This window comes from Chitinophaga sp. GbtcB8 (assembly GCF_019091455.1).
In the GTDB taxonomy this organism is placed as follows: domain Bacteria; phylum Bacteroidota; class Bacteroidia; order Chitinophagales; family Chitinophagaceae; genus Chitinophaga.
Genome location: NZ_JAGXJN010000017.1, coordinates 1 through 57,671, shown reverse-complemented (window position 1 = coordinate 57,671; position 57,671 = coordinate 1). Strand labels below are relative to the sequence as shown.

Sequence of the window (57,671 nt, the reverse complement as noted above, 5' to 3'; positions counted from 1 at the left end):
CATTTCTTCGCGCACACCGCTGCAGGATCTGTATGGGATCATTACACCATCAGACCGGCATTATGAGCGCCATCATGCCGGTGTACCGGCCATTGATCCGCATAAATATGAGCTGCTGATCCATGGCATGGTGAATAAGCCCATGGTGTTCACCCTGGCGGATCTGAAGCGTTTCCCCTCTGTATCCCGCATTTGTTTTTTAGAATGCTCCGGTAACTTCCGCAATAGTAAGGAAACGCTTACCCCGCAAGAAATCTGCGGCCTTACCAGCCAAAGTGAATGGACGGGTGTAATGCTCTCCACCCTGTTCCGTGAAACAGGCGTGCAGCCCAAAGCCAGCTGGTTCCTGGCAGAAGGTGGTGATGCCGCCATTATGACCCGCAGCATTCCTGTTAAAAAAGCCTGGGATGATGCCATGATCGTATACGCGCAGAACGGGGAAGCCATCCGCCCGGAGCAGGGTTATCCCGCACGTTTATTGCTGCCGGGCTGGGAAGGCAATACCAGTGTAAAATGGCTGCGCCGCCTGGAGCTTTCTGACCAGCCTTACATGACACGGGAAGAAACTTCTAAATACACTTATGCCGTAAAAGACCGCATCCGCCAGTTCAGCTTTGAGATGGATGCCCGCTCCATCATTACCTTCCCTGCTTTTCCGCAGCAGGTAGCCAAAGGCTGGATAGAGATCCGCGGTATTGCGTGGAGCGGATGGGGTAAAATTGTAAAAGTAGAGGTGAGCACAGATGCCGGTAAAACCTGGCAGGCAGCCCGTTTGCAGGAGCCTGTGCTGGACAAGGCGCATACCGGTTTCCGCTATTTATGGCAGTGGAATGGCGATACTACAGAGATCATGAGCCGCGCCATTGATGAAACAGGATATACACAGCCCAGCTTACAACAATTAGTGAATGCACGCGGCACAGATATGGGAGGGTACCATATGAATCCCATTACCGCCTGGGTAATACAGCGGGATGGTAAGGTGCTGTTCAAACCTGAAAAATGGAAATGAGCACACCACATTGTCAATAAAAAACACTTATTTTGATAACATGCAGCAACCCGAATATGATGCAGTGGTAGTAGGTTCCGGCCCCAATGGACTGGCAGCCGCCATTGCTATGCAGCAGGCAGGCTTATCCGTTTTACTGGTAGAGGGGAAGGAAACTATTGGCGGCGGCTTACGCTCTGCGGAGCTTACGCTGCCAGGATTTGTGCACGATATCTGTTCTGCTATTCACCCCACAGCTGTTATCTCACCTTTTTTTTCTTCTTTGCCTTTAGCGCAGCATGGCCTGCAATTCATATACCCGGAAGTAGCCGCAGCGCATCCTTTTGATGATGGCAGCGCCGCAGTGTTAAAAAAATCCATTCAGGAAACTGCACAGCTGTTAGGAAGCGATGAGCAAACCTACCTGCAGCTGTTACAGCCACTGGTAAAGGATCTGCCACAGCTGGCGCCTGATATACTGGGGCCTTTGCGTTTTCCCAAACACCCCTTAGTGATGGCCCGTTTTGGGCTGAATGCATTAACATCTGCAACGTACCTGGCTAAACGATTTCATACACAAAAAGCAAGAGGTTTATGGGCGGGCATGGCCGCGCATGCCATACAACCGCTTAGCAACCTCACCACATCCGCCATTGGGCTGGTATTGCTGGCAGCAGGGCATGCACAGGGCTGGCCCGTTCCGGTTGGTGGCTCCATAGCTATTGCCAAAGCGCTGGCCGCTTATTTTGTGTCTCTTGGTGGAAAAATTGAAACCAACTTTTATGTGCAGAAGCTGAACCAGCTGCCCCCCTCCCGCGCCGTGCTGCTGGATGTAACACCCAAACAGCTGCTGGACATAGCCGGCGACCAGTTCTCTGCTTTATACAAATGGCAGCTGCAGCACTACCAGTATGGTATGGGTGTTTTTAAAACAGACTGGGCGCTGGATGGGCCCATTCCCTTTACTGCAGCGGAATGCCGGCAGGCGGGCACCGTGCATTTAGGCGGTACATTTGAACAGATTGCTGCTGGTGAAAAAGCTACTGCCGCCGGGCAGCATGTACAGCAACCTTATGTATTATTAGCGCAGCAAAGTTTGTTTGATACCTCCCGTGCACCGCATGGCAAGCAGGTGGCCTGGGCGTATTGCCATGTACCCAATGGCTCACAGCAGGATATGACGGAGATTATAGAGAACCAGATAGAGCGTTATGCACCAGGTTTTAAAAAGCTGATCATAGGCCGGCATACCATGCATACCGCGCAAATGCAGGTTTATAATCCCAACTATATTGGTGGGGATATTAATGGCGGCATACAAAACATCCAGCAATTATATACCCGCCCGGCATTGCGCTGGTCGCCGTATAGAACATCTGCTAAGGGTGTTTATATCTGTTCTTCTTCCACACCGCCCGGTGGCGGCGTACATGGTATGTGCGGGTTTCATGCGGCTAAAAGGGCGTTGAGGGATGTGTTTGATATAAAGTTATAACCCATACTTCACCTCATAAGCCTTTCCTTTCTCTATTGTTATCTCATACACACCATTTCCCTTTGCACTAATCTCCGCTCCCGCACAAGTGGGCTTGCTTCTGCTTTTAAAACGCAGTGTACCCGTTCCCGTACCTGATTGCACTTTGATCTGTTTAGTGTTGCAATACACTTTAATATCTCCATCCGGTGTAGGCACCGTACCCTCCATCCATTGCAGGCCGCCTAAGGCAGGCTCCATTATCCAGCTTTTATAAGCCGGCGCCGTAGGCCGCACACCTAAATAATATTTGCCCAGCAAATAAATAGGGCTGGCGCCCCAGGCATGGCATAAGCTGCGCCCAAAGGGCCGGCCATACATGGCATAATGTTCCGCACCCTTTTCTTTGGGATCATACTTTTCCCAGAAAGAGGTAGCGCCCAGCTTAAGCATACCACCCCAGTAATCCTTCATTTCCTTCAGCACATAATTTTGCTCACCCATGGCGCATAAGGCTTCCAGCTCATAAAAACGCATATAAGGCGTGGTGATCTGCTGCACACTATCATTCAGCAGCACATGCTGTTTTACACCCTGTTTCTGTGCCTCATTGAGGTAATCAAAAAATATGGAGAACATATTGCTGTAACGTGTTACATAATTGGTAGGGGTACCATTTATGCGGCTATGCACCAGCGCCTGTTTGCCCGCATCCCAGTAGTAGGCAAACAGTTTGGTGTGCAGGTCAGCAGCCAGCTGTTTGTACTGCGTAGCGCCGGTTTTATCCTTTACAAGGTCTGCACACAGGGCCATGGTTTCCAGGCTGCGGCAAAATAACAGCTGCTCAAAGCTTACTTCTCCCTGTTTGCTTAACCCATCTGCCCAGTCAATAAATACCCAGTCGCCGGGCAGGCCTTCCAGCATACCATCCTTATTACGGCGTTGCAGGCAAAACTCAATGAGGCTTTGCATGCGCGGGTAAAACTGTTGTATAAAAGTTTCATCACCTGTGTACAGGTAATAATCATAAATACCCAGGAACCAGTAAAAGGTATAATCCATGATGGTATTTATATGGCTGCTCACCGGGTCTTTACCACGCAGGGCCAGCAGGGTGCGGGATACCGTAGGCGCATCAAAGAACAGGTAATAGTTCATCAGAAAGCTCTGGTATGCATCGCCAGACCATATCCAGCGGTCGCGCTTAATGCCGTCAATAAAAAACTCACGGGTATTTAAGTGCAGCGTGTAGGCGGCCACGTTCCAGATCTGGTTCACCTGCTCATCGGAACAATGGAAGCTGCCACGGTTAGCTACGGGTAAAAACTCGTACAACATGGATACGGAATCTATCTTCACATCGCCTTCATACTGTATATTCACAAAACGGAACGCTTTGGAAAGCGGCATGGTGGAATCTTTAGCGGCAGCCTGCTGCACATCCAGCTGGTCCAGCGTTTCACAGGTAGTGGTGGCCAGGGCTTCTTCCTGCGACTCCCCGTAATAAATGGCTACTTTACCATTCCCCTTTAAGCCATGCAGCTGTATAAATCCAAATGTTTCCTTACCAAAATCCACCAGCATAGATTGCCCGCTGCGTGTGGTTTTTACAGGCGATTGCGGCTGCACATTCAACTTGAACTGGGAAGGCGGCATTAATGGGTCATGAAAGTTCCAGGAGCCGGCCTGCAGCCATTTGGTGCCTGACTGGGAGGATACCATGCCCGTGGCATCAATCCATTCCTTATCCTCGTAGGTCACCTTCCAGGTAGAATCAGAAACCACTGTTTTGCCCTGCACAAAAATGGCAGGTACCTGGGTTTGGTTATATACTTTTATATTCAGCCGGTGTTTCCCGGCCGGTATGGTTACTTTTTGCGGGCGGCCCGGCAGCATTTTGCTATCCAGCTTTACGTTATAAGATCCTTCTGCATACAATGTTACCTCTTCCGGCGCAGCAAGATTAAATACTTTGTGAAAATCCATCAGCACATAATGACTGTCCATGCGCCAGAAAGGGGGAAGGAAAGCGCCACGCTCCGTACGCCGGTTCTGCATTTTATTGCCCAGCCATATTTCAAAATCGCCGGGGTACCAGATCCAGGTAGCCTTAGACTGCGCATGCAGAATATCTGTCCCAAAGACACTTATTAATAAAAGAACAGCAATAGAGAACTTCTTCATAACAGGAATTATCAATACCACAATATACAAACAAATAGGTAGTACACTATAGTATAGTTTATTTTGCCTGCGTATGCCGGTAAATAAGGGCAGAAACGTTGGCCATGGCCTGTACGCCGGCCTTAATATCAGGTAATTGTTTGGAGAGCAGCACCAGTACATACTTGCGGCCATCGGGCAAAAATACAATACCTGCATCATGCCGTACACCGCTGATCTCGCCGGTTTTATGGGCCACTTTTACATCCGGCGGCAGCTGAGCGGGGATCACATCATTAAAATGCTGATCCAGTAATATTTTGACCATAGCCTGGGAAGCTGGGGCATTTACCGCCTTACCTTCTGCTATTTTTTCAAATAACAGCATCAGGTCATAAGCCGTGGTAGTATTATTCAATCCCTTTCCAAAGGCCTTATCATCTTCCACACCCCGCAACACCTGTATATGTGCAGCGCCCAGATCGCGCATGGTTCGGGTTACATTTTTAGCATCCACCATTTCAATGATAAGATTGGTAGCCAGGTTGCTGCTCATGATGATCATCTCATACATTAATGCAGATAAGGTTTTGCGTGTGCCCACCTGCTGGTACAGCTCCTCCTGGCTGTCATCCTCCGGGTTTAAATGATAAACGCTGCTATCTACAATACTTTTAAATTCATTCTTCACCATTACGGAATCCGACAATGCAAAGCGCCCGGCAGCCGCCTGTTTAAATACTTCTATCATGACCGGCACTTTCATGGTGCTGGCCGCATGAAAAGTTTCCTGTGCATTGATCAGCAGCTCAGTGCCGGTTTGCAGGTCTTTAAAAGCCACGGCAAACACACCAGGATATTTAGCCAGCGTATCCTTTACGGATTGCTCCAGCTGTGCAGATGCGGAAAAATAAGCCATCATTAAAAATGTAAATAATCCCAAACGGCAGATCATATCATCAAAATACGGCAAAGCTGCCATATTTAGGCAGCCATATTTAGGCACATGCTTTGAGGCTACCCTTAAAAAGAGCAGTATGTAGCCACCGCCCGCTACTGATGAGCTGTAACGCAATACAGCATTATGGCTTATGTAAGCATCTGCTCATTAAAAATATTTTTATGGCCACTGCATCCAAAACCAGGGTAAGCCCTGCCAAACGTAAACCGGTTAAACGCAAAACCACCCAAAAAACAACTGCCACGGAAAAGGTGCCTGCTACCCGCAAGAAAAAGGAAGCGCTCAAAGACCTTTCCGTTACTTACGACCAGTTCAAGGAATTTGAAGGGCAGCGGTATACCGGTATGAAGGTGGGTAAAAGCCACAAATGGTATTATGATAAAGGGGAATGGCATGAAACCAAGATCACGCCGGACCTGTGGGAAATATCCTACGCCGTAACCAAACGCCGCGCAGGCAAAGCGCCGGAAGGCAGCGGGGTGCCGGTGGGCACAGCTTACCACTGGTATATATTTGCGCACCAGAATGTACGTAAGCTGAATGCAGACGACTATACCACGTCCATGAGCGGGCTTAAGCTAAAACTGGCGCATAAACGTTTCGACAGTGAAAAGTGGAGCGTAAGCGCCAAAACCCAACGCAAACATTTAGTGGAATTTTTACAGGAGCTGATCGCGCAGCTGGAGCAAGAGCCCATACCTGTAGCCTTTAACTACAATGGAAAAGATTATAAAGGAGAAGCTATTCCCATTACGCAAACCTGTTTGAATGGGGTATGCACCAAGCTGGATGTAACCCTGAACGATGAGCAGATAGGCATTGTACGCTACCTGAAAAGCGGCTGGAAAACAGACAGCAATACTGATAAGAAATTTATAAAAGCCATTGGGAATGAAATCTTAAATTGGTACAACAAAAAATAAACCGACATGCCTGAATTACCAGACCTGCAGGTATTTAGCCGTAACCTGGAAAAAAAGCTGGCAGGAAAAACGTTGCAGAAAGTTACGGTTCACAACACAAAAAAGCTGAACGTACCTGCCGCAGCCCTGCAAAAAACCTTGAAGGATCAAAAGCTTAAAAAAGTGCACCGCGTAGGTAAAGAGCTGCATTTTGATTTTAATAGCGGTGATGTGCTGGCATTACATTTAATGCTCCGCGGACAGCTGCATTTATTTGAAAAAAAGAACACTAATAAACATACCATCATTGAGTTGTTGTTTGATGATGACACCGGGCTGGCCATGACAGACGGTTTTGGACAAGCCACCCCTACACTGAACCCCGAAGAGCGGGAGGCCATTGATGCGCTTTCCCCTAAAATGACAGCTGCCTTTTTGGAAGAACAGCTTTCCAAAACAAAAGGTAATATCAAAAACCTGCTGCTGGACCAGCATATTATTCGTGGTATTGGTAATGCTTATGCCGATGAAATTTTGTGGGATGCCGGCATCTCACCCTTTTCCAGCAGCCAGAAAATTCCGGAGACTAAAATAAAAGCGCTGGCCAAATCCATTAAAGATGTGCTGCACAAAGCAGAAAAAGAGATCCTGAAAACACACCCGGATATTATCAGCGGAGAAGTACGTGATTTCATGAATATTCATAATCCTAAAAAAACGCATAGCCCTTCCGGTGCTACCATTCAGCACAAAGCAGTGGGTGGCCGCAAAACTTACTACACAGAAGAGCAGGAATTATTTGATTAACATTAACGGACAGGCCTTGTCCGTTTTTGGACACAATACCCGGCAGACACATCGCTTATTCATTGAAAATGAGCAGGATGCGTATTTGGCATAAAGACTGTGCCTTGTACGCAACTCATTCTACCCGACATGCAAAACCACTCGCTTAAAATTGCCTGGCGTAATCTCTGGAAAGACCGTTTTTATTCCATCATCAATATTACCGGGCTGGCCGTAGCTATGGCCGCTTTCCTGCTTATTATAAATTATGTGCGCTTTGAAAATAGCTACGAGAATTTTTATACCAAAGCAGATAATATTTACCGCGTAACGCTGGACCTGTATAAAGACGGCGCCTACGTGGTAACGGATTGCGAAACACATCCGCCCATGGCCCCGGCAGTAAAAAAACAGCTGCCCGAAGTAAAGGATTTTGTGCGGGTACAGCGGCTGGGACAAAATGAAATAACCAACGCCCGGCATCAGGCTTTTCTGGTAGATCATGTATATGCAGCAGATGCCTCTTTCTTTTCCATTTTCAATTGCAGCTTTATACAGGGCGATCCTTCCACGGCACTGAAAGGCGCCATGGACGCAGTGATCACGCAAAGTACCGCAGCCAGGATCTTTGGGAACCAAAATCCCATTGGACAAACTTTAAACTTCAGATCGCAGATAGTGACCGTAACAGGGGTAATAAAAGATGTGCCGGAGAACACCCACCTGAAATATAACATCCTGCTGTCCCTCAATTTTGTGGCAAAGCAGGGTTTTGATCTGGACAGCTGGCAAGCCAATAATAATTTCACTTACCTGGAAATGGCCCCGCATACCAGCCTGACGGCCTTTAATGCCAAGCTGAAAGCCTTCACCAAAGAACGTTTTAAGGATAAGATCTATAAAGCAGAACTGATCAAAGACATACACCTGCATTCCAGGAAAACCTATGAGCCGGAAGTGAACGGTGATGCCAAAACTGTACAGTTCCTGCTGGTGGTGGCTTTCCTGATATTGCTGATAGGCACTATCAACTACGTGAACCTTACTACCGCCCGTGCTGCAGAACGCCTCAAAGAAGCCAGCATAAAAAAAATACTGGGCGCCAACCGGTGGACGCTGGTGAAACAGTTCTTTACAGAATCTCTGCTCATTAACATCATGGCATTCGGGCTGGCGCTGGTGCTTATGCAACTATGCCTGCCCATGTATGCCAATATTGTTGGTAAAGCGGCTACAGTGGGCATTTTTACAACCAGCTATTTTTGGATGATCTGCGCAGCGCTGTTCCTGCTGAACGGGCTGTTATCCGGTTTATATCCATCCATAGCCTTATCATCCGTAAAAGCCGTAAGTGCGCTGAACCGCAGCTTTACCAATGCGCTGGAAGGCGGCGCTTTAAGAAAAACGCTGGTGGTAGGGCAGTTCACCATTGCCTCTGTGGTATTGGTGGCCTCTATTATTGTATACAAGCAATTATATTTTATGCGTAGCCAGGACCTGGGTGTAAACCTGGACCAGCTTATGGTTATAAAAGCGCCTGCGCTGATAAATGACAGCACCAGCAACCTTGCATTTAAAGATGAGCTGCAGCAGCTGGCCGGTGTAAGCAGGGTGGCCCTGGGCGGCGCTATGCCTGGTATGGACACCAGGGATATTTCCTCTACCAGCGGCGTAACGCGGGTAGGCGCAGAACAAAAGTCCAGCTATAATTATTACCTCTATGGTATAGATGCTGATTTTGTACCGGCCATGGATATTAAAATGGCTGCCGGCCGCAATTTTATAGCCGGCGCCCCCAATAAGAACGAGGTGCTGGTGAACGAAGAAACTGTGCGCCTGCTGGGCTTTACATCGCCGGAAGCAGCAGTTGGCAGTAAAATAAACTCCTGGGGCGGGCAGTCGGTAATTGCAGGCGTAATGAAGAACTATCACCAGCGTTCATTAAAAGAGGCCCTGCTGCCCATGGTGCATGTGTATGAGCCACGGTACGCCAATTATTTTGCAGTGAAAATGAATGCCCGCGATATACGTAATACGGTGAGTGCTGTAGAAAAGAAATGGCAGGCTTATTTTAAAGATCACCCATTCAACTATTTTTTCCTGGACGACATGTTTAACCAGCAATACCAGGCCGACACCCGTTTAGGCCAGATCGTTACCATTTTTTCTTTCTTCACCATTTTTATTACCTGCCTGGGTTTGCTGGGATTGACTGCTTACAGTGTAAGCCGCCGTACCCGGGAAATAGGCATCCGCAAAGTACTGGGCGCCAGCGTTACCGGCATTATACATTTGCTGACGCGGGATTTTATTCGCCTGGTAATAATAGCCGTGATAATAGCTACACCCATTGCCTGGTGGACGATGAACAAATGGCTGGATGATTTTGCCTACCGCATAACCGTACCCTGGTGGGCCTTTGCCATAGCCGGTTTGCTAATGATGGTGGTAGCCGTGTTCACCATCAGCTTCCAGTCTATGAAAGCAGCCCTGATGAATCCAATAAAGAGTTTAAGAAGCGAATAACGAATTACGCTTAACGCAGAATGCTTAACGCTAATTGTGTCTTGCGTTAAGCATTCTGCGTTATGATCTATGCATTAAGCGTTTAGCGTTATGCGTTCAGCATTCCGCATTCCGCATTCCGCATTACTGCTGATCCCACCACACACGGTCCGTCAACTTGGCGCTCTGCTGCGGTTGCGGGTTAGAGATCACCTCTACCTGCGGGTATAACAGGCGGCGCGGCACGTCTGAAGAACCATTCAGCACTTTCTTTATTACCGGGAACCCGGTCCTTCTCCAATCCGTAAAATTCTCTACAGATAAAAAGTTAGCGGTGCTTTTTTCTTCCATAATACGTTGCAGGGCATTGGCAGCAGTTAGCGTACCACGTGCGGTCATATAGGTGCTTACAGCGCCGCTGGTTACACCCAGCTTTGTCATGTGCGACAGTATGGCCTGCTGGTAAACAGGCTGCGCTGCCGCAAAGCCGGATTTAATGAGGGTGGCTTCCGCTTTCAGAAACAGGGCCTCAGAATAGTTCACTACATAATTGTAGGCGTTAGCACCCTGGTAAAAATTGCTGGGACGGGAGTAGGCTTCCAGGCTTCCTAATGCCGATCCTATCTGCCGGCCGGTATATAAACCTGTTTCCGTTGCAGGTTTTACCATATAGGTCAAACGGGGATCGTTACGCTTTTTCAATGTATCTATAAACCCGGATGCCAGTATAAAGGTTGATCCCGGTAAAAAGGTCTGGAACCAGATGTTTTCCTGCCCTTCAATGCCCTGGTAAGGGAATTTCAGGTCATCGTCATTAGCGGTCATACCCTTGTCCAGCGCCTGTAATGCAAGATCGGCCTGGGTAGCGGCATTATAACCCGGCGCTTTGGTAAGGTGCATGTAAAAGCGCGCTTTTAACGTATAGGCCAGCCGTTGCCATTTATCCATATCTCCTTTATACAAATAATCATCATCTCCCGGTACTATAACGCCTTGTTTGGCAATGTCCGCAATGGCATCATCCAGCAGCTGCTGAATACCTTTATAAATATCTTCCTGTTTGTCATACACTGGTGTATAGTTACCGGCGCCGGCTAATGCCTGCGTATAAGGAATATCCCCCCACAGGTCAGTACCCTGTCCCCAGCAGAATGCTTCCAGTATTTTAGCAATGGCTGCATAATTCGTATTGCCGTTTAAGGTAGCCACAGAATCCAGCCGCGCCAGGTTATTCAGGCAGGTAGCATATAGAACGGTCCAGTCGCCGTTCATATCCGATTGCACCATGAAATAAGTGCCGGAATTAGGTACGGGCTGGTTCAGCGCCATAGTTTGCACGTATTCCTGTATAATGGTAGATACATTGCCGGCATATAATGACTGCGTAACCACCAGCTCTGCAGGCGCCAGTATCAGCGGCTCCTGTACAGAGGATGGGCGGTTAGGATCTTTATTCACATCAATGAATTTCTTACAGCCACCCGCCAAAAGGCAACCCGCTATTGCAATGATATATATTACTTTGTTCATGACAGTTCAATTAAGTTTTTAGAAACTTACTTTCAAGGTAAAGTTCACAGAACGTGAGGTGGGCGTAGAGAATGAGTAGATCCCCTGTGATCCGCTGGAAGAGCCAAAGGAGCTTACTTCCGGATCGCCGCCGGTAAAGTGCGGACTATAGATCCACAGGTTACGCCCGGTTACAATGAACGAAGCTGATCTTACAAAGCTGTTCGGGAAAAGTGATCTTCCAAAATCGTAGCTCAGGCTAATAGTACGCAGTTTCACATAAGTACCATCCTGTATCACAGATTCTGTCACCGCGCTTAAACGGCGCCAGTAATCCTGCCCGGTTACCACGGTGGTATTGGCCTTGTTATCTGATGCATTGATACCTTCCACTACCCGGTCCGCACGGTCTTCCGTTGCTTTGGGCGTGCCGTAAAAATACCCATAGCCGTCTACGTTATTCTGTATATCGCCGCCCTTTTTCATGTCAAACAAAAAGCTCAGGCTAAACTGTTTGTACCGGAAGGTGTTGGAGATCCCTCCCATCCAGTCAGGGTTAATATCCCCTATTACACCGGTGGAATCAGAGAAGGGCAAACCGGCATCATCTATCAGCAGCTGCCCGCTGGCAGTTCTTTTAAATAAGGTACCTACAATTGCACCGTAAGGCTGGCCTACAATAATGCTGGTAAAACCATTCCCTATCTGTGACTGGCCGTTGTAGATGGCTAATACTTTATTACGGATGCGGGTGAAATTGATCGTCATATCCCAGCTGAAATCCTTGCTTTGTACCGGTTTGGCATTCAGCAATATTTCAAGCCCTTTATTCTGCATTTGTGCAGAGTTTACCGTAGTACCGGCATAACCGGTAGAGGGTGCAATGGGCACACCGGGAATAATACCGTCTTTTGTTTTACGTACAAAGTAAGAGGCTTCCAGCCCTAAGCGGTTGCGGAAAAAGTTAGTTTCCAAGCCTACTTCAAACTCATTCAGGCGTTCATTTTTCAGGTTGGGGTTACCCAGCGTTTGGCTCAGCAAATACCCCGTCTGTCCCTGGAAGGGGAAAGCATAGTTGGTAAAAATAATACCGGCTACCCCGGAAGCATCACCACTACCCTGTGGCAGCTGATAAGGCGTATTTAGCTGGTACGGACGTACGTTATCATTACCCACCGTTGCATAAGACAAACGGATCTTACCAAAATTCATTACATCGGTTACCGCTGGTGATAATAGTTCTGAGAACACAAAGCTGCCGGCTACAGAACCGTAAGGGTAAAAGCTCTTATCCTGCGACAGTACGGAGCTACCGTCGTAACGGCCGGTAAGGGACAGGATGAACATCCGCTTCCAGTCTATATTAGCCTGTGCGTAAAAACCTACTTTGCGGCTCTGGTAATGTGTTTCATTATAGGCGATGGCAGATGCCTGGCCAATGTTATCAAAATCATCAATATTCAAACCCGTACCCTTTGCATACTCTGTTTGGTTATAAGCAGAGTATACGTTATTACCCAGCAGCAGGTTCAGGTTAAAGTCGCCCACATCTTTAGTGGCGTTTACAATAAAGTCGTGGTTAAACTGTCGGTAGTTTAAATTCTGCTCAATAATACGGCCCGCGGGGTTTGCAGAGGATCCCCTGGATTCACGATACTTATCCTGCTCGGAATAGATATCCGCACCCATTCTTTCTGTGATGGTTAACCAGTTGGTAGGCGTATAGTGCAGCGTTACAACCGGTATAAAACGGTTCACTGTTGCTTTGTTATAAATATTATCCAGCACCCAGTAAGGATTGTTCCTTGAATAACGGAACACACGCTGGGTACCATCTGCATTCTCATAGGGCAGCGGGTTCCAGGAAATAGGCGCGGTAAGCACCGTCCAGATGGGCGCTTCCAGGATATAACCTTCCGGTAAACGATCGTTCTGCGAGCTGGAATAGTTTAGCTGGAAAGTGCTGGTCAGGTTGTTTAATATTTTGGTGTTGTATTTTGCAAACAGCGCATGCCGGTCATAATCCGTTTTAGGAGTAGTACCGGTCTGCTTCAGGTATGAGTAGGACATGAAGTAGTCTGACAGGCCGTTGCCGCCATTCACACTCACGGTGCTATTGCTGGTAATGCCTGTTTTAAAAAAGTCTTTAGACTGGTTATACTTCTTTAGCTTTTGCCCGTTCACCGTTAAAGTATCCATTAACGGGCCCCAGGAGCTGCTGGTCTTTTTATCCTCACCATTAAAATATTCATATTGTTTGGTGTCGGTATTGTATTCACCCTGGGCATATTTATCCTGCACTTCCGGCAGCCAGGGTGTTTCAAAAGAAACATCCTGTGAAAATGTTACCGAAGGTTTTTTAGTGACCGCGCTTCCGCTTTTGGTAGTGATCATAATCACGCCCCTTGCACCGGCAGAACCGTACAACGCAGTAGCAGCAGCACCTTTCAGCACGCTGATGTTTTCAATAATAGCCGGGTCAATATCCGCTAAGCGGTTGGTACCCGGGCCGGAATTGAGGTTGCCTGTTTCATCATTATTCACTGGCACCCCGTCTACAATGATCAGTGCCTGGTTCTCCCCGTAAAAGGAGGTAGCGCCGCGTATTACAATACGGGATGAGCTGCCCGGTGTACCGGAAGAGCTGGTGATCTGCACGCCGGCTACCTTGCCGGATAATGCATTTACAATGTTGGGCTCCTTGGCTTCTACCAGCGTAGCCCCTTTTACTTCCTGCGTGCTGTAAGTGAGCGCACGTTTTTCGCGCTTAACGCCCAAAGCAGTTACTACTACTTCATTCAGCTCTTTTTTGTTTTCAGTAAGCGTAATGGTAACAGTGGTTTGATTGGCTACATTCACCCGGGCCGGATCAAAGCCAATGGCGGTTACTTCCAGTACAGCGTTAGCTTCCACGCTGATCTCAAAAGTGCCATCGGCGCCTACAGTGGTGCCTTTACTGCTGTGTTGGATCTTAATGGTAGCGCCAATTACAGGGTTCCCGGCTTGATCGGTTACTTTACCTTTAAGCGGAACAGATTGTGCATAGACGCGCATTCCCACACAGCACACGATTGCTATTATGAATAGCAGATACGGCTTAGGATTCATGACGACTTAGATTTTAGTTTTGGTTCACAGTTGTTTCATTGTTCTTCATTGTTCGGGGAAACCAGCTTTTGCTGCTTGTTGGCAGGCAGCAACGTACTATCATCATCCAATGGATAAAGCACTCAACATGTATACGATATTAATATAACAAGAATTACAGATAATTTCCCCCTTCTTACTGTAGTGCCATAAAATTATCTATTGCCCCAACAAATGCCTTTATTGATCTTTACCTAAGATGCCCATATCTTAACCAGTTTTTAACCGATGCGTTAAAATCAGGTAAAATTCCGGTTAATATGTGTTCATTACGCAATGCTAAGCACAGATAGCTGCAGCCAGTAACGCATCATATCCAATTGGGTGGTGGTGACTTTTGTTTTGTCGTAAGCGAGGTACAGCGTGTTCCCGGTAGTGGCAATGCCCGGCCATAGTTCTTTCAGCGGCCCCTGTGCCAGCAGGTCCTTTACCAGGTAATCGGCAACAATGGAAACGCCCTCCCCATGCACCAGGGAGCTGATAATGGCATCAAAGTCGGGAATGATAAATTGTGGTTTTACGGAAGGCCTTTTGCGGAAGTTCTCTAACCAGAAGCGGCGGATGATCATCAGGTCACTGCTGTAGGCAAACCAGTTTTGCATGAGCAGCCATTCTTCTGCCTTATCCAGCTCACCGTTATCAAGATGCTGCTCAAACTCCATGGCATTTAACCCTGCATTAGCTACCAGCAAAAATTTTTCATGCATGGCCGGTTCATATATAATATTGGGCAGATCCAGCTGTTTGGTGGAAATTAAAAAATGCAGCTCCCCTTTGGTAAGGCGGGGCACCAGGTCTTTGGTAACGCCAAATTCCGCTACAATAGGCGCCGGCAGCTGGCTGACATGGGGAGCCAGCATGGCGGTAAAAAATTCTTTGGGCGCACCAATGCTGGTTAACGGCAGCCGCTTGCCTAAACAATCATGTCGGAAATGCGTTTCTACATTCTCCAGCTTTTCCACCGCTTCAATGATCTGCGTGTAGAACAGCTTGCCGTAATCAGTTGGCACCATTTTACGGGGCTTACGTTCAAACAGCTGCTGGCCTATGTAACTTTCCAGGGAGGAAAGGTGCTGGCTTACATTAGGCTGGGAGATCAGCAGCTCCTGCGCAGCGCCGGTTAAGGTACCGCTTTGATAAATGGCTTTAAAGGTGCGGTACCACTCAAAGTTGATCATGAGGCAAATCTATAAATAAATTTATACCAACCCATAAATCAAACTATTTTATTTATAGGAAATTCATGCGGACCTTTACACCCGAAATTGATAACAAACTTTATAAACTACTAATAAAATGGACTTACAGTTAAAAGGCAAAACAGCCTTCGTGAGCGGCTCCACACAGGGCATTGGTTTTGCCATTGCCAGACAGCTGCTGCAGGAAGGCGCCACCGTTACTATTAACGGCAGATCACAACAGAAAATAGATAAGGCAGTAGCAAAACTGAACCAGCAGGTGCCCGGGGCCAAAGCTGCCGGTATAACAGCTGATTTTTCCAAAGCGGCAGAAGTAGATCAGCTGATCGCCAAGCTGGGCGCGGTAGACATCCTTGTTAACAACGCCGGCATTTTTGAGCCCAAACCCTTCACAGAAATTACCGATGCAGAATGGCTGCGTTTCTTTGAGGTGAATGTATTAAGCGGTGTACGCCTGTCCCGCGCACTGTTCCCGAAAATGCTGGAAAAGAACTGGGGCCGCATCATTTTTATTTCCAGTGAATCATCCATTTACATCCCCGAAGAAATGATCCATTACGGCACTACCAAAACCGCGCAGCTGGCCATTAGCCGCGGCCTGGCAGAGCTGACCAAAGGTACCGGTGTAACGGTGAACAGTGTGCTGCCCGGCCCTACCCGATCAGAAGGAGTGGACGATTTCATAAAACAAATAGGCGCTTCCAAAAATATAACAGAGCAGGAAGTGGAAGCAGATTTCTTTAAAAGCATGCGCCCTTCTTCCCTCATACAACGTTTTGCCGGTGTGGATGAAATAGCCAACCTGGTCACCTATGTAGCCAGCCCGCTTTCTGCCGCTACCAACGGCGCCGCCCTGCGTGCAGACGGTGGTATTGTAAGATCAATTGTATAAGGACTAAATAAGAGAATGTAAAATGTAAAATGTAAAATGCTAAATATAAAAATGGGATGCTGCGTAGATCGCCTAATCCCAGGCATAGCAGCATTTAACTTTTACATTTTACATTCATGATTTATGATTTTACATTCTTTTAGTCCCGTCTCCTTCTTCCTATAACATTCCATCATAACTTTTTTATCATGAAATATTTGCAAAAGCAGGTGTTGCTTTTGTCAGGGATCCTTTTTGCTGTACCCCTGGCAAACGCACAGCAGGGCATTGATCCTGCACGCCTGGCCCGTATTGACAGCTTAATTACCCGCCACATTATCGCGCAGCATATACCCGGCGCCACTGCGCTGATCATCCGTAATGGGCAGATCGTATACAACAAAGCATTTGGCTATGCAGATGCTGCAGCTAAAAAGCCCATGCAAACCAACAGCATTTTCCGTACAGCCTCCCAGTCCAAAGCCATTACCAGCCTGGCGGTAATGATGCTGTGGGAGGAAGGGAAGTTCCTGCTGGACGACCCGGTATCCGATTACATTCCTGCATTTAAAAACCCACGGGTGCTCGTGCATTTTAATGCAGCAGACAGCAGCTACACTACCCGCCCGGCCAGCAGGGAAATAACCATCCGCGACCTGCTGCGTCAAACTTCCGGCATTGCATACCCGGCCATTTTCAGCGATCCAACCATGTGGGCTATTTATACTAAAGCCGGTATTCCCAGCGGTATTGGTACTACGCGGTCCACCCTTAAAGAAAAGATGGCCTTACTGGCGCAAATGCCTTTGCAGCATGATCCCGGCGCAGCTTTTACCTACGGCATTAATACCGATCTGTTAGGCTATCTGGTAGAGATCTGGAGCGGGCAGCCGTTTGATGTTTTCCTGCGCAAACGGGTATTTGAGCCGCTGGAAATGACGGATACCTGGTTTCATTTACCTGCCGGCCTGCAAAACCGTCTGGTAACCTTATATGAAAGTAAGGGCGAAGCGCTGCTGCCGGTAACCCATCCTATTTATGAAGGGGTAGATCCCCTGTTCCCTAACCTGGGCGGCACCTATTTATCCGGCGGGGCAGGCTTAAGCTCCACGGTAGCGGATTATGCAAAGTTCCTGTCGCTTTACCTAAATAAAGGCATATATAAGAATAAAAGATTGCTGGGCCGCAAAACAGTGGAGCTGATGCTTACCAACCAGCTTACAGATAGTATGCGCATTTCACCACTGCCGCCGCAACCGGAAAACTTTCAATTCAGCCTGGCTGGTTTTGCGCTGGAAACAGCAAAGAACAATTACCTGCTGCCCTTTAGTACCGGCACTTTTGGCTGGGGCGGCGCTTTTAATACACATTACTGGGCCGACCCGCAGGAGCAGCTGGTAGGGCTGCTGTTCACGCAGGAATATCTTTCCCCGTATTGGCGTATTGGTGAGGAGTTTAAAGTAGCGGTGTACCAGGCCATTCAATAATGATATGCCGATGTGCAAATATGCAAATGTGCAGATGAAATGCCTCCCACATTTACACATTGCATATCTGCATATTTGCATACTAACCCGCTCCCCTAGCCGGTTTCCTTCCAATCCTTAACCGGCGATTAACTACTCATGGACCAGGAAAGGGCTAATATTGTACATCATCAAGCGATTTACAACACCTGTAAGGTGTTTGTTTTTGGGTTTTCATAACGTGAATATTAGTGTAACCGCCTCTTTAGGCGGTTTTCTATTTTGGATGAACCCTATGCGTAAATGTTTGTTAATAGGTAATTATAGCATTCTAAGCTGTTTTTAAGGTACCTCTTAAAATACCCTTAAAATCAGCACTGTACAACAAGGCGAGCATGAACTTTGTTGAACTTTATCCCGGTAATCTAAAAATGTGGTAAACTATTAGCATGAACCCAAAGCTTGTTATTGCTGTGGCTACCTTCCTGCTTGCAGGCGCCGGAGATGCTGTTGCCCAAACAGTATTTACCCTGTCCTCCGCCATAGACACGGCACGGCAAAGCAGCCCGGTATTGAAGGCACAGTACCTGAATATTGGCGCTGCCCAGGCAGATGTGATCACTGCCAAATTACGGCCTAACCCTAATCTCAACAATCAAACCCTGCAGCTGGCTGATGCAGGGCATTTCCCGGCAGGCACCAAATGGTCTGATAACAGCAACCGGCAGGTATGGTGGCAGCTGACCAAACCAATACAATGGCCGGGCCAGCGTAAGTATAAAATTGAATCCGCTAACCAGACTATTGCAGTTGCCAATAATACCTACCAGGAAAATGTACGTAACCTTTCCTGGAACGTAGGCAGCAGCTGGGTTAACACCTGGGTGCTGAGAAAGAAGCTTACCCTGCTGCAGGAAAGCCGCGCCAACCTGGATAGCCTGGTAAAGATCAATGAGCTGCGTTACAAAAACCAGGTGATCACACAAACAGACCTTACCCGTACACAGGTGCTGCTGCAACAATATAACCTGCAGTTAACCGTGTTCTTCCAGGATTATAACAATGAGCTGGCAACCCTGAAACTCTTAACCGGTGCGGCAGACAGCGTGCAGGTAGATACCAGCAGCGCCGTGGAAACATTAATACCCACTACCACGCTGGATAGTTTAATTAACCAGAGCCAGGAAAACCGTTCAGATGTAATGCTGGTAAAAAGCACCATTGCACAAACCACCAGCAGCATTCATTACCAGAGATCCCTTTCCTGGCCGCAGCCGGAGCTGGGCGTGATCTATAACCCGCAGAACTCCGTGCCATACGTTGGTTTCTTTGGCACCATTAGCCTGCCCATTTTTGACCGTAACCAGGGACAGATCAAAAAAGCAGAGATCCAGAAAGCGCAGGCAGAACAAAGCTTGCAGGCCACACAGCTGCAGGTGCAAACAGATGTGAGCACGGCCTACAAAACCTATGTGGTGCAAAAAAATAACATACAGCAATATAACGGGGTGTTACAACAATCGCAGCAGATCCTGGATAATGTGAAGTATGCATACCTGCGCGGCGGCACCACCATTATAGATTTTCTGGATGCCCAGCGTAACTGGTATGATACGCGCCTGCTGTATTATGATGCGCTGCAATCCTACTACCAAAGCTATCTGCAATTATTATTTGTAACCGGCCTTATTAATCAATTATAATGAACAGGACAACCACATATTTTTTAACGGCGTGCCTGCTTTTAACAGCATGTACCCATAAAAAAAAGGAAGCCACCGCAGAGGCAGACCCGGTGCCTAAAGTGGAGAATGATGGCAAGCGTATCACCTTTACAGATACAGCCATGGTATCTTTTTTCCAGACAGAGCCTGCCGGCGACTCTGCCCTTTCCGGTGAGCTGCATGCCCCTGCGCGTATAGCCGCTACCGTACTAACTTCACAGGAAGGCGCGCAGAACGTAGTGTTGTTTGATAACCCTGACCTGGAAAGCAGCTACACACAGCTGATGCAGCACATGATCAACATCCGGCATATACAGGATATCAATATCAAACAACGTAAAATAGAGCTGGACCGTGCGCAGGACCTGTTTAACCACGGAGCCGCCACCGGCAAGGACCTGCTGGATGCACAGGCAGCGCTGTCTATGGAACAAACCAACCTGGCTAATGAAAGAGCCGCTATTATTGAACATGAGGCCAGGTTAAAAGCAGGTGGTTTTGAACCGGTAGCCTTACGTACTGCCACACCCGGCACCGCCTATGTAATTTGCGATATACCGGAAACGCAGATCAGTAATGTAAAAGAAGGCAATGCCTGTTCCATGGTGCTGCCCTCTTTCCCGGAAATGCATATTAATGGCAAGATCGAAAATGTTGCCGATGTAATAGATAATACCACCCGTATGGTAAAGCTGCGCATCCGCATCAGCAACCCGGGCCAGCAGCTCAAGGCCGGTATGTTTGCCACGGTAACTTTCCCGGTAAAGCCGGACCCGGAGCGTAGCAGCAGCAACATGATCAGCATTAACAAATCTGCGCTCATTACTTCACAGGGCCGCAGCTACGTATTTATAAAAACAGCGCCCTCCACCTTTGAAAGAAAGGAAGTAAGCACCGGCCTGCAAATAGGCGACCGGGTGAATATTTACAAAGGCCTTGAAAGAAGCGAGCAGGTAGTGGTGAATGGCGTAATGCAGTTAAAGGGATTAAGTTTCGGATACTGAAAAACTTCAAAACATCGTTTCCTCATGCTTCAGGCACAGATCTATATTGACAAAGACGAAGTATACGGTGCACAGCCCTTATATGAGTTCATCATGCGGTTCCTGATCCGGCACAAAATAGCCGGCGCCACTGCATTCCGTGGGCAAATAGGTTTTGGAGTGCATCACCAGCTGAAACGGCCGGATAGCTGGTTCAGCTTTGATGAACCACCTATGCTGATCACTTTTATTGATGATGATGAAAAGGTAAGACACGCGCTGAAAGCCCTGCGCAAGGAAATAAGCAGCGGTTTTATTGTAGTGAACCCGGTGGAGAGGATTTGAGATTTACGATTTACAATCCGGTCTGCCATCCATTAAATCGTAATCTAAAATCTGAAATCTAAGATCAGATGATTCGTAACTTATTAATATTCTCGCTTAAGAACCGCTGGGCCGTTATACTCATGGGCGCTGCCCTGATGGGTATTGGCTACTGGTGCTTTACTATGCTGAAAATAGAGGCCTACCCGGATATTGCAGATACCAACGTGATCATAGTAGCGCAGTATCCCGGCCGGGCAGCAGAAGAAGTAGAGCAGCAGGTTACCATTCCTATTGAAAGGGCTTTGCAGAACACACCCAATGTGCTGGACCGCAGAAGCCGCACCATTTTTGGTTTAAGCGTAGTGCAGCTAACCTTTAAAGACGGCACCGACGATTATTTTGCACGGCAGCAGGTAAATGAGCGTATAGCCACCGCCGAATTGCCGGATGGTGTAAGTCCTGAGCTGGCGCCCCTGACCACTGCTGTAGGGGAAATATTACGGTACGTGGTAGAAGCCCCGCCCTCCTATACCCCCACTGATATACGCGACCTGCAGGACTGGGTTATTAAACCTTACCTGCTGCAGGTACCCGGCATTGCGGATATTACCACCTTTGGCGGACCGCTAAAGGAATACCACATTCTTACCTCGCCCGACAAGCTGCGGAAGTACGGCCTTTCCATGGAAGATGTAATAGACGCCGTGCAAAAGAACAACCGGAACACCGGCGGTAACATTATTGCCCGCGGCGAGCAGGGATTTGCCGTGCGCAGCCTGGGCGCCGTAAAAACAGAAGCAGATATTGAGAACATTGTACTCACGGAAAGCAATGGCATGGCGGTGTTCCTGCGCGATGTAGGTACCGTGGAAATTGCGCCGCCACCGCCCAGTGGCGTAATGGGGTATACTATTAAAAGCGCCGGCGTAAGCTCCAATAATGGCGTAGAAGGCATCATACTTCTGCGCCGCTACGAAAACCCCAGTGAAGTATTAAAAATATTAAAAGAACGCATTGCCGACCTGGAAACAGATGAGCTGCCCAAAGGCGTTAAGCTGCGCACCTTATATGATCGTAGCTTTCTGATCGATCACTCCCTGGAAACCGTAGGCCATACGCTGCTGGAAGGGGTATCCATCGTGATCATTATCCTGGTGTTTTTCCTGGGCAGCCTGCGCAGCGCACTGGTAGTAGCGCTTACCATCCCCTTCTCATTGCTGTTTGCGTTTATATTAATGCGCCTCACCGGCATACCGGCCAACCTGCTTTCCCTGGGCGCTATTGACTTTGGGATTATTGTAGATGGCGCCTGCGTAATGGCGGAGCACCTGATACGAACGTACCGCACGGCGCCCATGGAAGAAAAACGCAAAGGCATCATCGCCCTCACCTTACTCTCTGCACAGGAAGTCGGGCGGGAGATCTTCTTCTCTGTTACCATCATTATACTGGCTTACATGCCCATTTTGCTGATGACGCGTGTGGAAGGCAAGCTGTTCTCACCCATGGCCCTTACACTGGCTTTTGCAGTAATAGGCTCCATGCTGGCAGCGCTCACCTTGATACCGGTACTAATATCCTTTGCATATAAGAAAGCATTCAGCGGGCAGGGTAAACCGCTGAAAGAGCATAAAAATGTGGTGCTTACCTTCCTGGCAAATGGGTATGGTAAAGCATTACGCACAGTATTAAAACGCCCCAAAACATCCGTCATTGGCGGTTTTGCAATAGTAGTGATGCTGATACTGGCAGGCGGCAGCCTGGGTTCTGAGTTTCTGCCGGAGCTGGATGAAGGCTCCATTTTTTTACGCGGCAACTTCCCATCTGGTATCACCATCCAGGAAAATGCCCGGTACGCACCTAAGATCAGGGAGATCATTGCCAAATATCCGCAGATAGATTTTGTGATCACGCAAACCGGCCGAAATGATGATGGTACCGATCCCTTCCCGGCTAACCGTAATGAGATCCTGGTGGGCTTAAAGGAGTATAAATTGTGGAGCGATACCATTTCCAAAAAAACACTGGTAACCAGCATACGCCACGACCTGGAACGGGCCATGCCCGCAGTGCACTTCTCCTCCGGCCAGCCTATTATTGACCAGGTAATGGAAATTGTAACCGGCAGCGCCGCAGACCTGGCCATTTCCATTGTAGGCGACGACCTGACCATGATGCGCGGCAAAGCAGATACCATTGCCAATATTGTGCAGCACATGGCCGGCTCAGAATCCGTGAACATTGAGCAGGAAGGCCCGCAGGAGCAGATAGCTATTAACATTAACCGGGAAAATGCCGCGCGTTTTGGCATTAACGTGGCAGATATACAGAACATTATTGAAGCGGCTATTGGCGGCAAAGCCATCAGCACCCTGTATGATGGCACTAAACGTTACGATATTGTGATCCGCTATTTAGCAGAGAACCGCAACAACATTGAAGCCGTGAAAAACCTGCAGGTAACGGCTGCTACGGGCGCGCTGGTGCCCATGAACCAGCTGGCCAGCATAGACTACGTGCAGGGGCAAACGAACATTTACCGGTACAACAACAAACGTATGATCACTGTGCGCACCAACATACGCGGGCGCGACCAGGGCGGTTTTGTAAAGGAAGTGAGCAGCAAAATAAATGCGCAGCTGCACATACCAAAAGGTTATGCCATTATTTACGGCGGGCAGTATGAGAACCTGCAAAGAGCCAGCAAACAGCTCTCATTCACCATTCCGTTAACCATTGTAATGGTGTTCCTGGTGCTGTTTATGCTGTTCCGCAACATGCCGCATACAGCGGTTACCATCAGCTGCATTTTCTTTGCCATGGCCGGCGGTATTATGGCATTGTTCATACGCGGGTATCATTTTAATGTGTCGGCAGGCGTAGGTTTTGTAAGCATTTTTGGTATCTCGGTAATGGCAGGTGTGTTACTGGTATCAGCTATCACCCGCTTAAAGCTCACGGGCGATCATGAGCTGAAGGAAAGCGTGTACCTGGCCTCCAGGGAGCAGTTAAGCGCGCTCCTGTCCATCCTGGTAGTGGCTATTGCAGGTTTAATACCTGCCGCTACTTCTTCGGGTATTGGTTCGGATGTGCAGCGCCCCCTGGCCACTGTGATCATAGGTGGCTTAACCAGCACATTGCTGTTTGCACCATTAATTATACCGCCGTTATACTGGTGGGTGGAAAAAGGCCGCAGCGGGAAGAAAAAGCCGGCTGATACCACAGAAAATGATCCGGCGGCATAAAGTGTTATAACATCTTTTTTACTGGCTTGAAGGTTGCTGTTTTTAATGTTGCAACAATGTTCTTCGCGCCTTTTAGCCAGCCCTTTTTACATGGTAAAAAAATAATTATTTCTGAGGGAGTTCAAACCATGCCGGGTTTGATTATTTCTATCGCCAAAGATGATATCTTTGATGCTTCGTATAGGGTATATAGATACCCGTCAATTTAAATTCATCAATGAAAAAAATTGCCCTTACCCTACTCGTAACCGGCGCATTACTCGCACTCCTTACCTATGCCGCAAATGCAGCAGATCTTCTTAGTATTAAGGCATTCTTCAAAATTGGATTACTTGCATTAGGACTGATGATCATATCATCGGGTTATTTCCTGGTATCTTTTCTTCTTGAGTGGGCAAGGGAAACAGATTTCTTCAAACAAGTCTTATAAAGGCAGCTGCACGGTGTTAAACCAGTAAGCATGTAACATAGCTGCAAATTGCACCAGGTCGGAAAAATTAGCCGGCTTGATCATATAGCTGTTCACGCCCAGCTCATAACAATGTACAATGTCCTTGGCTGCTGTAGAAGTGGTGAGGATGACCATAGGCAGGGCTTTCAGCTGCTGATGACTTTTTATTTCACGAAGGGCCTCCCTGCCGTCTTTCTTAGGCATGTTCAGGTCCAGCAGTATCAGGCTGGGAAAGGGATAATTTCCCTCGTCTTTATACTTCCCCTGCCGATGCAGGTAGTGTACTAACTCTTCTCCATTCTCCACAAAATAGATGGCTGTATCTGCCTCATTCTCCTCAAAAGCTACTTTTATTAACTCCCTGTCATCGGCATCATCGTCCGCCACCAATATGCATTTCTTATTGGTATGGCCATTACCGTTAATGATCATTCAAATTGGGTTTAAAGCTAAATTTACAACAATTGTTGTTTGTTCAGTACGCTTTTACTGCTGTCTGTCAAAAAATCTGCTGAATCATGTTTTACCCTGGCGGGTTATTTCTTTTGCAGGTTAGCCAGCTGTGTGAACAGCTCCTTTTCCTGTTCGCTCAAATGCTGGGGAATGTGGATCATGGCCGTCAGGTACAAGTCTCCCGGCTGGGAGGCATTATTGAAGGATGGCATGCCCATGCCTTTCAGGCGAAAGATCCGCCCGCTGTCGGTGCCTGCCGGGATATTCATATTCAACGGTCCGCCAAGGCCCTGCACGGCAATTTTACCGCCCAGTACAGCTGTATAAAGGTCTACCGGTACATCAGCATACACATCCTGGCCTTTCAGCTCAAACTGCGGGTGCGGCGCTAAATGTATGGTAATGAGCAGGTCGCCGTTTTCTGCCCCGTTGCGGCCCGGTACTCCCTTGCCTTTCAGGCGTATCACCTGCCCTTCATACAGGCCGGGTTTGAGCTTTATATTTAACCGTGATCCGTTTACGTTCACCTGCTTAGGGCCACCTGCATAGGCATCCTCCAGGGATACTTCCATGTTAGCCGCAATATCCTGGCCCCGTGTGGCTCTTTGCTGGCGCTTGCTGCCGCCGCCAAAAGACCGGCCGAACAGCTGTTCAAAGAAGTCGGAAAAACCGCCTTCCCCGCCAAACATATCTTCCGCATTCCCCTGGTAGCTATAGGTTTGGCCGCCGCTGCCCCATTGGCCCCAGTCATAATCCTGGGCGCGGCCGCCGTGCTGCTCGTAATTTTTCCAGTTCTCACCCAGCCGGTCGTACTTTTTCCGTTTTTCAGGATCGCCCAGCACCTCGTATGCTTCGTTTATTTCCTTGAACTTTTCCTCTGCCGCTTTGTCACCAGGATTTTTATCCGGGTGATACTTGACAGCCAGCTTGCGGTAAGCCTTTTTCAGCTCCGCTTCTGTTGCCCCCTTCTCTACGCCCAGTATTTTATAATAATCCTTGAATTCCATAATGCACTAAAGATATCAATAAATATACCACCGCCCATACTGCTGTCACTTTTACCGGATAACCGGCAGGCATAAAAAAGGGGCCGGCTAACGCCAACCCCTGCCCTTGTGCTTTTCACACTTACTTTATCAATTTATACGCAATTTCAGGATATCCGCGCTGGCCGCCATCCTGCCCTATCCCGGCACTGATGAACTTCAGCTTATAGTAGTTGCCGCCGGCATCTTTTACCACGTAAAAGCGGTCTGTTTTTATGCCTACCGTTGCCCCGGAAGTTACCCGCCATTTACTGCCAATAGCATCGCGGGTAGCGCTGTATACCAGTTTGGTATTGGAAAGGTCCGCAGCTGCAAAGGTATCATAGCTAAACCCATCGGCCGTAGTGGCTTCTGCTGCCTGTACACCGGCAAGGTTGTTACTGTACACAAAATCAGAGAACAGGTAAGGTAAGAACACCCCGCCACCGCCGGTCAGGTACACACCGTATGACCATTGAATGTCCCATTCCGCTTTTTTAGGCTCCACCGTTACCACCTTATTGGTGGTGAAGGAATAGAAGGTAAAATTAAAGTTGCCGTCCTTGCTGATATCAGCAGTTTGAATGGCTGTTTCATCCAGCCTGGCGTATTGCAGCTTATAACCGCTACCATTACGGCTGATCTTTATTTTATACCAGGTTTTTGGATCTGCAGCATTGGCCGTTTCCGGTTTTACCAGGTATACCTTGTTTTCCGCGTCCGTAGCAGATACCGCTGCTATGGCTGTTTTGGACAGGTCGCCATATACATCGTCCACCATATCCAGGGTGCCGGCTCCCTGTCCCAGGGCCAGGCTAATACCAACGGTATCCGTCAGGCTAACCTGTGTAAGATCTGTTTTAGCCAGGGCTTTTACAGACAGGGAAGAGGTATAGTTCAGGATCACACGGTAATCTGCGCCGCTATAAAATCCAAGATCCCAGCTTATGCGGGCTACTGAAGTTTGTTTGGCTGCGCTCAGATCTACAAACACCGCATTGGGCGCGCCGGTGCCGCCACCGCCATCCAGCTTCATTTCGGAACCATCGGAAGGTGGTATAACCGGTATAGTATCATCATCATTGCTGCAGGCGCTGAGTGCTGCTATTAAGGTAAGGCATACAAAAATCTGCCGCATACGCTGCCCACCTGCCTGTAAATGTTTTGTTGTGTACATGTTCTATTTATTAATGCTTAATTATTAATGCTTAATTTTTTGCCCAGCGGAAATTCAGCCCCAGGAAGTAAGAGCGCCCATACCACATTAACACCGGGCCGCCTGTGCTATGCGCCTGCCCGATATCTGCAGAGGTGCTTTTAAGCCGGTCCACATTCAGCGCATTTTTCACCCCTGCATTCAGTGTCAGGTATTTGTTAATGCGTTTGGAAGCCGTAACATCCGCATAATGAAAAGCAGCTGTTTTTGCCAGGTGCACTACTTCCGCATTATTTACAGTCACCAGCTCATAGGTAGGCCGTACCCCGCTGAACTTGTAGAACACATTTACGGTAGCGCCTATACGCTTAATGTGATAGATGATATTTGCATTTACTTCCGGCGTCCACGTAAAGGTGGGCGGGCTGCCCGTTTTGGCATAAGCCGTATCATCTGCAAAACGGTTGTAGCGGCCTATGTACAGAAATCCTACCGTGGCCTGCAGGTTTTTCCATTGCAGGGTATGTTCCAGCATGCCCCCGGTAGTTTTAAACTTATTGATGTTGATGTAAGTGCTGATACTGGGGTCAGCCGCATCATACCCAATATCTATGAGGTTATTGAAATCATTATAAAAACCGCTCAAAGCAATGGTGTAATGCAGCGGATCTTTACTAAGGACCTGCCAGCTAAGTGAGCCGTTTGCGCTGTGCGAATATTCCGCCTTCAGGCTGGGATTTCCTTTAATGGAATGGCTGGCATCAAAGAAGTAAAAATATAATTCGCGTAATGCAGGCGCCCGGAAACCACGCGCGTAAGACAGGCGCAGGTCCAGGTCTTTTCTTAATGCAAATTTGGTATTAACGGAAGGGATCAGGGGCGGCGCATCATACACAGAATTTTTACTGAAACGCAGCCCTGGCCTGATGTTGAGCCAGGCCGCCGGTTTCACTTCTGCAGATGCGAAAAAGGCATAATCACTGATCACCGGCGAGCCTTCAATACGCTGGCCGCTGCTGGCATCTCTTTTATATTCCACACCCGGTTGCAATGATACCCCATCTGATATTTTATATTGTACGGTGCCCCTGAAAAAAATGGTACTGAACTTAGATACGTCCTGTGCACTGGCATCGCCCGACAGCGTAGCGATATTGGTACGAAAATCTTTAATGGTGGTTTCTGTTTTACGCTGATAGTCCTGGTAAGAGAGCGCTCCGTTCACACTCAGGCGCTCACCGGGTTTCCAGGCGGCCTGCGCCTGGTGGGTATAACGGTTGGTATAAAAAAACTGGTCAGTGGCTTTGTAGTTGCCGGTATTAATATCGCCCTGGTTTTTAATATTCTCATGCAGGTAATCCAGCCGGTACCATACTTCCCAGGTACGGTTGCCGTAACCTAACATCCCACTGGCAAAAGACTGGTCTTTCGGATGCCATTCTTTTTTACGGCCGGTATAATCGCCCTGCCAGCCGCCAAAATTATTACGGGTATAACCGCCATTGGCAAACCAGCCGCCATGGCCCCATTGCAGGCCTATGTTTTCGTTATGCAGCCCTTTGTTATTAAAGGGCTTGTACTCCGTACCCACGGTTTCTTCCTGCACGCGGGCTGTAACCGTCAGGTTATCCGTACGTTTTTTTGTGATGATGTTAATGACGCCGGCCAGCGCATCTGTACCATATACTACAGACATAGGTCCTTCTACAATTTCAATACGTTCAATGGAGTTAACATCTACCTGGCTTAAGCTTTGTTTGGTGCTGCCACGGTCTACCAGCGGTACGCCATCCAGCAATACCTTTACATTCTGGCCCGGCATGCCCATGAGCTCTACATCTGTTTCTCCCAGCGTAGCATCGTTAGACAAGCGGATACCCAGCTCATTGCTTATCACCCCCAATACATCCGTAGCGCCCCGTTGCTGAATACGTTCGCTGTTAATGGTGCGCACCCGGTACACGGATTGTTTAACAGACTGGGCCTGGTATTGCCCGGTTACTACCACATCCTTTAACTGAACAGTGGTATCCTGCGCAAAACTGTTTATGCGGCATAGGAGGCAGCAAAAGAATAGTGCCATCAATTGTTTCATCAGGTATTTGATTTATTGTTGGTATGCTTATATCAGCGCATACACCTGCTGCATCAGCAAAGCCTCTTCCACCGCTGCCCGCAGGGCTTCCCATTCCGCTTTGGTAAAGGTGAAGCTGATATCCTGGCAGGGCGTGTGAATGATCACCCTTTCCTCATCATCCGGAAAAGGCAGCGAGTGATCGCAAAATTCCCGGTGTTCCAGCGTTTTGCTGAACTGTACAAAGTCGTTCGGGGTAAAATGCAGCAGTACATTGCCATGCCACAGAAAAACGGTTTTACAATGCATACAATGTCCTATATGCATCTGGCCTTTCCGGGCCAGTATCCTGGTTTCGCACATACACTACTTGTTTAACAAACTGCTGTTATTGGCCTGTCATACCCGCCATACGCATGCAAGTACCTGGCCGGCATAGCGGGCAGACAGATGGGTTTCATAGATTCGTAAAAAACTATTATGCTGAAAAAAGATGTTGTTATATACGCCGGCGGAGAACGGCAATACAAAAATAAGCAGCAGTAAGTAGTAGTGATGATCGGATCAGGAAAAGTATTTACGCTAAAGGGAAAAGGAATGCACCAGCTCCCGCCACTGCGCCAGCTCCGGCTGGCCGGGCTTACGCTTGCCAAAGAATTGTACGATCATTTCATTATTTGCATCAAATACTTCTATAGAAGTAACCGTACCGTCTGCAGATGGTTTTTCTACTACCCAGCATTGGGCAATATCATCTGTTTTCAGGTGCAGGTTAAAGTCAGGGTCCATTACATTGATCCATCCTGGTATTTCCACGATCTTATGTACCGGCCCGGTGTGAATTTCAATGTTGCCATGGTTGCTCACAAATACCATAATTTCCAGGCCGCTGGCTGCAGCCTGTTCCAGCAGCAGTTTTACACAGGTAACAGCTACCTTGCGGGTAAAGCGGCCTTCTGCTATTTCCAGCGCATGCAGGCGGCCGGCTTTGTATTTATTGAGCAGCGGAAAAAAGTCGTGCGTATCCTGCAATGCTGCCCACTCATCCAAAAATGCTTTGGCATCTATCGTTTGCGAATAGGTGGGTGCGGCAGCGGCAGGCGTAATAGTAATATCAGCAGCTTGTTCCTCTGCGGTAAAGTCCTGCACCAGCTGCTCCCAGGTGGCCAGGTTAGTATCCGCCACCGTATATATTTTGATCACGGCATTACCCTGCCCGTCAAATACCTGTAAGGAGTTTTTGAAGCCCAGCGCTTCATCATCCTTTACGGCAAACCCATGTATCCATTTTGAAAAGAACATGCGCAGGTCTATATCTTTACCTACTACCACGCCTACATGGCGGCTTTCTGTGCGCACATCTTCAAACACACCTTTCCTTTCCATTACGCAGCTTTCATTGCGGGTAAGCACCATTACTTTTCCTATGCCCGGCATGCGTTGCAGCAAAGCGGGGTAATCATTCTGTAAATGCAGTACTGTGCTCCCGGTGCAGGCGGCTACCAGCTGGCCTTCGCTTACCTGCAGGGCGCGGGCGGCATCCCGGATCCTGGTTTTCGGATTTTGCTGGCGGTAAACCTGCCATTGAGCTTTCAGGTTATTGGTAATTGTATTGTTCATGGTTATTAATAAGCGTTTGTTGCCTGTAGGGCAGATGATGAAAATAAAGTGGCGGCTGTATTGGTAACCACCAGGGGATAAGCACACAATGAATGATGCAGCACCGATACATCCACTCCAAAACAATGCTTGATATGCAGGGGCGATAATACGGTATCTACCGGCCCCTGTGCATATACACGGCCGTTCTTCAGGAAAAAAATGCGCTGCGCATAAGCGGCTGCCAGCTGAAAATCGTGCAGTACGGCTATTACCAGCACACCTTGCCGGCTTAATTGTACGGCCAGCTGTAAAGCCAGCTGTTGATGGAGTATATCCATGCCCGTTACCGGCTCATCCAGCAGCAGCATTTTTTTACCGGTGTAGTCCATAGCATGCAGGTCCGGCGCTTCCAGCAGCTGCGCCAATACCCGCGCCATTTGTACGCGTTGCTGCTGCCCGCCGGAAAGCGTGGGATAACTACGTTCTTTCAGGTCGTATACCTGCAATAATTTTAAGGCATAGGTTATGATCTCTTTATCGTATAACCTTTCTGCTGCGCGGTAAGCATAACGGCCCATGGCCGCTACTTCTGCCACTGTAAAAGGCATTTGCAGGTTCAGCTGCTGGGAAAGCACCGCACGTTGCCGGGCCTGCGCATCTACCGGTATGTGATGCAGCTCCTGCCCGTTGAGCAGAATGCTGCCGTGGTAATGCTTATACTCCCCTGCAATGGTGCGCAGCAGGGTAGATTTGCCGGCACCGTTAGCGCCCATCAACACACACAGCTCGCCCGGCTGCGCCTGCAGCTGCATTTGCTCTAGCACCGGCACATTACCAAACGACAGTGAAACATCTTTTACAACCAGCATTATACAGCAATTAAACGTTTCTCTTTTAAGATCAGCCAAATAAAAACCGGTGCGCCGGTAATGGCTGTAATAATACCCACCGGCAATTCAGCCGGGGCAATAATAGTACGGCACAGCAGGTCTGCCACGGTAAGTAAAATAGCGCCGGCCAAAGCTGCGCTGGGTATAAGAATGCGGTGATCAGGCCCGGTGAACTGCCGGATGATATGCGGCACCACCAGCCCTATAAAACCAATAATACCCGCTACAGCTACCCCTGCCGCCACGGCCATGGTGGCGTAAATAATGAGCTGTGTTTTCAGCCTGTTCACCTGCACACCGCTATGCATAGCCTCTTGTTCACCCAATGCAAATACATTGAGCGCAGGCGCCATCCGTGGCAGCATCAATACTGGTATCAGCACAAAAGGCAGTACTGCCAGCACCGTTTGCCAGGTGGCGCCACCCAGGCTGCCCAACGTCCAGAAGGTAATATTGCGCAGCTGCTCATTATCCGCCACATAGGTCATTAACCCGGTAAAAGCGCTGCACAGGGCATTAATGGCAATACCGCTCAGCAGCATTACGGATACAATAGACCGGCTACCGTGTACGGACATACGAAATACGATCAGCACCGCAAGCATAGCGCCCAAAAGGGTAATAATGTTATGCGCATAGGTTTGAAAAATGCCGCCGCTTACCGTAAAGGGTAAATACACATGCAGCACTATCAGCATAGCCGCTGTTAACGAAGCGCCTGCGCTAATGCCTATCAGGCCCGGATCAGCCAGCGGATTACGGAATAATCCCTGCAGGGCTGCCCCTGAAATGCCTAAACCGGCGCCTATTATTACAGCCAGCACCACCCGCGGCAGGCGGATCATCCACAACACCGCAGGCATTTGCTCCGTATAGGTTACCGGCAGCTGTATGCCAATACCCTTTAGTAAAATACCTATTACCTGCAATGGCGACATATGCATAGCGCCGGTACCAATTGCAATGATCATCACTAATACCAAAGCGCCGCTTAGTATGGAAAGGCTGATACGTTTCATAATTTTTGGGAGCGGAAAGCTGAAAGCGCAAAGCAAAAAGCTATTGGCATTTATTAAGGGCTTTGTGCCTTCAGCTTTATGCTTTGCACTTTCTGCTTTACGCTTTTAGCTTTTCAGACAACACTTTAACCGCCTCCAACACACGCGGCCCAAAACCAGACAGGAACTGCCCGTCCATAGCAATGATCTTTTGCTGTTTGCCGGCGGTGGTTTGCGGAACACCCGGCACTTTCAATAAACCGGTTACCCCGCCTACACTTTCCAGGCCGCTATCAAATAATAAGATCACGTCCGGGTTGGCAGCTACCAGCGCTTCAGTAGTAAGCGGTTTAAAATCTTTAAAACCACTGGCGGCATTTTTTGCACCGGCCAGCGTAATAATTTTATCCAGCGGGGTTTCCTGGCCGGCTACCATCATAGTACCCGCGCCACGTGCATAAATGAATAACACCTTTTTGGATTGGGGGATCACCTTCAGCGCCTGTTGCTGCTGATCCAGCTGTTTGCAAAGGGCAGCGCCTTTTTCTGTGGCTTGCAGGGCAGCAGCTATTTCGCGGATCAGCTTTTTGGTTCCCTCCACAGAATATTCCTGCTGCAGCACTACGGTTTTTACACCGGTAGCATTGAACTGTTCAATCACCGAAGGCGCCAGGAAATTGGAAGTAGCCAGTATCAGATCCGGTTGCAGGGCCAGTACAGGTTCAGCAGAGATATTGCGGTTATGCCCTACTTTAGGCAGCTTTTGTACAGAGGCAGGGTAAGTGCTGGTTACATCCACCCCTACCAGTGATTTTTCAAAACCCAGGGCGCACACTACTTCCGTTACGGTGCCATTCAGGGATACAATGCGGCGCTGCGCCTGTGTGGCAGCAGCAAAAAAGAGGGAACCCAATAATAATATGAGCAGGGGCCGTAGCCGGATTAGTTGCATGATAAGTAGTTTGATCTATTAGCAGTATGTATTTAAAAAAAATAATGGTTGACCCTACCCGGGGTTCGGGCCAACCACCACCTACCTGGAACACTTTACTCCGCCATGTTCCGGCAAGTTTCTTTAGGGGCAAACTAATCCCTGTACCGTATAATGTGCAATACGGCGGGTACGTTTCTTAAACAGCAGATTCATGTGAATATCAGGGCCTGCCTGCGTGTAAGCGGAATTTACACGGGGAGCAGCAGACGGCTACATTCATGCGGCGGAGTAAAGGAGTAGGGCAAAGCTACGTCATGAAAATGTAAAACGTTAATCAAATCGGGAATTTAAACCCGGCTCATTTACGCAAAAAGAAAAACTGCCAGGCCCACTTTTGAACCAAACCGGCTGGAAATTGTTCTATTCTTTACGGCCCTGCGCTGATTACAATACATATCCATTAATTAAACCACACATCACTATTATGGACTGGGATGAAATTCTAAATCCGCTATCGCCTCTATACCAGGATGCCATGTATGAGCAGCAGCAGCTGGTAAGCATGCAGGATGGCCTGATAGAAGCCACCAAGAAAATGATTGAAACGGTGTATCCACAGTTATACCACCTGGAATCAGAGGGTTATAAGGAACTGGAATCTGTAATTATTACGGAATGCGTAAAATTTTCGTGTAAGATCAACGAGGTAATTAACCGGTATCATATTAATGATTGATCACTCCTTCACCTTACAGGTAATGCGTTTTGCATACATGCCAGCTACTATGCCATACCCATTTGCAACGTTGGAGTAAACTTTTACCGGCTGCGCCAGGAAGTTGCCTTCCTCCTGGTTATCCTGCTGATCATCCAAACTTTTAAGGTAACGGTATCCCGGCTCTGTTAAGCCAACCACTTCTGCTATCATATATTTATAGGTAACAGGCAGGGAAGTTTGCAGCACAAAAACAATGCTCTTGCCGGAGATCCGCTCATCCTTTACTACCAGGTCCTCGTAATAGGCATCGCTGATAATATCGGCAAAGTTATTATTAAAGGAAGGATCCAGGCGGTACTTAATGCGGCTCAGCGGGCGGATAGCTCCGTCTGTACTGTCTGCTGCATAAATATGAATGCGGTAATAATTGATAACATTTCCAGGGTCTTTCAGCGTGAAGGATATCTGGCTGGCTGTTTTCTGCGCAAAAAGACCGTTCACTTCCGGCTGGGCCGGAATACTGTCTGTAGCGGTTACAGCCGTTAAGCCCGTAACGGCCGCCGTAACCGTATATATTTTCCCCGGCCTGATCACACTATCGGATACAAAATACCCGCGCCCGTTTATCACCTGCCGGTGCACGGCAGAAAAGGGCAGGCCGTTTTCCAATATGGTTACCTGCGCATTGGTAAGCTCCGGAAATTCAGGATCATTGCTGGATACCACCGGCTCGCTTCTAGTTACGCGGATATAAGCCACACTATCAGCCAGCATAAAAGTGTTCAGCACAATTTTATCGCCTTCATAAGGCAGGTCCAGCCGGGCTTTTTTGTCGCAGGCGGTGAGCAGCATTACTAACCCTATAGCGTATACGATAATAAAACGCATAAACAATTTTTTAAAATTTAATTGAATAGGCAATACTGGGCAGTATGGGCAAAATGGTTTTTTGCGCCAGGTACCGTTCTTTTGCAACCGGGTCCGATTTCACGTAATAATAAAATGGGTTTTGCTGGTTATAGGCATTATACAGGCTCAGGTTCCAGCTCTTGGTCCACAACCTTTTCTTTTTAGTATAGGTAATGCTAAGATCCAGCCGGTGTATATTGCTGGTGCGGAACTGGTTGCGCGCGCCCAGCTCATCTGCCCTTGGCGGTAAAGGCTGCTGCGGATCGTAGGGCGAAGGTTCCTGTATACCCTCATAACTGGCAACCGGCAGCGTTAAAGGTTTGCCGGTTGAGAACTGCCAGCCGGCAGATATTTCCCAGTTCTTATTAAACTGGTGTATAACCGTTAGCTCCAGGTTATGCCGTGCATCATATTTATACGGGAATCGTTTACCGTTATTCACTTCTGCAAACTGCCGGTCAGACCAGGCCAGTGTATACCCCAGCCAGCCTTTGGTGCTGCCCTGCTTTTTTTCCAGCAGCACTTCCGTACCATAGCTGCGGCCTTTACCAATGATCACCTGGTCGTCCCACTTTTTACCGGCAGAGTTGAACATAGAAGCATCCTCCGTGTATTCGATCACGTTATCCATGGTTTTATAATACCCTTCCAGTGAAAATTCATACTGGTGATCTTCCGTGGTTTTAGCTACGCCTATAGTGATCTGCTTGGATAACATGGGTTTTACCTTAGGGGTAGATGGTACCCAGAGGTCTGTAGGCAGGTTGGTACCGTTATTGGTAAGCAGGTGAATGGGCTGGTACATATGGGTGTAAGCCGCCTTTAACGCCCAGCTTTTAGGCAACAGGTAGCGTAGGCCCAGCCTGGGTTGCACGGAACGGTAAAAACGTTTCTCCACTAAAAATCCGGCCGCATGCAGGCCCGCATTCAAATGCAGGTCAGGAGTTAGCTGCCAGTCATCTTCCCCGTACAATACCATATCAACCCCCACAGTGTTAAAGTTATTATAGGAGGTATCCGGCAGGGATGGCGTAGCAGAATCATCTTCAAAGAAAAAAGTACCTGGCTTAAAGATATGCGTGGTAGAGGCCACTCCAAACTTAATAGCATGGCCGGGCCGCGGGCGGTAGTCAAAATCTATTTTGCCTACAGCATTCTGGATACGGGAAGTATAACGGCCATACAGCTGCGAATGCTCATCAATCGTATAGGATTGAAAATTGTAATGATAATGCGTTAGGAAAAAGTATTGCGAGTAATTGAATGTTACGTTGGAAAACAAACGCTGGTTAAATACATGGTTCCAGCGCAGCGTGCCGGTAAGGTTACCCCAGCCCAGCTTAAAGGAGCTTTTCTCCTGGTAACGCCGCTGGTCCGGCGCATCGGTGGTTTCGTAGTCATGATCCTGGCTTATGATCAGTGCATCTTCACCGCCATAAGCGCTTAGGTAAAGACGGTCTTTGGGAGAAAAAATATGATTGATGCGCGCATTGGCATCATAAAAAAAAGCAAAGAAGTCGCCATTTTCACCCAGGTCCATTCCGCTTTTGATAGCGCCGTCCATTAACAGATCTATATAAGAACGGCGGGCAGATAGGATAAAAGAGGTTTTATTCTTCCACAACGGCCCTTCTACCATAAACTTGGCGGCAATGGTGCTGATAGAAACCTCGCCATGATAATTTTTCATATCCCCATCCTTCATGGAAATATCTATGATAGAGGATAACCGGCCACCGTAACGCGCCGGGAAAGCGCCTTTGTACAGGTCTGCATTTTTAATGATGTCCGGGTTAAACACGGAGAAGATGCCAAACACATGTTCCGAATTAAACACCGGCGTGCCATCCAGCAATATCAGGTTCTGATCCGGGCTGCCGCCCCGCACACTCATTCCGCCGCTACCATCTGCACCGGCAGTTACACCGGGCAGGCTTTGCAGGGTACGCATTACATCAGCCTCACCCAGCAGCCGGGGCACAGCCTCTATTTCAGTAACAGGAATATTTACCTTGCTCATCTGGGTTTGCTCCTGTAAATGCGCCTTCATATTTTCTGTAACCACTATTTCCTGTAGGCTGTTGGTGGGCTGCAGCGCCATGACAATTTGCCGGTTACCGGTAGCCGGCAGCTTATAACGTTGCGGGGTATAACCTATATAAGAGGTATAAAGGCTGCTGGTATCTTTTTTCAGGGTAATACTATAAAAGCCGTATTGGTTGGTAACCGTACCGGCCCGCTGCGCAGGACAGTAAACCGTGGCGCCGATCAGCTTTTCACCGTTGCGTGCATCCTCCACATACCCGCTAATAGTACGCAAGGGCTTGTTTTTCATAGTCAGCACCACCTGGTTGCCTATGCGGGAGCTGGAAATATCATAAGGCTCAAATAAGAGCTCCAGCACTTTTTTAAGCGGTTTGTTGCGCACTTCCAGCGTTATGCGGTGCGAAAGGTCTACTACATCACGGCTATACGAAAAATGGATACCATAATTTTTCTCCAGCAGCTGGCAGGCTACCAGCAGGGTTTGATCTTTCAGGCTAAGCGTTACTTTGGTATGCCAGTCCCAGGCCAGCACCTGCAGCGGAAAACAGCACAACAGCATTCCAAGCAGCAGCTTTGCGGTTAATGACATAGATACACTGATCGTTTGATGGTTAAACAGTTTATGTGACATACTACAGAATGGCACAGTACAGTGGGGTATAAAACCGGCCGGCCTTCTCTTTTATGAGACGTTCCGGTAAAGGCATTCCCCTATTCCGGGCTCAAAAATAGAATAATAATAGCGGAAGTGCAGGTATACAATAAGTTAAATCGGCACATAAGCAGTTTGTACCGCCGGTATCCTCCTGCCAGGCCCTCAAATTCACCTATTAGTTTTTATCTTTGCACCACACATGTATCAACTTATTAAGCAACTGCTGTTCAAATTTCCCCCGGAAAGCATTCACCATAGCGTAATGCGGGGCATTAAGCTGCTTCATGGCCTGCCGCTGGGCAAAACCATCCTGAATGCCAGCTTTAATACCAAAACCACCGGCCTGGAAAAAGAGCTGTGGGGACTTACCTTCCGCAACCCGGTAGGCCTGGCCGCCGGTTTTGATAAAGATGCCCGCTATACCGACGAACTGGCCAGTCTGGGATTTGGATTTGTGGAAATAGGTACGGTAACCCCCCTGCCCCAGCCGGGTAATGACCAGCCCCGTCTTTTTCGCCTGCCGGCAGATCAGGCGCTCATAAACCGGATGGGCTTTAATAATGAAGGCGCCGTTGCAGCGGCCAAGCGCCTGCTAAAACGCCGCTCCAATATTATTATAGGAGGGAATATTGGTAAGAATAAGGTAACCCCAAACGAGGAAGCAGTGAGCGATTATGAAAAATGCTTTCATGCCCTCTTTGATGTGGTGGATTATTTTGTGGTAAATGTAAGCTCGCCTAACACGCCCAACCTGCGCGCCCTGCAGGAAAAAGAGCCGCTGAAGCAGTTGCTGCACCACCTGCAGCTGCTGAACCAGCAAAAAAGCAAACCCAAACCCATTTTACTGAAAATAGCACCGGACCTGAGCACCGAACAGCTGGATGATATTATTGAAATTGTGCTGGAAACTAAGCTGGCCGGCATTGTAGCTACCAATACCACCATTAGCCGGGAAGGCCTGCAAACACCCGCCGCCGAAGTAGCAGCCATAGGAGCGGGCGGACTAAGCGGCCTGCCGGTAAAAGATAAGTCCACTGCGGTGATCCGCTATATTCATGAACGCGCAGGTGAGCAAATACCCATTATTGCAGCCGGCGGCATTTTTACGGCTGCCGATGCCAGAGAAAAGCTGGATGCCGGCGCTTCCCTGGTGCAGGTATATACCGGGTTCATTTACGAAGGCCCTGCCATTGTTAAAAATATTTGTAAAGGATTACTAAAAGGCTGATCCTCCATTCATCAACTTATACCATCATGGAACAATTGTTCACTACAGAATCCCTCATTAGCTTACTGACCCTGGTGCTGATGGAAGTTGTACTGGGTATAGACAATGTTATTTTCGTATCCATTGTTATGAACCGCCTGCCGGAGCAAAAACGCCTGCAGGCCCGCCGCATCTGGATGTTTACCGGTATAGGCGTACGCGTTATACTGCTGCTGTGTATCGGTTACATTGTACGTGCGGTGAACCCGCTGTTCCACATAGGCAGCCATGGGTTTAGCCTGCGCGATCTCATCATGCTGGGCGGTGGTTTATTCCTGCTGATTAAAACCACCCGCGAAATTCATCACAAGCTGGAAGGGGAAGAAGAAACGCTGAATATGAAAGGGGGCGGAAAACAGGTATCCCTCCTGAATGTAGTAGGGCAGATCATTGTGATTGATACCGTGTTTTCCTTTGATAGTATTATTACTGCAGTGGGCCTTGCCAAACAGGTACCCATTATGATCATTGCGGTGATCATAGCCATGATCATTATGTTCCTGTTTGCACCCCGCATCAGCGACTTTATACATAAACATCCTACGCTGAAAATGCTGGCCCTCTCCTTCCTGGTAATGGTAGGCGCCATCCTGATCATAGAAGGCTGGGATGCAGAAAGGGCGCACGACCTGCACTTAAAGAACTACGTATATTTTGCCATGGCTTTTTCCTTTGGCGTAGAAATGCTGAACATGGTAATGCGCAAGAAAACAACAAAACCTGTAGAATTGCGGGAGCCGACGGTGAAAGAGAAGGAATAATGTGCTGATGTGTTGACCAAAAAGAATGTAAAATGTAAAATTTTAAATGCTAAATGTAAAAGTGGAATGCAGCGGATAAGATACCGGCAAGGCTTCGCTGCATTCCACTTTTACATTTGAAATTTTACATTTATGATTTTACATTCTTTTAGCTTCCATTCCCCGCATTCATCAGCACACACGCCACCACCCCGGCGGTTTCCGTACGTAAGCGTGTATTCCCTAAAGATACCGGCTGAAAGCCCTGACCCAGGGCCTGCTCTATTTCCGCTGCTGTAAAATCGCCTTCCGGTCCTATTAATAATAAGGTATCCAACCCGGGCTGCATAACCTGTTGTAAATGCATTTTTTGCTCCGGTAAGCAATGCGCTATAAAACACTGTGCAGCTGCAGGCTGCTTTACCAAGTTCTCAAATACAACCGGGGCGGCCAGCTCCGGCAAATAATATTGCTGGGATTGTAGCATAGCGGCTACCAGTATATTCTCTAAACGTTCTGTTTTAAATTTTTCTTTTTCCGTACGATGGGTAAGCAGGGGAATAATACCCTGTATCCCTATTTCCGTAGCTTTTTCCAGGAACCACTCCATACGGCTGGTATTTTTGGTAAAGGCAATGGCTATACGTAAAATGGGTGCGGGAGCCGGCAGGGTTTCACATTGCAGGATCTGCACTGTACATTTCTTCCGGTTATCGTCTGTGATCGTGGCTGTAAATTTTTGCCCCTGCCCGTTGGCCAGCAGCACCTGCTGCCCTTTTTCCTTTCGCAGTACCTGCACACAGTATTTAGAGGTAGGCTCGTCCATGGTGTAAGCAGTGGCAGCAGGGTCCAGGCCTTTGGCGTAGAAAACAGGTAATTCCATGCTAAAAATTAAGGATTAATTTGAAATAACAGTCTCCGGCAAAACAATATGCTTACGCGTTTTAACCTGGAAGCGGATGAACAATAACACGGAAGCCGTGAGCAGTCCCAGTAACAGCCCCCACCAAATGCCCTGTATACCAAAGTTCAGATGAATACCCAGTAAATAACCAACGGGTAAACCTAGCCCCCAGTAAGCCAGCAGCGTAATAATTGTAGGCACCTTCACATCGCCCATGCCTCTTAAGATCCCCAGCCCTACTACCTGTGTACCATCAAACAGCTGGAAAAAAGCAGCAATAATAAGCAGGTGGCTGGCAATCAGAATTACTTCCGGCTCTTTAATATACATCAGCGGCAGCAAATGGTTCCCCAGCATAAACACCAGGGCAGCAGTACCCATCAGCACCAGCACCATATGATAGCTGGCAATGGCCGACAGGCGCAGCTCCCGGAACTGCCGGGCCCCAAAGAAATTACCGCTTTTAATACCCGCTGCGGCAGATACGCCGCTGGCCATCATATAGGTCATGGTAGCCAGGCTAATGGCTATCTGGTGAGCAGCCTGCTCACGCGCGCCTATCCAGCCCACCATTACTACGGCGCCGCTAAAAGCGCTTACTTCAAACAGGTATTGCAGCGCCACCGGTGCGCCAATACCCAGGATCTTTTGTATAGTGGCCTGCGATACATCCCTGAAATGGAACTCCTGCAAATATGGCTTGAACCGCGGCGCCCTGAGCACATACCAGCCCATGGCAGCTGCCATCAGCACACGGTCTGTTAAGGTGGCAATACCCACGCCTATAACGCCCATACGTGGTAAGCCAAACAACCCGAACACCAGCGTAATGCCCAGCAGGATATTGATCACATTCCCGATAATGCTGATGTTCATGGCCTGCCGGGTAAAGCCCAGCCCCTCTGCAAATTGTTTAAACGATTGGTAGATCATTAACGGGAAAAAGGAAAATCCCAGGAACTGCAAAAAGGGCTTAGCCTGTGTAGCTACCGCCGTCGGCTGGTCCAGCAGCGGTATGTAATGGCTGCCGGTAACAATTACCGCGCATAACAATAATCCTACGGTTATATTGATCAATAAGCTCTGGCTTAACAGGCAACCGCAGTAAGATCTGTTTCCCCGCCCGTTCTCCTGCGCTATCAGCGGCGTTAATCCATAGGACACGCCAAGACCGGTTACCATGAAAATGGTAAAAATACTGTTGCCCAGGGAAACGGCTGCCAGCGGCACTTCGCCGGTATGACCTATAATAATGCTGTCAGATAAGCCCACCAGGGTATGCCCCAGCTGGGAAATAACCACGGGATAGGCTAAACGGAAATTATCCTTATAAAACGGTTTGTATTTTAAAAACATGGAACTAGAATAGTATGATGCTAATACAAAAAGAAAAAGAGAGAAGTGCCCCTCTCCCTTTTCTTTGAATTTCTTTTACAGTACCAGAATTTAGAAAGGAGCGTCTTCCAACCCATCATCTCCAAAATCCATATCGTTCATTTTAGAACCTTTCTGGATAAACATCTTGGCTTCATCGTTGCTGCTTCCGCCCTGGCGCATGCCCGCATACGGGTTGCCGCCACCGGGACCACCGCCGCCTTCCAGGCTGCCATCATCCTCAAAACGCTGGAACTCCAGCACCGCGCGCAGCTTAATGGTATCCAGCTGGCCGTTACGGTGTTTGGCTATACGCACGTGCGTTTCACCTTTATTGGATTCGCCCATTTCATTGGCGGTAATTTCGTAGTATTCAGGGCGGTACAGGAACATTACCATGTCCGCATCCTGTTCAATGGCGCCGGATTCACGCAGGTCACTCAGCTGCGGCATCTTGTTACCATCCTTACGTTTTTCCACATCACGGCTTAACTGCGACAGTGCTATCACCGGTACATGCAGCTCTTTTGCCAGGCCTTTCAGATCGCGGGAAATTTTACTGATCTCCTGCTCACGGTTGGTGTTACGGCCATCGCCGCCACCGCTCATCAGCTGCAGGTAGTCAATGATGATCACCCCTACGCCGTGGTTATGTACCAGCCTGCGGCATTTGGCGCGCAGCTCAAAAATGTTCAGCGCTGGCGTATCATCAATAAAGATGGGGGCCTTGGCCAAACGTTCAATACCGTGTGTCATCAGCTTCTTCATCTCATACTCTTCCAGCTTACCACGGGAAATTTTTTCCAGCTTGATCTCTGATTCCGCGGACAGGATACGTTGTACGATCTGCCCGGAGGACATTTCCAGTGAGAACACCGCAGCGCCTTTGGCAAAACGCGGGTGTAAGGCCGCATTCCTGGCCAGGTTCAGCGCAAACGCGGTTTTACCTACTGACGGACGGGCCGCTATGATGATAAGATCCGTGGGCTGCCATCCATAAGTAACCTTGTCCAGCGATGGGAACCCGGAAGGTACCCCGGTAATATCGTCGCCTTTATTACGCAGGTCCTCAATACGTTTCATGGTATTCACCAGTACGCGGTCTATGGAATCATAGTTCTTACGCAGGTGATTATTGGTAATTTCAAACAGTTTGGATTCCGCTCCATCCAGCAGGTCAAACACGTCGGCCGTATCTTCATACGCCTCGCTCAGTATTTCGCCGGATATACGTATGAGCTCCCGCTGAATAAATTTCTGCAGGATGATACGCGCGTGCGCCTCAATATTGGCAGAGGAAACAACGGTGTTGGTAAGCCGGGTAACATAAAAAGGCCCACCCACCATTTCCAGTTCTGCGGAAGATTTCAGTTCTTCCACCACAGTAAGGATATCCACCGGCATGGATTTAGCGGCTAACCGCTGCATAGACAGGAAAATGCGCTGATGCGCCTCCACATAAAAACATTCCGGTTTCAGGATCTCTATCACGGTATCAAAAGCGCCCTTTTCCAGCATGATGGCCCCCAGTACTGCCTCCTCCATATCTTTTGACTGTGGTGGTATTTTTCCGTATACCATGCTGGATACATCAATGGACGGCTTCCTACGTACATCTTTACGGTCTTTCTTGAGATTAAGATCCATTTATGTTAAAAGAATTAAGAAAAATGAATGAAAAATAGATTACTGTACTATTGTTATGGCCTGTTTCCCCAATGGGTCCTGCAAATTTTTAGCATCCCGGTATTCAGTTCTTCTTTAACAAATTGTAAACTTTTTTGAGCTGTAAAAACTAAGGTAAACGCATTTTTTCATTAAAGCCTTACCATAAGCGGATAATATTTATAAAACATCACGCACACGATATTCACACGCAAATTGTCAGTTATCCACTGACTGCACTACTGTTATCCACCAATTGGCACAAAAATACCCTGCAAATTTCCGATTATTCACACACTTTGTGTAAAAAGATTTTCCACATAATCCTTGGATCGTAATTCACATGTTCGTGGGAGAAAAACCCGGACGCGTTCGCCGGTCACGATCCATTTTAGCACCCGCCTTTGATGGCCAACCGCCTGTTTTCTCCTTTATAAACCACCTAACAGCTTGTGGACCATAGACCGTGGACTGTGGACTTTTTAATTATCTTTACACCACTTTATTATCTTGTAAAATGACTATTTCTTACAATTGGCTTTGTGAATATTTGCCGGTACAGCCCTCACCGGAGGATTTGTCTGTTATATTAACGCGTATAGGCCTGGAAGTGGAAAGCCTGGAAAGATTTGAATCCGTAAAAGGCAGCCTGGAAGGGCTGGTGATAGGCGAAGTGCTGACAGCCATCCCCCACCCGAACGCAGATAAGCTGAAACTGACCACCGTAAATATTGGCGGCCCGGAACCGCTGAACATTGTATGCGGCGCACCCAATGTAGCCGTAGGCCAGAAAGTGGTGGTAGCCCCTATTGGCGCTACTATTTACCCTCTAAGCGGCGAGCCCATGACCATGAAAAAGGCAAAGATCCGCGGTGAAGAAAGCCAGGGCATGATCTGTGCAGAAGATGAAATTGGCCTGGGCAGCAGCCACGCCGGCATACTGGTGCTGGATGCAGCCTTACAAGCCGGTACCCCTGCCCGCGAAATATTTAAGCCCGTACAGGACTGGATATACGAAATTGGCCTTACCCCCAACCGTATGGACGCCATGAGCCATATAGGCGTGGCCCGGGATGTATGCGCCTATTATAATAACCTGGAAAATACCCGCCGGTACCAGGCTAAGCTGCCCGTAATACCGGAGCTGCCTAAAGCAGCAACACCATTACCCATTAGCGTTAGTGTGGAAAACACAGCCGCCTGCCCCCGCTACGCCGGTATATCCATTACCGGGGTGCAAACCGCCCCCTCACCGGACTGGCTGCGCAATAAATTATTAGCCATTGGGGTACGGCCTATTAATAATATAGTAGACATCACCAATTTTATACTGCACGAAACCGGGCAGCCCCTGCATGCTTTTAATGCAGATGTTATTACCGGCAGTAAAGTGATCGTAAAGAACCTGCCTGCCGGAACAGCCTTTGTAACGCTGGATGGCAAGGAACGTAAGCTGGATGCCGCAGACCTTATGATCTGCAATGGTAACAGTGAGCCCATGTGTTTAGCCGGTGTATTTGGCGGCCTGCACTCCGGGGTAACAGATACCACGCACAACATTTTCCTTGAAAGCGCCTGTTTTACCGGCACGGGTATACGCGCCTCCTCTTTCCGGCACGGCCTGCGTACAGATGCCGCTACCCGTTTTGAAAAAGGAGTGGATATATCCAATACCGTATTTGTGCTGCAACGCGCCGCCGCCCTTATTTGTGAGCTGGCCGGCGGTAAGATTGCGTCCGAAGTAACAGACGTTTACCCGCAGGCTAAACCTAAAACGGAAGTAACCGCTACCTGGGCTTATATTAAAAAGCTGAGCGGCAAGGAATACAGCAAAGAAAAGATCAGCAACATACTAGCCAGCCTGGGTTTTGAAATACTGGCGGAAACACCTGAGCACCTGAAGGTGAATGTACCCTACAGCAAACCGGATATTTCCATACCCGCCGATATTGTAGAAGAAATAATGCGTATCGATGGCCTGGATAATGTGGAGATCCCCTCCCAGGTGCTTATTACCCCGGCCATTACGGCCAGGCCGGACCGGGAAACGGTACGCGAAAAAATAGCCGGTTACCTGGCAGGCAACGGTTTTAATGAAATATTCACCAACTCCATTACCAACAGCAAATATTTTACGCCGGAAGTGCTGGAGCGCACGGTAAAAATGATCAACAACCTCAGTGCAGACCTGGATGTAATGCGTCCCTCCATGCTGGAAACCGGCCTGGAAAGCGTAGCTTATAACCTGAACCGCAAAAATGAGGACCTGCTGTTCTTTGAATTTGGTAAAACCTACGCCACCACGGGCCAGGGCAAGTACCAGGAAACAGAGCACCTGTGCCTGTACCTTACCGGCCGTAAAAGACCGGAAAGCTGGTTATACGAAGCAGCCCCGGTAGATTTTTATTTCATGAAAGGATATGTAGGCAATGTGCTGGCCCAGCTGGGCATCCGCTCACTACAATGGGCAGAGCTGGAAGTGGACGGGCTGCAATTTGCCTGGCAGATTAAAGGTAACGGCCAGCCCCTGGTGCAGCTGGGCGCCGTATCCGGCTCCAGGCTCAAGCAGTTTGATATTAAGCAGCCGGTATGGTTTGCCGATATTAACTGGCAGGCTGTTTTGGCCGCCTTACCAAAAAAGGATACCTTTTACAGCGAAATTCCGAAATTCCCGGCCGTACGCAGGGATCTGGCACTGGTGCTGGACAAACAGGTACGGTTTGCGGATGTGGAAGCCGCTGCACGCACCGTGAAATCCTCACTGCTGCAACATATTAATTTGTTTGACGTTTTTGAAAGTGAAAAGCTGGGAGCCAACAAACGCTCTTACGCAGTAAGCTTTACTTTCCAGGATACGCAGAAAACGCTTACAGACAAAGAGATAGATGCCGTAATGGACAAGCTGGTAAAAACTTTTGAAACACAATTGCAGGCGCAAATAAGAAAATAATTCCATCTGCATATTGGCACATTGAATAATGGCTCTGGAGCAACACATACAACGCATTGAAGAAAAGCTGCAACTGCTGCTGAAAAAGCTGCAACAGGAGCAGCAGGAAAATGCGTGGCTGAAGGAGCAGCTGCAGCACCAGCAGCAGGAGGTGCGCACACAGCAGCAAACCATTATTCAGCTGGAACAAAAGCTGCACCTGGCCAAAATAGCCACGGTAGCAGCCGGGCCCCCCGCCTCACCGGAAGAGGATGAGGACTTTAAAAAGGAAATGCGCACCAGGATCAACGACTATATAAAAGAAATAGACCGTTGTATAGCGTTATTAAACAGTTAGCCGGGAAAAGTGTTAATTAGTAGTTATGGAACAACTGATTCCTGTAAATATAGTAGTGGCAGACCGCTCTTACCGGATTAAGATCAAACCGGAAGAAGAAGAAGCCGTACGCCGCATCATGAAAGAGGTGAATGACAAGATCATTGAGTTCAAAACGGCCTATGCCGGTAAAGACCTCCAGGATTATATTGCCATGGCGCTGATCATGTACGCTACCCACCCCGTTACCAGTGGCGGAAAGGCACAGGCAGAAGGAGCACCCTATTTACAGGAAAAATTGCAAAGGCTGGAAGCACTGTTGGATGAGCAGTTGAAATGATGTGTGTTTTTTGATTGTGTTGGGATCTTTTGAAAAAATAGATTAACAGGGAGTAATATAAATTTATTTCATTAATTCATAATCAACTGAAATAAAGTACCTTAATTACTTGCCATTTCGTTAAAGAAGTTGTAAAACAGGGGATTTACACCGTTCTCCATACCCGCACATCGCACATCTGCACATTATTTTTGTTATTTTCGCGCGTCAAGTTCTACCATTGCCTGGGAAAGGCGGTGACGAAGAATGCAATATATATTCAATTTTAAATTTTTTGTATGGATACAACTGTAATAACGACAATAGCCGCGGTGGTGGCATTGGTAATTGGAATAGTGTTAGGTAAGGTGATATTTGCCAAAAACACGCAGCAGAAGATACAGGATGCAGAGCAACAGGCCCAAAAGATCATAAGTGATGCCCAGATAAGTGCAGAGAACCTGAAAAAAGACAGGTTACTGGAAGCCAAGGAAAAATATCTGCAGCTAAAAACGGAGCATGATAAGGAAGTGTTGCAGCGTAATCAGAAGCTAGCCGATTCAGAGAACCGCATTAAGCAGAAAGAGTTAGGCCTGAACCAGAAGAACGAGCAGCTGCAGAAACAGGTACAGGAAAATGAAGCCATCAAGGAAAACCTGAACCGGCAGATGGAGCTGGTAGCCATCAAACGCAATGACCTGGAAAAACACCAGGAAGAACATATCCGCCGCCTGGAAAAAGTAGCCGGCCTTACCGCAGAAGAAGCTAAGCACCAGCTGGTGGAAAGCCTGAAGGAAGAAGCCCGCAGCCAGGCCCTGGCCCACATCCAGGAGATTATTGAAGACGCCAAGAGCAAGGCCAATAAAGAAGCAAAGAAGATCATTATACAATCCATCCAGCGTACGGCAGCTGAGCAAACCATTGAAAATGCCATTACCGTATTTAACCTGGAAAGTGATGAAATTAAAGGCCAGATCATTGGCCGTGAAGGCCGTAACATACGCGCCATTGAAGCAGCTACCGGTGTAGACCTGATCGTGGATGATACCCCGGAAGCCATCGTATTATCTTCCTTCGATCCCCTGCGCAGGGAAATAGCCCGCCTCTCCCTCCAGCGCCTGGTACAGGATGGCCGTATACACCCCGCCCGTATTGAGGAAGTAGTGGAAAAAACTAAGAAACAGCTGGAAGAGCAGGTAATGGACATTGGTGAAAGGACTGTGATAGAGCTGGGCATCCATGGCCTGCATAAAGAGCTGGTACGCCTGGTAGGTAAAATGCGTTTCCGTTCCTCTTACGGACAAAACCTGCTCATGCACTCCAAAGAAACCGCTAACCTGTGTGGTGTAATGGCCGCAGAGCTGGGCCTGAACCCCAAGCTGGCCAAACGCGCAGGCCTGCTGCACGATATTGGTAAAGTGCCGGATGAAGAAACAGAGCTGAGCCACGCCCTTTTAGGCGCCAAGCTGTGTGAAAAATATGGCGAGCATGCTGCTGTGGTGAACGCCGTAGGCGCCCACCATGATGAAATGGAAATGCAGTATGTAATTTCCCCCATTGTACAGGCTTGTGATGCCATCAGCGGCGCCCGCCCCGGTGCACGCCGTGAAATTATGCAGAGCTACCTGCAGCGTATCAAAGACCTGGAAAACCTGGCCCTGGCCCACGACGGTGTGGAAAAAGCCTACGCCATACAGGCTGGCCGCGAGCTGCGCGTAATTGTTGAAAGTGATAAAGTAACGGACAGCGATGCAGACCGCCTCTCTTTTGATATTGCCACTAAGATTCAAACAGAAATGCAGTATCCCGGACAGATCAAAGTAACGGTGATCCGCGAAAAACGCGCCGTGAACGTTGCCCGGTAATTGCTAAAAAGAATAATAAAAAAGTCCCGTTTGCCACCTGGTGAACGGGGCTTTTTTTATATGGGAAGGAGGAAACCTTTACCGGTTATGATAATAAGCCCAACCCGCTGAAAGGCCTTTGGCTCTGGGACGATCTTTATTACCGTACTGTGTCAACCAACAACTTCTCCGGTTATACCTACACACAAAGCGTCCTGCAAAACGGACAGGTAGTTGGGAGCAGCCACCAGGAATCCACCATTCCCCTGTTTTATACCACTACTGGTCAGCTGGATTGTACCCGCTAACTTTCATAGAAATGCTTATCTTAAGGCATTGTGAATCATTAATTCCTTAACTAAGCAGCATCATGAAAAAATTCACGTCGTTACGCTACTACCTGAACGCCGGGTTGCTGGCCATTGCTTTATTATGCCTTGCCACCAATACCCAGGCGCAGAAAACACAAGCCTTATTCAACGGTAAGAACCTGGATGGCTGGAAAATTTACGGAACAGAAAAATGGTATGTGGAAGATGGTTTCCTGATATGTGAAAGCGGCCCGGATAAAGAGTATGGTTACCTGGGTACTGAAAAAGAGTACAAAGATTTTGAGCTTACCGTGGAATTTAAGCAGGAGGCCAATGGCAACAGCGGTGTATTCTTCCACTCCAGTATAGAAGGCACTAAAATTACCGGCTGGCAGGCAGAGGTAGCCCCACCCAATATGCATACCGGCGGTATCTATGAATCCTACGGCCGCGGATGGCTGATACAGCCAACGGCCGATAAGGAACAATACCTGAAAATGGGAGAATGGAATACCATGAAAGTGAAAGTAAAAGGCAATGAGGTAACCACCTGGCTCAATGGGCATGAAATGATTACTTTAACCGATGAAAAAATAGGCGCCCGCAGCGGGCAGATCGCCTTACAGATCCATTCCGGGGGCGGCATTAAAGTAAGGTGGCGTAATATCCGCATCCGTACCCTGTAATCATTCAATATATCTCTAACAGCACACAATTGGCCATGAGCGGCCTGTTCCTTTCGGATAAGCTTGTGTGCTGTTTTTTGTTTTCTTTCTGCAATCGTTTGCATTTTCCACAGAATTATCTATCTTGGGTACACGAACTGTTAAATTGTGTTAAAACTGTAGTCGTTTTTGAACCAAACCGCTAATCGTTAAATAGAAATTCACACGGTATGAAGAACTTGTTACAAACGGGGGGACTGTTGCTATTTTTGCTATGCCAACACCTCGTCATCCACGCACAAAACACCACCACTATTCAGGGAAAAGTTACAGATGCCAAATCCGGCGCCCCGCTGCCGGGAGTAACCGTATCTGTAAAAGGTAAATCTACCGGCGCCCAAACCGATGGGCTGGGTAGCTATAAGCTGCAGGTACCTGCCGGCGGCACTACACTGGTGTTCTCTTTTATCGGCTACCTGACTCAGGAACAGGCTATCAATGGCCGCTCCGGCATTGATATTCAGCTGGCCGAAGACCTTAAAAAACTGGAAGAAGTGGTAGTAGTAGGTTATGGCGCCCAAAAGAAAAAGGACGTAACCGGCGCTATTGCCTCTATTAATGCCAAATCCATACAAGAAGTATCTGTTACCAACCCGCAACAGGCGTTGCAGGGCCGCGTAGCAGGTATTGATGTATTGATCAATAGTAACAAACCCGGCGATGAGCCTCGTGTACGTGTACGTGGTAACCGCTCCATTACTGCGGGTAATGATCCGTTGTACATTGTAGATGGCATTCCGTATGCGGGCAATCTGAATGATATTAACCCTTCGGATATTGCCTCCATGGATGTGCTGAAAGATGCCTCTGCTACCGCTATCTACGGTTCCCGCGGGGCCAACGGTGTTATCCTGGTAACTACACAAAGAGGTAAATCCTCCTTCCCGGTACGCGTTACCTATAATGCGGACTATGGTATTATTAAGGCCCTGGGCAAATCAGATATGATGGATGCTACACAGTATACCAACATGCGCCGGGAAGCCAACCGCACCATTGGCAAGTATAATGATAACAATCCCGATTCTTCCGATGCAGCTGTTTTTAATGCCACAGAATACGCCAATATTAAAAGAGGTGTAAATACCGACTGGCAGAAGCTGCTGCTCTCTTCCGGCTGGCAAACCTCCCATAACCTGGGTGTATCCGGCGGTTCAGAAAAAACCAAGTATGCGGCCAGCCTGGGATATTTTAAACAACAGGGCGTGTTTGAGCTGCAAAGCTATGAGCGCTATAATATACATTTGAACCTGGACCAGGAGATCAGTAAACGCATCCGTGCAGGTGTATCCTTACTGGGTACCTACAGCAAACGGAGAGGGGAAACCTATAACGGTATGAGCGCAGCGTTAAAAATGCTGCCCATTGCAGATCCCTATGATGCCAATGGCAACCTGATCATACTGCCCACCGGCGATAGCCAGCAACCCAATGCCCTGCTGGATTATGTGCCCGGTAACCGCGTAGAGGACCGCAACCGCTTCCGCCTGTTCACCAGCCTGTATGGTGAGGTGGATATTATAGATGGGCTTAAATACCGCCTGAATGTGGGCCCGGATATTCAGCAAAGCAACTACGGTCTTTTCCAGGGTAAGAACAATACCGACCTGCTGATAGGCGGTGGCGATGCTACTGCCCAAAAGACCAACTATACTACGCTGGCTTACACTGTGGAAAACCTTTTAACCTATAACAAAGTAATACATCAGAAACATAACCTTGGCGTTACTGCCCTGTATAGCGTACAACGCCAGCGGGAAGATTCCAGCAACGCCAGCGTAAGAGGCATCCCTGTAGAAGCGCAGCAGTTCTACAACCTGGACGAAGCCGGTAACGTAACTGCACTGGGCAGCCAGTTAGGCACCTGGACCATCCTCTCCTACATGGGCCGTATTAACTATGGGTTTGATGACCGCTACCTGGTAACCTTAACCCTGCGTGCAGATGGCTCCTCCCGCTTTGCGCCCGGTAAACAATGGGGTTATTTCCCCTCCGTGGCCCTTGCCTGGAACATGACCAACGAAAACTTCATGAAATCTGTTACCTGGCTGGATAACCTGAAACTGCGCGCCAGCTATGGTAAAATAGGCAACACGGGTATTCCGCCCTATGCTACCCAGGGCTCACTGTTACGCAGCCCTTACTCCTATAACAACAAGGGCGTGCTGGGTTACCTGCCCAACCAGCTGCGTAATCCCAACCTTACCTGGGAAACTACCAGCTCTGTGAACGCAGGTTTTGATTTCAGCGTGTTTAAAGGCCGTGTAACCGGTAGTGTGGATTGGTACCGCCAGAAAACCAGCGACCTGCTGTTGAACAAGCTGCTGCCTATCAGCAACGGGTTTGGCTCTGTGCTGGTGAATGTTGGGGAAACCCAGAACTCAGGTTTGGAGATCGCTTTGTCTACCGCCATTATCCAGAACCCCAATGGTTTTAACTGGAATATGGATGTAAACTTCTTCACCAACCGGGAAAAAATACTTTCCCTGGGCAATGGCGCCAAGAGCGATCCGGGTAATGCCTGGTTCATTGGCGAGCCTATCACAGTGTACTACGATTATCAGAAAGTAGGCATCTGGCAAACCGAAGCAGAAGCACAGGTGTACCAGCAGCACCAGGGCGAGATACGCCTGAATGATGTGAATAACGATAAAAAGCTGGACGCCAATGACCGCGTGATCCTGGGCTCCCAGCAGCCGGATTGGTCCGGTGGTATGACGCAGCGCTTCTCCTGGAAAGGCATAGACCTCTCCATTGTAGCATTTGCACGTATAGGCGGCATGGTTAAAAGTGATTTTTACCAGAACTACAATACCCTGTTCGGCCGTTACAATAACCTGGACGTAAATTACTGGACACCTTCTAACCCAACCAATGAGTTTCCACGTCCTAACCGTAACCAGGAGCGGCCTAACAACTACACCTCGCTCAGCTATTTTGATGGTTCTTTCTTCAAGATCCGCAACATAGGCGTGGGTTACAATCTGCCGGAAAGTTTAATGAAACGCTGGGGTATGCAGGCATTGCGCGTGCATGCGGATGTGAAACAACCGCTGATCATAGCGCCTTACCGCCAGAAATACAAAGGCATTGACCCGGAAGATGTGACCACCATTTCCGTGGATGCACCAGCCACCTGGATGCTGCAGTTTGGTTTGAATGCTACTTTTTAATGTTAAAAAATGAACGTTATGAATACTGGAAAAATATGCTGGTTAATAGCGCTGCTGGGCTTTGCAGCAGTAAGCTGTAATAAGATGCTGGAAGAAAAGCTGGTATCTACTGTAAACGACGATTTCTATAATACGCCTAGTGGTTTTACCGCTGCCGTTAACGGCTCTTATGTGGCCATGCGCAGCTTTTACAGCACAGAAAGGGGCATGACGCTTTCTGTATTTGGTACAGATACCTACACCAATGGCTCTGATGGTGATTTTAAATTTGCAAATCAATATACTTCCCAGCTGGACGGCCGTTATGCCCACCTGCGGGAATTATGGAATACCACTTACCAAACCATTAATACCTGTAATGTGGCGATAGGCCGTGCTGATAAGATCCAGGGCCTGGATTCTGCGGTTAAGAAGAATGGGGTAGCCCAGGCACGCTTTTGCCGCGCGCATTATTACTTTATACTGGCGCAGATGTTTGGTGCCGTGCCCTTAAACCTGCAGGAGAACACAGAGATCAAAACAGACGCGCACCGTGATTCTGTAGGCAGTATTTATAATGCCATTATTGACGATCTGCTGTATGCAGAACAGAACCTGCCGGATGCACCTTCTGAATGGGGCCGCGCCAGCAAACCGGCTGCAGAGCACCTGTTGGGCCGCGTGTATTTAACCCGCGGGTATACCGCCTATAAACAGGCTACCGACTTTGACAATGCCGCTAAGTATGCGCAAATGGTGATCAACAATTATGGCTTTGCACTGCTGCCGGATGTAGGACAGGTTTGGGCACAGGGCAAGGAAAATAGCGCGGAAACCGTATGGGCGGTGCAATACACTACCGATGCATTGTACAACTCCAGCGATAATAATGCCTGCCGCTTTTTCCTGATGCAGTATGATATATTGGCCGGTATGAAGCGCGACCTGGCCAACGGTACGCCCTGGAAGCGTTTTAAGCCTACAAAATTCCTGCTGGATACCCTCTACCAGGAACGTGTACACGATACCCGTTACGAAAAATTCTTTACTTCAGTATGGCGCGCGAACAACGCCACAGCCACGCTGAAAGTAGGCGACACCTCTGTATGGATGCCGGGTTATGATGTAACGGATGCTATGATCAAGAGCAAACCTTACCTGCTGGTACCTCCCCGTAACTATACGCTGGTGTTATACCCATCCCTGAATAAGTTTGCAGATGCGGCGCGCCCGGATAACCAGGCCTCTGGTGTACGGCCCTTTATTGCCTTCCGCCTGGCAGAAGATTACCTGAATGCCGCAGAAGCGCTGACCATGAAAGGGGAAAAAGGAGCAGCCGTGCCCCTGCTGAATGCCCTACGTATGCGGGCCGCCAGGGTAGGTGCTACACCTGAAGAAACTACTGCCCATAAAGAGGCTATGAAAATAACCGAGGCCCAGATAACCCTGGATTTCCTGCTGGATGAAAGGGACCGCGAAATGGTAGGCGAGCAAACCCGCTGGTTTGACCTGAAACGTACCGGCAAGCTGCTGGAAAGGGTAAAACGGCATAACCCGGATGCCGCTAAGAATATACTGCCCAAACACCTGCTGCGGCCTATTCCACAGGACCAGATAGACCGTGTGAGCAACCCGGGCGATTTTCCGCAGAACGACGGATACTAGGGTGATTACGAATTGAGTATTACATACAGAAAGTCCTGCGGTTATTGCAGGACTTTCTACTTTATACAATGCCCATCAATCACATTCGTAATTAGTAATTGAATAATTCGTAATTCGTTCATAATTAATTGCTTACTACATGTACAAATAATCCTTTTGGGGCATTTCCTAATTAAGTTGCCAATGCTTACCTTTGCAGCCAAATTGAGCGGGATACTCCCACCATTCGTAATTGAAAATTCATAATTAAAAATGTCCGGACAGCTTAAAGAAGTTCGTAACCGCATAAAATCAGTACAATCCAGCCAGCAGATCACTAAGGCTATGAAAATGGTAAGCGCCGCCAAATTAAGGCGTGCACAGGATGCCATTTTACAGATGCGCCCGTATGCTGTTAAGCTCCAGGAGATCCTGCAGAACATTGTTTCCAGCACAGAAGGCGATATTGATATGGCCCTGGCTAACCAACGTGCCGTGGAAAAAGTGCTGATCGTGGTAATTACTTCTGACCGCGGGCTGTGCGGCGCATATAACTCTAACCTTATTAAGCTGGCCAAACAGCTGATCCGCGAAAAATACGCGGAGCAATATGCCAAAGGCCAGGTACAAATAATGCCCATTGGTAAAAAAGGCTGGGAACATTTTGTAAAGAATGGTTACAAGATCAATGACCAGTACTGGCACCTGTTTGCCGACCTGAACTTTGATCACGTAAAACAGGCCGCTGCCATTGCGCTGAACGGTTTTATCAAAGGCGAGTATGATGCTGTGGATATTGTGTACAGCCAGTTCCGCAATGCCGCTACCCAGGTATATGCAGCAGAACAATTCCTGCCCATTGCCAAAGTAGAGCATAAAGAAGGGGACGCTAAACAGAAGATCAAAGCTGATTATATATTTGAACCTGAAAAAGAAACGCTGATCGCGGAGCTGATGCCCAAGATCTTAAACACGCAGTTCTTTAAAGCCATCCTGGATGCACATGCTTCTGAACATGGCGCCCGTATGACAGCCATGGATAAAGCCACAGAAAATGCCAATGAGCTGCTGCGTAACCTGAAACTCTCCTACAACCGCGCCCGTCAGGCTGCCATCACTACAGAACTTACAGAAATTGTAAGTGGCGCCGCCGCTTTGGCAGGTTAAAAGTGAAGGTTATTCACAACAAATCAACATCAAAAAATTTCGATTTCTTACATAACGTCAAAGACTGTAACTTTCGGTCTTTGACGTTTTTGTTTACAGCACACGCAGGTTTTAACCACCTGTAAGGTTGTAATGTTGCAAATTAATTATCAATGGAAATCTCTCAGATCATACCGCATGTTGAATCACTGATCTTTGCTGCAGACAGGCCCCTGCCTATGCTGGAATTAGTGGATCTGCTCAATAACGCTTTAGCTTTTTTGGAAGACCGTGCTACTTTAGACCAGGTAGAAACTGCCGTGGAGGCCATCCGTGAAAAATACCTGTCTGAATTTTATGCATTTGAAGTGCGGGAAAGCGGCGGAGGTTACCAGTTCCTTACTAAAAAAGATTATTACCAGACAGTAGCGCAGCTGAACGGGGAAAAGTTCCTGAAACGCCTTTCCACCGCGGCGCTGGAAACCCTGGCCATTATTGCTTATAAACAGCCTATTTCCAAAGGCGAAATAGAACATATCCGTGGGGTAAGTTCTGATTACTCTATTCAGAAGCTCCTGGAAAAAGAGCTGATCGTGATCTCCGGCCGTAGTGAAGAGCTGCCTGGTAAGCCGCTGCTGTACAGCACTTCCAAGGCTTTTATGGATTACTTTGGATTAAACTCCCCTGCTGATCTGCCCAAGCTGCGTGAAGTATTTGATGAAGAAACCATGATACAGCCTACCCTTATTACCGACGAAGTATTTACAGATAATAATGGTGTGCTGATGGTATCAGAAAATGGTGAGCTGCTGGAAGATGCATTTATTCCAACAGTAAATATCATAGACGAAGCAGCTCACACAGATACCGGAACTGAAGTACCGCCTGTAGATACAGAAGCGGATGTGGATCCGGATGTGGAAGCCACCGCTGATAACAAACCGGTTGCTGATACGGAAGATAATATTGCTGATGATGAAGCAGCAACTCCTGATATAGAAGCCATTGGCCCCGGCCCTGGCGATGATGAGGTGGAAGATGAGGAAGAAGATGATCTGCATGAGGATCTGGGGGATGATGAGGATGAAGAAGATGGTGATGAAGTAGGAGACGACGAGGAGGATTTCGACGATGATGATGAAGAAGAGGA

The 57,671-nt window shown here is 48.3% G+C and carries 44 protein-coding genes (1 of these 44 running past the window's edge); 25 read left to right on the top strand and 19 right to left on the bottom strand.

Annotation, left to right across the window (positions count from 1 at the left end; all coding sequences use genetic code 11):
- Both soxC and KVT36_RS16290 read left to right on the top strand, forming a co-directional pair.
- A protein-coding gene (gene soxC / locus KVT36_RS16295) for a sulfite dehydrogenase (protein WP_217604537.1) crosses the window boundary here: on the top strand, positions 1–1,012 show its 3' portion. The gene continues 212 nt to the left of window position 1, outside the view; the window shows 1,012 of its 1,224 coding nt (coding positions 213–1,224); the start codon falls outside the window, past its left edge; the stop codon is at positions 1,010–1,012.
- On the top strand, positions 975–2,486 hold the full coding sequence (locus KVT36_RS16290) for a phytoene desaturase family protein (RefSeq protein WP_368670029.1): 1,512 nt from the start codon (positions 975–977) through the stop codon (positions 2,484–2,486). The genes soxC and KVT36_RS16290 overlap by 38 nt, the downstream gene beginning before the upstream one ends.
- Here the strand turns inward: KVT36_RS16290 and KVT36_RS16285 are convergent.
- Complete coding sequence (locus KVT36_RS16285) at positions 2,481–4,649, bottom strand: alpha-L-rhamnosidase C-terminal domain-containing protein (protein WP_217604535.1); 2,169 nt, start codon at positions 4,647–4,649, stop codon at positions 2,481–2,483. The genes KVT36_RS16290 and KVT36_RS16285 overlap by 6 nt on opposite strands.
- A gap of 58 nt (positions 4,650–4,707) precedes the next feature.
- Positions 4,708–5,610 carry a serine hydrolase gene (locus tag KVT36_RS16280; RefSeq protein WP_254640046.1) on the bottom strand — a complete coding sequence of 301 codons (903 nt, stop codon included), beginning with the start codon at positions 5,608–5,610 and terminating at the stop codon, positions 4,708–4,710.
- A 140-nt stretch (positions 5,611–5,750) separates the two neighbouring features.
- Here KVT36_RS16280 and KVT36_RS16275 point away from each other — a divergent pair, with 140 nt between their 5' ends.
- The 3 genes from KVT36_RS16275 to KVT36_RS16265 all read left to right on the top strand — a co-directional run bounded on the left by KVT36_RS16275 (position 5,751) and on the right by KVT36_RS16265 (position 9,803).
- Positions 5,751–6,512: a hypothetical protein gene (locus tag KVT36_RS16275; RefSeq protein ID WP_254640045.1), complete on the top strand. Its 762-nt coding sequence runs from the start codon at positions 5,751–5,753 to the stop codon at positions 6,510–6,512.
- 6 nt (positions 6,513–6,518) lie between these two features.
- A complete protein-coding gene (locus tag KVT36_RS16270) occupies positions 6,519–7,298 on the top strand; it encodes an Fpg/Nei family DNA glycosylase (RefSeq protein ID WP_217604534.1) in 780 nt (259 codons plus the stop codon).
- A 129-nt stretch (positions 7,299–7,427) separates the two neighbouring features.
- The gene (locus KVT36_RS16265; protein ID WP_217604533.1) at positions 7,428–9,803 is read left to right on the top strand and encodes an ABC transporter permease; all 2,376 of its coding nucleotides are present in this window, start codon (positions 7,428–7,430) and stop codon (positions 9,801–9,803) included.
- 123 nt (positions 9,804–9,926) lie between these two features.
- Here KVT36_RS16265 and KVT36_RS16260 read toward each other — a convergent pair whose 3' ends face one another.
- The 3 genes from KVT36_RS16260 to KVT36_RS16250 form a co-directional block, all read right to left on the bottom strand.
- Positions 9,927–11,312: a SusD/RagB family nutrient-binding outer membrane lipoprotein gene (locus tag KVT36_RS16260; protein ID WP_217604532.1), complete on the bottom strand. Its 1,386-nt coding sequence runs from the start codon at positions 11,310–11,312 to the stop codon at positions 9,927–9,929.
- 18 nt (positions 11,313–11,330) lie between these two features.
- Positions 11,331–14,345 (bottom strand): SusC/RagA family TonB-linked outer membrane protein, encoded by a 3,015-nt coding sequence (locus KVT36_RS16255; RefSeq protein WP_254640044.1) that lies wholly within the window; start codon positions 14,343–14,345, stop codon positions 11,331–11,333.
- 362 nt (positions 14,346–14,707) lie between these two features.
- Positions 14,708–15,616 (bottom strand): LysR family transcriptional regulator, encoded by a 909-nt coding sequence (locus KVT36_RS16250; protein ID WP_217604530.1) that lies wholly within the window; start codon positions 15,614–15,616, stop codon positions 14,708–14,710.
- A 118-nt stretch (positions 15,617–15,734) separates the two neighbouring features.
- Here KVT36_RS16250 and KVT36_RS16245 point away from each other — a divergent pair, with 118 nt between their 5' ends.
- From KVT36_RS16245 to KVT36_RS16215, 7 genes are all read left to right on the top strand, one after another.
- Positions 15,735–16,529 carry an SDR family NAD(P)-dependent oxidoreductase gene (locus KVT36_RS16245; protein WP_217604529.1) on the top strand — a complete coding sequence of 265 codons (795 nt, stop codon included), beginning with the start codon at positions 15,735–15,737 and terminating at the stop codon, positions 16,527–16,529.
- A gap of 188 nt (positions 16,530–16,717) precedes the next feature.
- Complete coding sequence (locus KVT36_RS16240) at positions 16,718–17,995, top strand: serine hydrolase (protein WP_217604528.1); 1,278 nt, start codon at positions 16,718–16,720, stop codon at positions 17,993–17,995.
- Between the two features lie 428 nt (positions 17,996–18,423).
- On the top strand, positions 18,424–19,677 hold the full coding sequence (locus KVT36_RS16235) for a TolC family protein (RefSeq protein WP_217604527.1): 1,254 nt from the start codon (positions 18,424–18,426) through the stop codon (positions 19,675–19,677).
- Positions 19,677–20,702, top strand: coding sequence for an efflux RND transporter periplasmic adaptor subunit (locus tag KVT36_RS16230; protein WP_217604526.1), 1,026 nt, complete (start codon positions 19,677–19,679; stop codon positions 20,700–20,702). The genes KVT36_RS16235 and KVT36_RS16230 overlap by 1 nt, the downstream gene beginning before the upstream one ends.
- A 24-nt stretch (positions 20,703–20,726) precedes the next feature.
- Positions 20,727–21,026 carry a DUF190 domain-containing protein gene (locus KVT36_RS16225; protein ID WP_217604525.1) on the top strand — a complete coding sequence of 100 codons (300 nt, stop codon included), beginning with the start codon at positions 20,727–20,729 and terminating at the stop codon, positions 21,024–21,026.
- 68 nt (positions 21,027–21,094) lie between these two features.
- Positions 21,095–24,253, top strand: coding sequence for an efflux RND transporter permease subunit (locus KVT36_RS16220; protein ID WP_217604524.1), 3,159 nt, complete (start codon positions 21,095–21,097; stop codon positions 24,251–24,253).
- A gap of 217 nt (positions 24,254–24,470) precedes the next feature.
- Positions 24,471–24,683 (top strand): hypothetical protein, encoded by a 213-nt coding sequence (locus KVT36_RS16215; RefSeq protein WP_217604523.1) that lies wholly within the window; start codon positions 24,471–24,473, stop codon positions 24,681–24,683.
- Here the strand turns inward: KVT36_RS16215 and KVT36_RS16210 are convergent.
- The 9 genes from KVT36_RS16210 to KVT36_RS16170 all read right to left on the bottom strand — a co-directional run bounded on the left by KVT36_RS16210 (position 24,678) and on the right by KVT36_RS16170 (position 33,854).
- Positions 24,678–25,136 (bottom strand): response regulator, encoded by a 459-nt coding sequence (locus KVT36_RS16210; RefSeq protein WP_217604522.1) that lies wholly within the window; start codon positions 25,134–25,136, stop codon positions 24,678–24,680. The genes KVT36_RS16215 and KVT36_RS16210 overlap by 6 nt on opposite strands.
- A 104-nt stretch (positions 25,137–25,240) precedes the next feature.
- Positions 25,241–26,164 carry a DnaJ C-terminal domain-containing protein gene (locus tag KVT36_RS16205; protein WP_217604521.1) on the bottom strand — a complete coding sequence of 308 codons (924 nt, stop codon included), beginning with the start codon at positions 26,162–26,164 and terminating at the stop codon, positions 25,241–25,243.
- 121 nt (positions 26,165–26,285) lie between these two features.
- Entirely contained in the window at positions 26,286–27,359 is a 1,074-nt protein-coding gene (locus tag KVT36_RS16200) for an HmuY family protein (RefSeq protein WP_217604520.1), read from the bottom strand.
- A 31-nt stretch (positions 27,360–27,390) separates the two neighbouring features.
- Positions 27,391–29,433, bottom strand: coding sequence for a TonB-dependent siderophore receptor (locus KVT36_RS16195; RefSeq protein WP_217604519.1), 2,043 nt, complete (start codon positions 29,431–29,433; stop codon positions 27,391–27,393).
- Between the two features lie 27 nt (positions 29,434–29,460).
- Positions 29,461–29,775 carry a DUF6686 family protein gene (locus tag KVT36_RS16190; protein ID WP_217604518.1) on the bottom strand — a complete coding sequence of 105 codons (315 nt, stop codon included), beginning with the start codon at positions 29,773–29,775 and terminating at the stop codon, positions 29,461–29,463.
- 219 nt (positions 29,776–29,994) lie between these two features.
- Positions 29,995–31,032, bottom strand: a complete 1,038-nt coding sequence (locus KVT36_RS16185; protein ID WP_217604517.1) for a hemin-degrading factor — start codon at positions 31,030–31,032, stop codon at positions 29,995–29,997.
- Between the two features lie 5 nt (positions 31,033–31,037).
- Complete coding sequence (locus KVT36_RS16180; protein ID WP_217604516.1) at positions 31,038–31,883, bottom strand: heme ABC transporter ATP-binding protein; 846 nt, start codon at positions 31,881–31,883, stop codon at positions 31,038–31,040.
- Positions 31,883–32,923 (bottom strand): iron ABC transporter permease, encoded by a 1,041-nt coding sequence (locus tag KVT36_RS16175; RefSeq protein WP_217604515.1) that lies wholly within the window; start codon positions 32,921–32,923, stop codon positions 31,883–31,885. The genes KVT36_RS16180 and KVT36_RS16175 overlap by 1 nt, the downstream gene beginning before the upstream one ends.
- A 97-nt stretch (positions 32,924–33,020) precedes the next feature.
- A complete protein-coding gene (locus KVT36_RS16170; RefSeq protein ID WP_217604514.1) occupies positions 33,021–33,854 on the bottom strand; it encodes a hemin ABC transporter substrate-binding protein in 834 nt (277 codons plus the stop codon).
- A 466-nt stretch (positions 33,855–34,320) separates the two neighbouring features.
- Here KVT36_RS16170 and KVT36_RS16165 point away from each other — a divergent pair, with 466 nt between their 5' ends.
- Positions 34,321–34,572, top strand: coding sequence for a hypothetical protein (locus KVT36_RS16165; RefSeq protein ID WP_143080873.1), 252 nt, complete (start codon positions 34,321–34,323; stop codon positions 34,570–34,572).
- On the opposite strand, the gene KVT36_RS16160 is transcribed toward KVT36_RS16165, so the two are convergent.
- Together KVT36_RS16160 and KVT36_RS16155 are read right to left on the bottom strand one after the other, a co-directional pair.
- On the bottom strand, positions 34,573–35,442 hold the full coding sequence (locus KVT36_RS16160; RefSeq protein ID WP_217604513.1) for a DUF4249 domain-containing protein: 870 nt from the start codon (positions 35,440–35,442) through the stop codon (positions 34,573–34,575). It abuts the gene before it with no gap.
- 10 nt (positions 35,443–35,452) lie between these two features.
- Positions 35,453–38,140 (bottom strand): TonB-dependent receptor, encoded by a 2,688-nt coding sequence (locus KVT36_RS16155; protein WP_217604512.1) that lies wholly within the window; start codon positions 38,138–38,140, stop codon positions 35,453–35,455.
- Positions 38,141–38,363: 223 nt separating this feature from the next.
- On the opposite strand from KVT36_RS16155, the gene KVT36_RS16150 reads away from it, so the two are divergent.
- Positions 38,364–39,392 (top strand): quinone-dependent dihydroorotate dehydrogenase, encoded by a 1,029-nt coding sequence (locus KVT36_RS16150; protein ID WP_217604511.1) that lies wholly within the window; start codon positions 38,364–38,366, stop codon positions 39,390–39,392.
- A gap of 26 nt (positions 39,393–39,418) precedes the next feature.
- Positions 39,419–40,192, top strand: a complete 774-nt coding sequence (locus tag KVT36_RS16145) for a TerC family protein (protein WP_217604510.1) — start codon at positions 39,419–39,421, stop codon at positions 40,190–40,192.
- A gap of 148 nt (positions 40,193–40,340) precedes the next feature.
- On the opposite strand, the gene KVT36_RS16140 is transcribed toward KVT36_RS16145, so the two are convergent.
- The 3 genes from KVT36_RS16140 to dnaB all read right to left on the bottom strand — a co-directional run bounded on the left by KVT36_RS16140 (position 40,341) and on the right by dnaB (position 44,096).
- A complete protein-coding gene (locus KVT36_RS16140) occupies positions 40,341–41,054 on the bottom strand; it encodes a 16S rRNA (uracil(1498)-N(3))-methyltransferase (RefSeq protein ID WP_217604509.1) in 714 nt (237 codons plus the stop codon).
- Between the two features lie 15 nt (positions 41,055–41,069).
- On the bottom strand, positions 41,070–42,431 hold the full coding sequence (locus tag KVT36_RS16135) for an MATE family efflux transporter (RefSeq protein WP_217604508.1): 1,362 nt from the start codon (positions 42,429–42,431) through the stop codon (positions 41,070–41,072).
- A 90-nt stretch (positions 42,432–42,521) separates the two neighbouring features.
- Positions 42,522–44,096, bottom strand: coding sequence for a replicative DNA helicase (dnaB, locus tag KVT36_RS16130; RefSeq protein WP_217604507.1), 1,575 nt, complete (start codon positions 44,094–44,096; stop codon positions 42,522–42,524).
- A 535-nt stretch (positions 44,097–44,631) separates the two neighbouring features.
- Here dnaB and pheT point away from each other — a divergent pair.
- The 10 genes from pheT to scpB all read left to right on the top strand — a co-directional run.
- On the top strand, positions 44,632–47,064 hold the full coding sequence (gene pheT, locus KVT36_RS16125) for a phenylalanine--tRNA ligase subunit beta (RefSeq protein WP_217604506.1): 2,433 nt from the start codon (positions 44,632–44,634) through the stop codon (positions 47,062–47,064).
- A 28-nt stretch (positions 47,065–47,092) separates the two neighbouring features.
- Entirely contained in the window at positions 47,093–47,401 is a 309-nt protein-coding gene (locus KVT36_RS16120; RefSeq protein WP_217604505.1) for a hypothetical protein, read from the top strand.
- 25 nt (positions 47,402–47,426) lie between these two features.
- Complete coding sequence (locus KVT36_RS16115; RefSeq protein ID WP_089906332.1) at positions 47,427–47,720, top strand: cell division protein ZapA; 294 nt, start codon at positions 47,427–47,429, stop codon at positions 47,718–47,720.
- A 278-nt stretch (positions 47,721–47,998) separates the two neighbouring features.
- Positions 47,999–49,564 (top strand): ribonuclease Y, encoded by a 1,566-nt coding sequence (rny, locus tag KVT36_RS16110; protein WP_217604504.1) that lies wholly within the window; start codon positions 47,999–48,001, stop codon positions 49,562–49,564.
- A gap of 149 nt (positions 49,565–49,713) precedes the next feature.
- Positions 49,714–49,851 carry a hypothetical protein gene (locus KVT36_RS16105; RefSeq protein WP_217604503.1) on the top strand — a complete coding sequence of 46 codons (138 nt, stop codon included), beginning with the start codon at positions 49,714–49,716 and terminating at the stop codon, positions 49,849–49,851.
- A 62-nt stretch (positions 49,852–49,913) separates the two neighbouring features.
- On the top strand, positions 49,914–50,540 hold the full coding sequence (locus tag KVT36_RS16100; protein ID WP_217604502.1) for a DUF1080 domain-containing protein: 627 nt from the start codon (positions 49,914–49,916) through the stop codon (positions 50,538–50,540).
- 209 nt (positions 50,541–50,749) lie between these two features.
- Positions 50,750–53,752: a TonB-dependent receptor gene (locus KVT36_RS16095; RefSeq protein WP_217604501.1), complete on the top strand. Its 3,003-nt coding sequence runs from the start codon at positions 50,750–50,752 to the stop codon at positions 53,750–53,752.
- 18 nt (positions 53,753–53,770) lie between these two features.
- A complete protein-coding gene (locus tag KVT36_RS16090; RefSeq protein ID WP_217604500.1) occupies positions 53,771–55,396 on the top strand; it encodes a RagB/SusD family nutrient uptake outer membrane protein in 1,626 nt (541 codons plus the stop codon).
- Between the two features lie 252 nt (positions 55,397–55,648).
- Complete coding sequence (atpG, locus tag KVT36_RS16085; protein ID WP_217604499.1) at positions 55,649–56,542, top strand: ATP synthase F1 subunit gamma; 894 nt, start codon at positions 55,649–55,651, stop codon at positions 56,540–56,542.
- Positions 56,543–56,694: 152 nt separating this feature from the next.
- The coding region (scpB, locus tag KVT36_RS16080) for an SMC-Scp complex subunit ScpB (RefSeq protein ID WP_217604498.1) at positions 56,695–57,671 on the top strand (977 nt) is incomplete at its 3' end.

Coding starts and splice junctions, on each gene's coding strand:
- KVT36_RS16290 (WP_368670029.1), top strand. CDS start 975: ATGGTAAGGTGCTGTTCAAACCTGAAAAATGGAAATGAGCACACCACA.
- KVT36_RS16285 (WP_217604535.1), bottom strand. CDS start 4,649: ATGAAGAAGTTCTCTATTGCTGTTCTTTTATTAATAAGTGTCTTTGGG.
- KVT36_RS16280 (WP_254640046.1), bottom strand. CDS start 5,610: ATGGCAGCTTTGCCGTATTTTGATGATATGATCTGCCGTTTGGGATTA.
- KVT36_RS16275 (WP_254640045.1), top strand. CDS start 5,751: ATGGCCACTGCATCCAAAACCAGGGTAAGCCCTGCCAAACGTAAACCG.
- KVT36_RS16270 (WP_217604534.1), top strand. CDS start 6,519: ATGCCTGAATTACCAGACCTGCAGGTATTTAGCCGTAACCTGGAAAAA.
- KVT36_RS16265 (WP_217604533.1), top strand. CDS start 7,428: ATGCAAAACCACTCGCTTAAAATTGCCTGGCGTAATCTCTGGAAAGAC.
- KVT36_RS16260 (WP_217604532.1), bottom strand. CDS start 11,312: ATGAACAAAGTAATATATATCATTGCAATAGCGGGTTGCCTTTTGGCG.
- KVT36_RS16255 (WP_254640044.1), bottom strand. CDS start 14,345: ATGCGCGTCTATGCACAATCTGTTCCGCTTAAAGGTAAAGTAACCGAT.
- KVT36_RS16250 (WP_217604530.1), bottom strand. CDS start 15,616: ATGATCAACTTTGAGTGGTACCGCACCTTTAAAGCCATTTATCAAAGC.
- KVT36_RS16245 (WP_217604529.1), top strand. CDS start 15,735: ATGGACTTACAGTTAAAAGGCAAAACAGCCTTCGTGAGCGGCTCCACA.
- KVT36_RS16240 (WP_217604528.1), top strand. CDS start 16,718: ATGAAATATTTGCAAAAGCAGGTGTTGCTTTTGTCAGGGATCCTTTTT.
- KVT36_RS16235 (WP_217604527.1), top strand. CDS start 18,424: ATGAACCCAAAGCTTGTTATTGCTGTGGCTACCTTCCTGCTTGCAGGC.
- KVT36_RS16230 (WP_217604526.1), top strand. CDS start 19,677: ATGAACAGGACAACCACATATTTTTTAACGGCGTGCCTGCTTTTAACA.
- KVT36_RS16225 (WP_217604525.1), top strand. CDS start 20,727: ATGCTTCAGGCACAGATCTATATTGACAAAGACGAAGTATACGGTGCA.
- KVT36_RS16220 (WP_217604524.1), top strand. CDS start 21,095: ATGATTCGTAACTTATTAATATTCTCGCTTAAGAACCGCTGGGCCGTT.
- KVT36_RS16215 (WP_217604523.1), top strand. CDS start 24,471: ATGAAAAAAATTGCCCTTACCCTACTCGTAACCGGCGCATTACTCGCA.
- KVT36_RS16210 (WP_217604522.1), bottom strand. CDS start 25,136: ATGATCATTAACGGTAATGGCCATACCAATAAGAAATGCATATTGGTG.
- KVT36_RS16205 (WP_217604521.1), bottom strand. CDS start 26,164: ATGGAATTCAAGGATTATTATAAAATACTGGGCGTAGAGAAGGGGGCA.
- KVT36_RS16200 (WP_217604520.1), bottom strand. CDS start 27,359: ATGTACACAACAAAACATTTACAGGCAGGTGGGCAGCGTATGCGGCAG.
- KVT36_RS16195 (WP_217604519.1), bottom strand. CDS start 29,433: ATGAAACAATTGATGGCACTATTCTTTTGCTGCCTCCTATGCCGCATA.
- KVT36_RS16190 (WP_217604518.1), bottom strand. CDS start 29,775: ATGTGCGAAACCAGGATACTGGCCCGGAAAGGCCAGATGCATATAGGA.
- KVT36_RS16185 (WP_217604517.1), bottom strand. CDS start 31,032: ATGAACAATACAATTACCAATAACCTGAAAGCTCAATGGCAGGTTTAC.
- KVT36_RS16180 (WP_217604516.1), bottom strand. CDS start 31,883: ATGCTGGTTGTAAAAGATGTTTCACTGTCGTTTGGTAATGTGCCGGTG.
- KVT36_RS16175 (WP_217604515.1), bottom strand. CDS start 32,923: ATGAAACGTATCAGCCTTTCCATACTAAGCGGCGCTTTGGTATTAGTG.
- KVT36_RS16170 (WP_217604514.1), bottom strand. CDS start 33,854: ATGCAACTAATCCGGCTACGGCCCCTGCTCATATTATTATTGGGTTCC.
- KVT36_RS16165 (WP_143080873.1), top strand. CDS start 34,321: ATGGACTGGGATGAAATTCTAAATCCGCTATCGCCTCTATACCAGGAT.
- KVT36_RS16160 (WP_217604513.1), bottom strand. CDS start 35,442: ATGCGTTTTATTATCGTATACGCTATAGGGTTAGTAATGCTGCTCACC.
- KVT36_RS16155 (WP_217604512.1), bottom strand. CDS start 38,140: ATGTCACATAAACTGTTTAACCATCAAACGATCAGTGTATCTATGTCA.
- KVT36_RS16150 (WP_217604511.1), top strand. CDS start 38,364: ATGTATCAACTTATTAAGCAACTGCTGTTCAAATTTCCCCCGGAAAGC.
- KVT36_RS16145 (WP_217604510.1), top strand. CDS start 39,419: ATGGAACAATTGTTCACTACAGAATCCCTCATTAGCTTACTGACCCTG.
- KVT36_RS16140 (WP_217604509.1), bottom strand. CDS start 41,054: ATGGAATTACCTGTTTTCTACGCCAAAGGCCTGGACCCTGCTGCCACT.
- KVT36_RS16135 (WP_217604508.1), bottom strand. CDS start 42,431: ATGTTTTTAAAATACAAACCGTTTTATAAGGATAATTTCCGTTTAGCC.
- dnaB (WP_217604507.1), bottom strand. CDS start 44,096: ATGGATCTTAATCTCAAGAAAGACCGTAAAGATGTACGTAGGAAGCCG.
- pheT (WP_217604506.1), top strand. CDS start 44,632: ATGACTATTTCTTACAATTGGCTTTGTGAATATTTGCCGGTACAGCCC.
- KVT36_RS16120 (WP_217604505.1), top strand. CDS start 47,093: ATGGCTCTGGAGCAACACATACAACGCATTGAAGAAAAGCTGCAACTG.
- KVT36_RS16115 (WP_089906332.1), top strand. CDS start 47,427: ATGGAACAACTGATTCCTGTAAATATAGTAGTGGCAGACCGCTCTTAC.
- rny (WP_217604504.1), top strand. CDS start 47,999: ATGGATACAACTGTAATAACGACAATAGCCGCGGTGGTGGCATTGGTA.
- KVT36_RS16100 (WP_217604502.1), top strand. CDS start 49,914: ATGAAAAAATTCACGTCGTTACGCTACTACCTGAACGCCGGGTTGCTG.
- KVT36_RS16095 (WP_217604501.1), top strand. CDS start 50,750: ATGAAGAACTTGTTACAAACGGGGGGACTGTTGCTATTTTTGCTATGC.
- KVT36_RS16090 (WP_217604500.1), top strand. CDS start 53,771: ATGAATACTGGAAAAATATGCTGGTTAATAGCGCTGCTGGGCTTTGCA.
- atpG (WP_217604499.1), top strand. CDS start 55,649: ATGTCCGGACAGCTTAAAGAAGTTCGTAACCGCATAAAATCAGTACAA.